Genomic DNA, 41,317 nt, shown 5'->3' on the forward strand with positions numbered 1-41,317 from the left:
TGAGGTCTCCGACGGGAAATCCAGGGCGCTCAAGGCATGGCAATCGATGTGCATCCGCGATGCATCGGTGGCCGCGGATGGGTTCTCCCCTACATCTCTGCCGGAGACCGGGCATGCGAGACGGGTGCGGAAAATAGGTCGCCGCGTGCTGCGAGGCGCCGGGCATGCGAGGCGCCGGGCATGCGAGGCGCCGGGCATGCGAGACCCGTGGGCGCAAAGGCGACCTCGTTTGCGAGGGCTCGGCCATGCGAGGCGACCGGCGTACTCGAGGTGAGTGCTCAGATGGAAGCGGACAGCCGGGTCATGCCGCTCCTGCTCGTGCCCTTCTTGTAAGGCGATCCACGCTCGGCCGTCGCTTACGCCGGACGCTCACATCAGCACGCGACTCAGCGAGAGCCGTACGTGAGGCGGAAGCCGTACGTGAAGCGGGGGTTGTACGTGAAGCGGAAGCCGTAGGTGAAGCGGTCAGGGCCTTGTACGGCGCAGCCACGTGTAGGCGGTCAAGCCCAGAATCGGCCACATCAGGGATTGCACGCTGAGCAGAGGCAGATGGTCGAGCAGGACACCGTCATGGCCGTCTTTCATCCAGCTCATGACGGGAACCGTGATCCAGCGGACCGTGGACAGGCTGAGCAGGAGAATCGCCAGATAGCCGATGATCAGGGCCAGACTGGAAATGGCGGGGGAGGGGAGGATCGCGCGACTGGTCAGCGCTCCGATCGCCACGCCGGTCAGTACGGCGAACAGGTGCAGAGCCACCCCGGCCATCGACACGCCCAGGCTCGGCTGGCCGGACAGACGCGAGAACAGGGCGATCTCGCCGATCGCCGCGAGGCCGAGGCCGAAGATGCACGCGGCCAGCAGGCCGCTCAGCAGTTCTCTCCGCCCGATGGCGGTAATCGCGATCATGCGTTGCTCGTCCGGTTCGGTGTCGAGCAGTCCGCGCGCCGCCCAGGCGAAGACGGGGATGAGGATGGCGGCCGAATCGGCCATCGCGCCCAGCTCCTCACCGGCGGGCACGGGCGTCGCGTAGAGGATCGCCAGGAGCGGAAGCAGGGCGATGAGCGGCTGGAGAGCTCGGTGAGATCGTGCGTATCCCGCGAGCCTGAAGCGGGCCAGAGCGATCATTTGGCGGGCTCCTGGGCTATCCGTACGGCATGCCCCTCCGCTCGCAGGCGACCGGCGAGGTCTTCCACCTTGGAGACCGGCACGGCGACCTCCAGCACAACGACCCCCTCCGGGCTGCCGGCCGTAACCGGGCTGGCCGTTGTATCCGAGCTGGCGGCCCCAACCGGGCCGGCAGCCGTAACCGGGTCTGTGGCCGTGTGCGGCGAATGCGCTTCGCCGGTACTCAACTCTGAAATCGCCCGGTTTCTTACTTCGTGGCGTCGGAGTCCGGGGAAGGAGCGCAGGTCACCCTGATGGTCGCTGACGACGACGATTCCGCCTCGTGTGGAGATCTCGCCGATGATGCGGGGCAGTTCGGCACGGGTGGCGGCATCGAGGCCGGCGAACGGCTCGTCGAGGATGAGAAGGCCCGGTTCGCGCATCAACGCCTGGACGAGGCCCACCTTGTGGGCGCTTCCCTTGGACAGGTCGGGCAGCGGATGCCTGAGCAGGTGGGCCATGCCGAGCCGTTCGCACCACTCGCCGATCCGCCGCGGGTCGGTTCCCTGCACCGCGGCCATGTGGCGCAGGTATGCGGTGACGGTGAACGGCTGGGCGGCGGGAAAACGTTCGGGAGCGTATCCGATGACGTCCGGGCGCTCGGCGATCATGCCCGTGGACGGCCTGAGCAGGCCTGCCAGCAGGCGGAGCAGGGTGGATTTGCCGGTCCCGTTGGGGCCGACGATTTCTGTCACGTCCCCTGGGGAGAGCGTCAGCCCCGCCTCGGTGAGGATCCACGGCTCGCGGCGCCCATATCGGAAGGACAGGTTGGTTACCCGCATAGGATTCGCACCCTATACGGACTGATCGCCGAACGGCGCTGCCCCAAGATGCCCCAAGATGCCCCAAGATGCCAGAGGAGGCCCCCATGGTCACCGTGGACGTACGGTCATGACCCGTGTCGCGGTCGCCCAGCTCGGCCTGCACGTCGGGCGGCCCGACGACAACCGCGCGGCGGCGCGGGCCGCCGTGGCCGAGGCGGTGGCGGCCGGGGCCCGGCTCGTCGTGCTGCCCGAGCTGGTCAACAGCGGTTATGTCTTCGCCGGCGCGGCCGAGGCCCGCACGCTCGCCGAGCCCGCCGACGGCCCGACCGTCTCGGAGTGGGTACGGCTGGCACGGGCCCACGACCTGATCATTGTCGGCGGATTCTGCGAACTGCTGGACGGGCGGCTTCACAACAGCCAGGCCATGGTCGACGCAGGCGGCCTGCGTGCCGTGTACCGCAAAGCACACCTGTGGGACGCCGAGCAGGATGTGTTCGTCCCCGGCGACGGCCCGGCCCCGGTCGTCGACACGGACTTCGGCCGGATAGCGATGATGGTCTGTTACGACCTGGAGTTTCCTGAATGGGTGCGCTCGGTCGGCCTGGCGGGGGCGGATCTGCTCGCGGTCTCCACAAACTGGCCCGCTTCCCCCGTGCCCGCGGGTGAACGCCCGGTCCTCCTCGCGCATGCGCAGGTCGCCGCCGCCTCCAACCGCATGTACGTCGCCGTGGCAGATCGGTGTTCGGCGGAGCGCGGCGTCGGCTGGGTCTGCGGATCGTCGATCATGGGGCCGCGGGGATACCCGCTGGCGGGGCCCGTGCTCGAGGACCGCCCGGCCGTCCTGGTCGCCGACTGCGACACGGGCGCGGCGCGCGACAAGGCCGTGGGACCGAGGAATCACGTGCACCGGGACCGGCGGCCCGACCTCTACCCGGACGCCGGGGCGCGCATCCCGGCGACATAAGGAGCAACCGTGATCGTGGACCTGTCGGTGCCCATCGTGAGCGGGATGCCGGTCTATCCCGGCGACCCCGAAGTCGAGATCCGCCCCGCGCTCACCGTCGCGGCGGAAGGGGTCAACGTGCTCGGGCTGCATCTCGGGTCGCAGACGGGCACGCATGTGGACGCGCCGTACCACATCGACGACTCCCTTCCCCGGCTCGGCGACCTGCCGCTGGAGCTATTCATCGGTCCGGCCGAGGTCGTGGACGCGCGGGGCCTGCCGCCTCGCGCGCCCATCGGCCCGGAGATCGTCGAGCCGCGGCTCAGGAGCGGAGCGATTCTGCTGATCGCGACGGGATGGGCGTCGGCGTGGGGGAGCGAGGCATATCTGGAGCACCCGTGGCTCACGGAGGAGGCCGCGGAGCTGATCGTCGCGGCGGGGGTGCGGACGGTCGGGATCGACGCGCTCAGCGTGGATCCGACCCCGGCGCACGAGCTGCCCGCCCATCGGGTGTTGTGCGGCGCGCACGCCGTCATCGCGGAGAACCTGCGCGGTCTCGACCGGCTGGCCGAAGCCCGGTCGGCGGGGCTGGCGATCGAGGTGTCCCTGCTGCCGCTGCGCCTGGACGGGGCCGACGGGTCTCCGGTCCGTGCGATCGCCAGGATCGCGACCCCGGACTCGCCGTCCGCCTAAGCTCGCGGCACCTGTGATCACGTACGCGAGATCAGCGGGTGCCCCACGAATAGGTCTGCTTGTGGAGCTTGAGGTAGACGAAGGTCTCCGTCGCCCGCACGCTCGGGATCGCCCGGATCTTGCCGAGGATCTCCAGCAGGTGGCTGTCCCCTTCGCACACGACCTCGACCATGATGTCGACCGAGCCCGCGGTCAGCACGACGTAGTCGATCTCGCCGATCGAGGACAGCTCGTCGGCGACGCTCTCCAGGTCGCCCTCGCATTTGATGCCGATCATCGCCTGCCTCGGGAAGCCGAGGGTGAGGGGGTCGGTCACCGCGACGATCTGCATGACGCCGAGGTCCAGGAGACGCTGCACGCGCTGGCGCACGGCCGCCTCCGACAACCCCACGGCCTTACCGATCGCGGCGTACGGCTTTCGCCCGTCCGTCTGGAGTTGCTCGATGATCTGTTTGGAGATTTCGTCGAGGACCACGGGCCCACCCGGGGCCGTCGCGCGTGCCTTCGGCGGAGTCGTCATCCTCGGGGGGTGTCCTCTCTCGGCGTCGTGGTAGCGCTCGTATGTTACGGACTGATTTTTAACATGTTGCTGGCGGGGTCTGACATGTTGTCAGCACACTCGCCTTGATCAAGCGATTCCGTAGCGATTTGGTATCTTAACCACGAAATCACTTGTAGTTGGTTTTTTTGTCTGCCAGAGTCGCGACATTCAGCTACCTCGACAGGAGGGCAACGGTGACCACCCGTCTGCAGAACTTCGTGAACGGGAAGTTCGTCGACGCCGTCAGTGGCCGGTTCTCTGATGTGGTCGATCCGACCACCGGGGAGGTATACGCCCAGGCGCCGATCTCCGGTCAGGAGGACGTCGACGCCGCTTACGCCGCCGCGGCGCTCGCCTTCGAAACGTGGGGGCAGACGACCCCCGCCGAGCGTGCCGGGTTCCTGCTCAAGATCGCTGACGCCATCGAGGCCCGCGCCGATGAGATCAACGAGGCGGAGTGCCGTAACACAGGCAAGCCTCGGGCCCGCATGGCGGAGGACGAGACGCCGATCGCCGCCGACCATTTCCGCTTCTTCGCGGGGGCGGCGCGCACGCTGGAGGGCCCGACCGCCGGGGAGTTCCTCGCCGACCACACCTCGATGATCCGGCATGAGCCGATCGGTGTCATCGGCCAGGTCACCCCGTGGAACTACCCGATGATGATGGCCGTGTGGAAGATCGCCCCGGCCCTGGCCGCGGGCAACACGATCGTCCTCAAGCCATCGGACACCACCCCGGTCTCCACGATCAAGCTCGCTGAGATCATCGGCGACGTCCTGCCCGCGGGCGTCTTCAACGTCGTCACCGGTGACCGGGAGACCGGCGCCCTCGTCGTGGGCCACCCCACCGCCGACATGGTGGCCATCACCGGATCGGTCGGCGCCGGAATGGCAGTGGCGAAGACCGCCGCCGACGACCTCAAGCGCGTGCACCTGGAGCTGGGCGGCAAGGCCCCCGTCGTCGTCTTCGACGACGTCAAGGACATCGCCGCGGTCGCCGAGGCGATCGCCGGCGCGGGCCTCTACAACGCCGGGCAGGACTGCACCGCCGCCTGTCGCGTCCTGGTCCACGAGAGCATCCACGACGAGTTCGCCGCGGCGCTGGCCCGGGCCGCGGAGAACACCAAGCTGGGCGGCCTGGACGACGAGGACGCCTACTTCGGCCCTCTCAACAACGCCAACCAGCTCGCCCGCGTGCAGGGCTTCCTCGAGCGCGTGCCCGCCCATGCGACCGTGCTCACCGGCGGCCGGCAGGTCGGCGACAAGGGCTTCTTCTTCGCGCCCACCGTCGTCGACGGCCTCCGCCAGGACGACGAGATGGTCCAGGACGAGGTCTTCGGCCCCGTCATGACGATCCAGACCTTCACCGACGAGGCCGACGCCCTGGCCAAGGCCAACGGCGTCCGGTACGGCCTGTCGGGCTCGGTGTGGACCTCCGACCACGGCAGGGCGATGCGCGTGTCCAAGCGCCTCGACTTCGGCGTGGTGTGGGTCAACACCCACATTCCCTTCGTGTCCGAGATGCCGCACGGCGGCTTCAAGCATTCCGGCTACGGAAAGGATCTGTCGGTCTTCGGCCTGCACGACTACACCCGCGTCAAGCACGTCATGCACTACATCGGTGAATAGAGTCGGCGGCGAAAGCCGTACGAGCTATTGATAAGAGGGATAAGCCTGGAATGACAGAAATCCAGGCGGGCACGGGGGTAGCCGAAACGGCTGCCCCCGGTTCACAACAAGTGCCCGCCATCGAGCTCGACAATGTCGTCAAGGAATACACCTCGCACGGCGAGGTCGTACGAGCCGTCAAAGGCGTGAGCCTGAGCATCGCGGAGGGCGAGTTCTTCTCCCTCCTCGGCCCCTCCGGTTGTGGCAAGACCACCAGCATGCGGATGATCGCCGGATTCGAGGACCCGACACAGGGCGTGGTCCGGCTGCACGGGCAGGACGTCACGAGCGTCCCCCCGAACAAGCGCGACGTGAACATGGTGTTCCAGTCCTACGCCCTCTTCCCGCACATGAGCGTCTGGGAGAACGTGGCCTTCGGACTCAAGCGCAAGAACGTCGACGCCGCCGAGATCAAGCGCCGGGTGGGGGAGATCCTCGAGGTCGTCGACCTCACCGGCAGGGAGAAGCGCCGCCCCCGGGAGATGTCCGGCGGCCAGCAGCAGCGCGTCGCGCTCGCCCGCGCCCTGGTCAACCGGCCGCGCGCCCTGCTCCTCGACGAGCCCCTCGGCGCGCTCGACCTGAAGCTCCGCCAGGCCATGCAGATAGAGCTGAAGCGCATCCAGCGCGACGTCGGCATCACCTTCGTGTACGTCACCCACGACCAGGGTGAGGCGCTGACGATGAGCGACCGCATCGCTGTCATGAACGACGGGCTCGTGGACCAGCTCGCCGACCCCCGCGAGATCTACGAGCGTCCGGCGACCAAGTTCGTGGCCGGGTTCATCGGCACGTCCAACCTGCTGAGCGGCGTCGTCCAGGAGGTCACCGGTTCGACGGCGGTGCTTGCGCTCGGGCCGAGCGACCGCGTCGTCATCTCCACGGAGACTCCCGTCGCCGTCGGGGACTCCGTGGAGCTCACGGTGCGCCCCGAGAAGATCACGATTGCGACCGAGCAGCCCGCGGGCGACCGCAGCGTCGTGCGCGGCACGGTCTCCGAAGTCGTCTATCTGGGCACCTCGAACAACTACGCGGTGGTTCTCGCCGATGGCGCCGAGATCACCGTCTTCCAGCAGAACGCGCACGACAGCACCATCACGGCCGAGCGAGGCGACACGGTCTGGCTGTCCTGGCAGCCTCAGCACTCCTACGTGCTGCGGTAACTCCCTCGATATACCAGGAGCACGAACCATATGAACGACCCCCGCAATCAGGACCCCGCGTTCCTCCGTGGCATGACCCAGCGCCGTCTCGGACGTCGTGATGCGTTCCGTCTCGCCGGCCTCTCCGCCGCCGGTCTCGCCCTCGCCGCCTGCGGCGTGCAGGGCAAGCGGGTGACCAAGCCGACCTCGTCCGCCCAGGCACAGTCGGCCGTCCAGCAGTACTGGTCCGGCAAGGCCAAGAACGGCCACGTCGACTTCGCCAACTGGCCGTACTACATGGATCCCAAGCACCCGCAGCTGAAGCAGTTCACCCAGCAGACCGGGATCACGGTCACCTACGACGAGGCCATCCAGGAGAACGCCTCCTGGTTCGCCAAGATCCAGCCGCTGCTCGCCGCCGGTCAGTCGATCAACTACGACCTGATGGTCGTCACCAACGGCATCCAGTTCACCGAGTTGGTCGAGCTCGGCTACCTGGCGCCGCTCGACCACAGCAAGCTGCCGAACTTCGCCGCCAACGCCGGCCCGCGCTACAAGAACGAGGCCTACGACCCGGGCAACGTCTACAGCATCCCGTGGACGTCGGGCATGACCGGCATCGCCTACAACCCGAAGTACATCGACACGCCGCCCACCAGCTACGCCGCTCTGTGGGACCCCAAGTACAAGGGCAAGGTCGGCATGATGGCCGACTCCCAGGAGATCGGCAACTTCGGGATGTTCCTGCTCGGCGTCGATCCGGAGAAGTCGACGCCGGCCGACTGGGAGAAGGCGGCGGCCAAGCTCAAGGAGCAGCGCGACGCCGGGATCGTGCGGAAGTACTACGACCAGGGGTACGTCGATCCCCTGGGCAAGGGCGACATCTGGCTCTGCCAGGCCTGGTCCGGCGACATCTTCCAGAAGAACATCTCCGAAGGCACCGACCTGAAGTTCGTGATCCCGGAGGAGGGGGCCACGATCTGGACCGACAACATGATGATCCCGAAGACCGCGGCCAACCCCGTCGACGCGATCATGCTGATGGACTTCTTCTACGACCCGCAGATCGCCGCAGGTCTCGCCGAGTACATCAACTACGTCACGCCGGTGCCGGCGGCGCAGGCCATCATCAAGGCGGACGCGGCGAAGGCGAAGGGCGACGAGCAGAAGACGCTGGAAGAGGTGGCCGACAGCCCGCTGGTGTTCCCCTCCGAGGCCGACTACGCGAAGCTGCGGACCTACCGCACCTTCAAGAACACCGACGAGCAGAAGCAGTACGAGAACATCTTCCAAGCGATCACCACCTCATGAGCGCGTACGACATGCCATCGGCCGAGGAGGAGGCATGAGGACGCTCAGGGCGCGGCTGACGCCGTACGCGCTGGTGCTCCCAGGCGGGCTCTGGCTGGCGATCTTCTTCGTGATCCCGACCCTGGTGATGCTGTCCCTGTCGTTGCAGTCGGGCAACGTGGTGGACGGCTTCGCCTTCACGTGGAACTGGCACAGCTACGTCGACGGGATCACCACCTACCACAACCAGATCGTCCGGTCCCTGCTGTACGGCCTGTCGGCGACGATCATCCAGATCGTCATCGGCTTCCCGGTGGCGTACTGGATCGCCTTCAAGGGCGGCAGCCGCAAGTCGGTCTACCTCTTCCTGGTCCTGCTGCCGTTCCTCGTGTCGTTCGTGCTGCGGACGATCTCGTGGCAGTTCCTGCTGTCGGACAACGGCATCCTGCTCGGCCCCCTGAAGAGCCTCGGCGTGCTGCCGCAGGACTTCCACATCCTGGCCACGCCGTACGCCGTGATCGGCGGCCTGTCGTACAACTTCCTGCCGTTCATGATCCTGCCGATGTACGTGGCGCTTGAGCGGATCGATCCCCGGCTGCTCGAGGCGGCGCAGGACCTCTACGCCAGCAAGGTGCAGACCTTCCTTCGCGTGGTGCTGCCCCTGTCGTTGCCCGGGGTGTTCGCCGGAGTGCTGATGACGTTCGTGCCGGCGAGTTCCGACTACGTGAACTCCTCCGTGCTGGGCGGCACCAACACGACGATGATCGGCAACGTCATCCAGAACCAGTTCCTGGTCAACCAGGACTATCCCGTCGCGTCGGCCCTGTCGTTCACCCTGATGGCGTTGCTGCTCGTCGGCATCTTCGTCTACGCGAGGGCGCTCGGCACCGAGGACGTGCTGGAGGTGGCCGCGCGATGAACCGTGGGCTGTTCAGGGGGCGCGGCCTCCAGATCTACACCTGGCTGGTGATCGCCTGGCTGGTGGTCCCGATCGCCGTCATGATCCTCTTCGGGTTCAACGACACCAAGGGCCGGTTCAACACCGTCTGGCAGGGCTTCACCTTCAAGTGGTACGGCAGGCTCTTCGAGATCGACGCCCTCACCCAGGCTCTGATCAACTCCCTTGTCATCGCGGTGTTGACGATGGTGATCGCCGGCGCGCTCGGCTCGCTCATCGGGCTGGCGCTCGGCCGCTACCGTTTCCGCGGGTCGGGCTCGTTGAACCTCGTGATGTTCGCCGCCATCTCGTGCGCCGAGATCGTGATGGGCGCGTCCCTGCTGTCGTTCTTCGTCACGCTGGCGGTTCCGCTCGGATTCTGGACGATCGTCATCTCGCACGTCATGTTCTCGATCTCGTTCGTGGCCGTCACGGTGCGGGCCCGGGTGATGACGCTCGACTCCTCGCTTGAGGAGGCGGCGCGCGACCTGGGAGCGGGGCCGTGGGCGACGTTCCGGCTGGTGACGCTGCCCATGATCTTCCCGGGCGTGCTGGCGGGCTCGATGCTGGCGTTCGCATTGTCGATCGACGACTTCGTCATCACGAACTTCAACGCGGGCGGCACCGTGACGTTCCCGCTGTGGATCTGGGGCGTCACCCGCGTCGGCATCCCGCCGCAGGTCAACGTCATGGGCACGATCATCTTCGTGGTCGGCCTGCTCATCGCCGTCAGCAACATCGTCGTTTCACGCCGCCGCCGCAACGCCTAGCAATACCGGGGAAGTGGGATGTGTGGATCCGCTGAAGGCTCTCGCTGACGCGGAGCGCAAGCCGTACTGGCTGGATCGGGCGATCGCGCCCGAACCGCTTCCCCGGCTGGTCGGCCAGGTCACCGCGGACCTGGCCGTCGTCGGGGGCGGGTTCTCGGGATTGTGGACCGCGCTCATGGCCAAGGAGCGCGACCCGTCGCTCGACGTCGTCCTGCTGGAGGCCCGCGAGATCGGGTGGGCCGCCTCGGGTCGCAACGGCGGATTCTGCGCGGCCAGCATCACCCACGGCCTGGGCAACGGGCTGGAGCGCTGGCCCGGGGAGATCGCCGCCCTGGAGCGCATGGGCAGGGAGAACCTCGACGGGATCGAGGCGTCGCTCGCCCGCCACGGGATCGACTGCTCCTTCGAGCGGACCGGCGAGATGCGCGTCGCCACTCGCGAGTGGCAGCTCGCCGGGCTCGACGAGGAGGCCGAGGCGGCCGCGTCGCTCGGCCGGAGCCTGGAGCGGCTCGACCGCGAGCAGGTGCGGGCCGAGGTCGACTCCCCGACCTACCTGGGCGGCCTGTGGGACCGCGACGGCGTGGCCATGGTCGATCCCGCCCGGCTGGCCTGGGGGCTCCGGGACGCCTGCGAACGGCTCGGCGTGCGGATCTTCGAGCGCACCCCGGTCAGGTCGCTCGGGGACGGCGGCGCCTTCCTCCACCTGGACACGCCGCTCGGCAAAGTGCGGGCGTCCCAGGTCGCGCTGGGCACGGGCGCGTTCCCCCCGCTGCTCGGCCGCCTGCGGCACTTCCTGGTGCCGGTCTACGACTACGCGCTCATGACCGAGCCGGTGCCGAAGGACCTGCTGGCCGAGGTCGGCTGGCGCAACCGGCAGGGCTTCGGCGACTCGGCCAACCAGTTCCACTACTACCGGCTGACCGACGACGACCGCATCCTGTGGGGCGGCTACGACGCCGTCTACCACAACGGCGGCAGGGTAAGGCCTGAATACGAGCAGCGCGACGCGACGTTCGAGATGCTCGCCGCGCACTTCTACGAGACGTTCCCGCAGCTCGACAAGGTCGCCTTCACCCATCGCTGGGGCGGCGTCATCGACACCTGCAGCAGGTTCAGCGTGTTCTTCGGCACGGCGTACGGCTCCCGCCTCGCCTACGCGGCCGGATACACGGGGCTGGGGGTAGGGGCCACCCGTTTCGGCGCCAACGTGATGCTCGACCTGCTCGCGGGGGAGCAGACCGAGCGGACCGAGCTGAGCATGGTGCGTCGCAAGCCGCTGCCGTTCCCGCCGGAGCCGCTCAGGTCGGGCGTCGTGCAGCTCACCCGCTGGTCGCTCGCGCGCGCCGACGCCGACGACGGCCGCCGCAACGCCTGGTTGCGCCTGCTCGACGCGATGGGTCTCGGCTTCGACTCCTAAGTCCGGCGCAGCCGCGCGGCCAGAGTCGTGACGCCCAGCGCGGCGGCGAGGCAGGCCACAGGGATCGCGGGCAGCATGTAGCGGTGGTCGAAGTCCAGTGCGGCGACGGGCGCGACGAGCAGGAACACGGCCGTCATCCACGGCAGCGGCACCGCCCGTCGCCGGCCGATCGAGCCGAGGCCGCCCAGCAGCAGGATGATCCCGAACAGCGGGCCGTGCAGCACGGCGGGATATTCATAGGTGGAAAGCACGCTTCCGTAAGGCTCGACGGAGGACATCCCGCGGATGTCGCCGTCATACTCCCCGCGTACCTTGTCGATCAGCGGAAAGGCCGGCAGCGGCCACGAACCGTGGGGGAACGTCAGCGCGGGCGAGACACGCAGCGGGTGGCGTACCGGGGTCCACGCGAAGGCGAGCGAGGTGTCGTGGACGACCGCGCCGAGGTAGTCCAGCGGTTGCGCGGCGATGGCGCGCAGGGCGAAGGAGCGGGCCAGGTCGTTGTGGGAGAAGCGGTCGCCCGGCAACCGATTCAGTGAGGCGCCCGCGGCCCACACGTACTCCGAGGCGGCGTCGACCACGGTTCCGTTAGGGCAGAGCTTCGACTCCTCGGCGGGCGGCTTGATCACCGAGCAGTCGGCGAACGTCATCGTGCGAGCCCACAGCGCCACACCGTCAGAACCACTGAGCGCGAACCTCCCGTGATACGCCTGATACCAGCTCGCGTAGCCGACGAGAGGCAGCAGGCCCGCTACGGCCAGCGCGATCACCTGCCGACGGCCGGCCCGCCGGACGATCAGGTGGATCAGGACGAGGCCCAGCAACGGCACCGCGACCGTCCGGGTGAGCCCGGCCAGCGCCAGCAGCAGGCCGACTACGGCACAGGCGCGCACCGACGGCCTGGTCCGCCACAACAGGACGGTCAGCGCGGCCACGACGAGGAAGATGACCTGGGTGTCGGACAGCACGGAGTGTTCCAGCCGGAGGAACGCCGGGTCGAACAGTACGGGCAGGGTGGCAAGCGTCGCCCCCCACCCGGGAAGCGACCTGCGGCGCAGCACCAGATAGATCATCGAGGCCATGCCGAGCCCGATGACGTGCTGCACCCCCGCCACCAGTTCGACACTGTGGAACGGCAGGAGCAGTCGCAGGAAGAAGGAGTACCCGGCAGGGTGGAACGCCCCGGAGGGCTGGAGGTGGACGGCGGTGTCCAGGTAGGTGAAGGAGTCGTACCAGTAGAGCTGCGCGGTGTCGTAGCCCAGCATGACGAGACCGCGGAGCGCCGCCCCGAGGACGATCACGAGGGCGAAGACCCCGTGGCCGGTGGCGAAGAACCGGCGGAAGAAGGACGGCCTGCCCTGGTTCACGGTGTGGGCGGCCGGGGCGCCGGCAGTGGAGACGAGCATGGTCGAGCCCCCGATCGGGTTGCCGGGTGGTTCCCGGCGCGGTGAGGGCAGTCCAGCGAGTGTTCGATAACTTCGGTGTGGCCAAATCTGGTTATGGCGGCGTTACGCCGCTTTCTGGCACGCTGGCGGGATCCGAAGATCAAGGAGCTGCCGTGCGGGTACTGGTCGCCGAGGACGAGCGCATGCTCGCCGACTCGATCGGCGAGGGGTTGCGTGGCGAGGCCCTCGCGGTCGACATCGCCTACGACGGCGAGTCGGCACTGGAACGGCTTCACGTCCACGACTACGACGTGCTCATCCTGGACAGGGATCTGCCGGGTGTGCACGGTGACGACGTGTGCAGGGCCCTGGTCGCCGGCGGTGCGCTGGTACGCGTCATCATGCTCACCGCGTCCGGCGACGTACGCTCCCGGGTGGAGGGCCTGTCCCTCGGCGCCGACGACTACCTCCCCAAACCGTTCGCGTTCGAGGAACTCCTCGCCCGCGTCCACGCGCTGGGCCGCCGGGCACGGCCCGCCGACCCGCCGATGCTGGAACGGGCAGGCATCCGCCTGGATTGGGCGCACCGCCAGGTGTTCCGGGACGGCCGCTACGTCCCGCTCGCCCGCAAGGAGTTCGGCGTGCTGGCCGAGTTGCTGCGCGCCGGCGGGGCGGTGGTCTCCGCCGAGACGCTGCTGGAAAAGGTGTGGGACGAGCACACCGACCCGTTCACCAACACCGTGAGGACGACGATGGTGAAACTACGGCGCAAGATCGGCGAGCCGGCGGTCATCGAGACCGTCACCGGGGCGGGGTACCGCATCCCATGAAGACGAGCGTGCGGTTACGCTTCGCCCTCGCCTGCGGCGCGGTGTTCGTCCTCGGCGGCGCCGTGCTGCTGGTCGCGGTCTCCTTCGTCGTACGGCAGAGCCTGGAACCCCGTGACGGGCTGCGCCAGCCCGAGTACATCGTCGTCGCGAGCACGAGGTTCTATGCCACGGGCGACACGGTGGCGAACGATCCGTACTACGTGGCCCAGCAGCGGGTCGCGCAGGTCAGGCGGATCTACCAGCGCGACACCATCAAGAACGTGCTCACCGTGGGTGGCATCGGACTCCTGGCGGCCGGCGGGCTCGTCACCGCGGTCGGCTGGCGGGCCGCCGGGTGGGTGATCCGCCCGGTCAGATCGGTGACCGAACGTGCGCGTAGCATCGCGCATAGCCATGACCTCGCCGAGCGTATCGCCCACAATGGACCGCAGGACGAGATCAAGGAGCTCGCCGACATCGTCGACGGCATCCTCGGCCGTCTGGCCCGCTCGTACGACGGTCAGCGGCGCTTCGTCGCCAACGCCTCCCACGAGTTGCGCACGCCGCTCACCATCAACCGCACCCTCGTGGACGTGGCGGTCCGGCGGCCCGACGCGACCGAGGACGTCAAGCGCCTCGGCGAGTCGCTTCTCGTGGTCAACACCAGGCACGAGCGGCTGATCGACGCGCTGCTCGCCCTGTCGGAAGGGCAGCGAACGGTCCTCGACCGACGCCCCTTCGACCTCTCCGACGTGGTCGAGCATGTGCTGGACCTGGCGGCCAAGGAAGCCGCGGATCGCGAGGTCACCATTCACCGACTGCTGGACCCCGCACCGACCGCCGGTGAGGCGGTGCTGGTCGAACGGCTCGCGCAGAATCTCGTGGAGAACGCCATACGGCACAACCACCCCGGCGGCGAGATGTGGGTGTCCACGCGGCAGCGGGCCGACCGGGTGGAACTGGTGGTGGCCAACACCGGGCTCCCCGTTCCTCCCTATGAGATCGAGACGATCTTCGAGCCGTTCCGGCGGCTGCACGGCGACCGGCTGCGCTCTGACCGCGGCAGCGGCCTCGGGCTGTCGATCGTCAGGGTCGTGACGGAGGCCCACGACGGCACCGTGACCGCCAGTCCTCGTGAGGAGGGCGGCCTCACCATCGCCGTCGAGTTGCCGCGCGAGCAAACGTGAGGCGGTTTGCTGTCGGGCTTACTATCCCGCCAGCCAGCGCAGCGGGTTGTCGTGCGTGATGAGCCGCAGGGTGTCCTCGTCCACCTTTGCCTCGCGGAGCGCGGGCAGCAGCACCCCGAACAGCCTGCCGTACCCCTGCCCGCCGTATCCGGCGAGGTGGTCCCTGCGGGAGACGCCGCTGCTGAGCAGCACGCGCTCGGCGTGGCCGGCGTCGAGGAGGGCGAGCACGTGCTCGGGGTCGTCGGCGTCCACGTAGGCGCCCGTCTCCGCGATCTTGCGCTGGGCAGGGGCGTCGCCCGCGCGCACGGCCAGCCGCCGGGGCGGCACGCCGTGCGACAGGAGCGTCTCCAGCGCCGCGAGGCCCTCCGTCGCGACCGGCAGGTCGGTGCGCACGCAGGCGCGGGCGCACGCGGTCAGCGCGCGCTCCTCGGCGGGCGTGGGCGTCTCGCCCCAGGCGGCGGCCACGATGAGGCCGGGCCGTGATCCCGTGCCGTCGAGCCCGGTGCCGATCTCGTGGAGGAGGTCGGCGGTCAGGTCGTCCACCCCGTGCTCTCGGATCGCGGCCCCGGAGAAGGGCTCGGGGGCGAAGCCCGTCGAGGCCACCACGGCGAGCCTGCCGCCCGTCGCCATGCGGGCGAGGGCGGCGGGGTCGCGGGCCATGCCGGCGCAGGTGTGCTCGACGACCAGGCTCAGGGCGTGATCGGACGCGAGCCGCCTGAGCTCGTCGACGACGTATCGCTCCTCATCGAGCCAGCGGTGCGGGTCGGAGTCGACGCCGACGCCCCATCGGGTGTCGGTACGCAGATGCTCGTGGGGAAGCACCGGCCCCTCGATCTCAGAGACGGGTATCGCGCCCGAGACGGTCTGGATACGAGGGAAATATGCGCCGGACATGAACGGACATTAACTTATTTTTTGCAACAACAGGGCCTATTCACGCGAGGAGCTCCGTGTATATCTCCTCGAAGCGGGCCAGAGAGCGCTCGTGGTCGTGAGCGGCGGCCAGGGCGAGGCTCGCCCGCGACATCGAGGCGTGCAGCTCCGCGGACGTCAGGATCCGGGTGAGGTGGGCGGCCATCTCCTTCGCGTCACCGGGCCGGAAGAGGAAGCCGTTGCCGTCCACCAGATGGGGCAGGGCCATCGCGTCCGCGGCGACGACCGGCAGGCCCGCGGCCATGGCCTCGAGCGTCGCGATGCTCTGCAGCTCGGCGGTGCCCGGCATGGCGAACACGTCGGCCGCCGAGTAGACCTGCGGCAGGTCGGCGTCGGGCACGAAGCCGAGGAAGCGCACGCGCTCGCCGACTCCGATCCGGGCCGCGAGCCGGGCCAGGGCCTCCCGCCTGGCTCCCTTGCCCGCCAGCACGACCTGGGCGTCGACGTTGTTCAGCACGTACGGCAGGGCCCTGATCAGATCCTCGATGCGCTTCTCCTCGTCGAGCCGGCCCACGAACAAAATCGTCGGCAGGTCGGCCAGGCCGAACCTCCTGCGTGCCCACTCCTGCGGCTGGCGCTGGAAGCGCTGCAAGTCGATGCCGCACGACACCGCCTCCACCTGACCGGGGCACCCCTTGCCGCTCAGCAGTTCGGCCGCGATCCGGGTCGGCGTGGTGACCCGGTGGACCTGCGCGAAGACCCGGGCGAGGTCACGCCAGGCGAGCTCACCCGCACGCTCCCTCAACTGCTTCGGCACACGCGCGAACTGGAAGAGGTTGTCCGGCATGAAGTGGTTGGTGGCCACCACGGGCAGCCCGGCGAGGCGGGCCGCCGTCACCGTCGAGCGTCCCACCACGAAGTGCCCCTGAACGTGCACCACCTGCGGGCCGATTCGCCTGATGAGTTCCGTGACCGTACGGCTCAGCCCCGCGGGCAGGCTGACCCGCATCGTCGGGTGCAGCAGCAGACGGGCCGACCTGAGCCGGTGGACCACCACGCCGCCTGCGGTCTCCGTGCGGGGGCGGCCGTCGTCGGAGGCGCACAACACGTGCACCTGTGCGCCGCGGGCGGCCAGCCCGCAGGCCAGGCGGTGGGTGAAGTAGGACGCGCCGTTCACGTCGGGCGGGTAGGTGTCGGTGGCGATCAGGATCCGCCGGCGCGGCTCCGGAACAGGCGCGACCGACAGGGCCGGGGAGGCGGCCACGGTCTCGTCGGAGGGGAGGGGGGCGGCGTTCATCGGGCTCCTCTGACTTTGTGGGGTCCGGTGAGGGGGCTCATCCGGTGAGGGGGGTGGTCCGGGCGAGTGCGACGGTGCCGGCTCCGGCCAGCAGCGCGGCCGCGACGGCGGCCGCCACGTTGGTGGGCAGGGGCTCTCCGAGGAGCAGCGCGCCGCAGGCGACGGCGGTCAGCGGATCGGTGAGCTGCAAGGTGGCGTAGGCCACGGGGAAGTGGCCGGCGGCGTATGCCCGCTGGAGCAGGGACAACGCCGCCAGCACGGGGACGGGCAGGATGGCCAGCAGCCAGAGGTGGCCGTCGCCGTCGACGACCACCCGGGTGATGGTGGCGCACGCGCCGTACATCACCCCAGCGGCCACGGCGAGCAGTGCCGTACGGCCGGGCCCGCTCACGCGGCGGGCCACCGTGAAGCAGAGGAACGCCGTGAGGGCGGCGGCGGCCAGCAGGCACAGGGCGCTCGGGTCGTCCAGGCTGGGTGGGGGCGCGTCGGACGGGATGAGCACGACGAGGCCGGCCAGGCCTGCGCCGACGACGGCGGCGGCGGCGAGTTCGCCGCCGGAGGGCCTGCGGCCGTGCAAGGCGGCGGCGATCGGCAGCGCGAACAGGAGGCTGGCCACGCCCATGGGCTGCACCACGATCAGGGGGCCGGCGCTCAGCGCGAAGACGTGCAGCCCGCCGCCGAAGGCGACCGCTGCCGTGCCGATCAACCAGCGGGGCCGCCGGGCCAGCGTCAACATGCTGGGACCCGCGGCGCCGGAGGCCTCGTGTTGCTGGAGGGCCGCCCCCAGAGCGAAGAAAAGCGAGCCCAGCAAGGCCACGACGGCCGCGAGCACAACCATGCGCCCTCCTTTCAGCTGAATGAAGACATGGCGTTATGGCCTGAATGCCTCATGTCAGCGTCTGGAGGTGGAACGCGGGACGAATGCCCGCAACACGGGTCAGCTCATGGTCTTGCCGCCGTTGACGGCCAGGCGCTGACCGGTGACGAACCGGGAGCCGGGGGAGGCGAGGAAGGCGACGGCCTCGGCCACGTCGAGCGGCATCCCCATGTAACCGAGGGGCACGCCGCGCAGGTAGTCGTCGTACTCCTCCTGGGGGGTGCCCTCGTGCCGCTCGACCGGGATCCAGCCGGGCTCGACGGTGTTGACGGTGATCCCGTACGTGCCGAGCTCACGCGCCCACGAGCGGGTCAGTCCGTGCATGGCCGCCTTGGCCGACACGTAGTGCCCGTAGTCGGGGTTGCCGAGGTCGGTGACTTCGCTGCCGACGTTGACGATGCGGCCCGACCCCGCCTTCCGCATCCCCGGCAGGACGGCCTGCAGGATCAGCAGCGGGGCCTTGACGAAGAAGTGCAGCTGGTCGAGGTGGTCCTGCCAGGTCTGCTCCTCCACCGGCATCAGCGGCTGCGGGCCCGTGGCGTTGTTCACCACCACGTCGACGGGGCCGATGCCGGCGAGGCCCTGCCGTACGGACTGCTCGTCGGTGACGTCGAACCTGGCCAGGCGGGCGGAGCCGCCCGCGGCCTCGATGCGCTCGGCGACGGCCGACGCGCCCGCCGTGTCGTGGGCGTAGTTGAGCGCGACATGCCAGCCGTCGGCCGCGAGCCGTTCGGAGATGACGGCGCCCAGACCGCGTGAGGCGCCGGTGACCATTGCTGTTCCCATGGTTTTTCGTCCTATCACGGGGGTTTCGCCGCTTGTGCCGGAGTCTCAGGGCTCGTCGAAGCGGATGGAGTCCAGCAGGTCGGCGCCGCGCCGGTCGAGCACGGTGACGCCGTCGGCGGGAGGGAGGGCTCCGGCGCGGGCCCGCCGCACCAGCACGCGCCAGCGCCGGCGGTGCCAGGCGAAGGAGGCCGCGCTGACGGAGCGGCCCCGGGCGCGCTGCCCGGCCAGGGCGACATGCGGCTCGACGTCGAGCAGGATCACGTGCATCTGCCCGCCGCCCCTGCGGGCCAGCCACGCGAAGCCGTGAAGCAGATGCGGCCAGGTGCCGCGCGTGTGCGCGACGACGGCCTGCCCCCGCGCCACCGCCCGCGCGACGCGCCACACGTGGGTGGCGTGCACCACCGGGGTGCGCAGGCGTGGAGGGACCGCGGCGAGGCGGGGCGCCCACAGGTTGCGGGACTGCTGTGAGTCGATCACCCATGCCCCCCGGCCGTCGGGCACCGGTTGGGTCTCGTCGCCGCGCAGGCCGTACAGCCGGCGCAGCAGCGTGCTCTTGCCCGCTCCCGGCATCCCCGCGAGGAGCACCAGTGAACGGGAGGGGTATCGCAGGTCGTCGATGGACGTCGGGGTGACGGAGTCGGCGGCCACAGTGTGTGTGCACCTCTCTGGATCGAGTGGTCCGGGGTGGTGCTCTGATCCCCATCATGCGTTGGCGGGCGCCGACGTGCGGCGCCCGTGGGGCATAGTGATCTCCATGGATGAGATTGCCGCTCTGGTCGACCGGGCCGAGATCGCTGACGTGGTCACCGCGGTCTTCGACACGGCCGACGCCAAAAACTGGCCCGTCTGCCAGGAACTTTTCGCCGACGAGGTCGCCGTCGACTTCACCAGCCTCAATGGTGGCGAGCCCGCCACCGTGACCTCCGCCCAGCTCGTGGCCGGGTGGGACACGGGGCTGCACGCCAAGAAGCAGAGCTTCCACACCGTCTCCAACCTCGCCGTCACCGTGGACGGCGCGGAGGCCGGGGTGACCACGAAGGGATATGCCTACAACCTGCTCGACGCCGACCTCGGCGGAGGGATCTGGGAGGTGTGGGGCGTCTACCACCTCAGGCTCGTACGGCAGGCCGAGGGCTGGAAGGTGACCGCGCTGACGTTCGAGGCCTGGCACACCCGGGGTGACGAGGCCGTGCGCACGCACAGGCTGCCGGCCTGAGCCGCGGCCGCGCCCGGGTGGCCGGCGGTCACACGGGCGCGGAAGCAGGCGTGTCGGCGTGCAGGCGCTGGAGCAACCGGCGGAACGCCCAGGCTGAGCCGACGAAGGCGAGGCCGCTGATGGCGGCGACGGCGGCGGTGCGGACGAGCAGGTAGGTCCCGATCGACTGGTGGAGAAGCAGCCAGATGCTGACCGTCGAGTTCATGAGCAGCACGAACGCCCACAACAAGGTGATGCGCGCGAAGAACCTGCGGACCCGCTCGTGCCGCAACACGACCGACGGCAGGTGGATGTAGTCGAGCGTGAGCTTCTGCACCAGTGGACGGCGCAGCCGCACCGATGCGAGGAAGGCCATGCTGATGCAGATCGTGCCGAGTTCTGGCTGGATGAAGTAGACGACCGCGCTTCCGGTCCACAGGCCCACCGCGGCCCTGACGGTGATGGCGATCGCGGCGAGGATCATCGTCCCGGGCACGGGCCGGCGACGCACGAGACGCCACAGCACCCCGAGATACACCCACGAGACCGCCGCCGTGAGTGCGCCGGTCAGGCCGAGCAGCGCGAGCGCCGCGTAGAACACGGCCAGCGGAGCGACCACGCCTTCGAGGAGCCGGGGCACCGCCTGTCTGAGCAGCGCGGTGAGCCGGGGCGGGACGAAAGGCGTGTGGTTCATGACACTCCAACGGGCCGGCGCGCGGGACCGACGACAGAGCCTGCACCTACCCGTGGCCGTTGCCGGAAACACACGGGCGGGCCTTTACCGGTGGCCTACCGTACCCGACCCCCTCATGATCCTGTGCCCTTCCGGAGGGGCCCGCCACCCCTCTCCCATGCCCGTACGGCATGGCGTTCTGGAGCCGGTGACGGGTGATGGAAAGGGCTTTGCGTTCCGTCACAGAGCGCCTCCGGGCCAGGCGGAAAGACGCTGTTAATTTGACCGGGTGGAATCAGGATTCGGCTACTTCGCGACCCACTACGCCGTCGGCCCCGCCGCGCTCGCCCGCATGGTCGAAGAACGGGGGCACGTGGCGCTCCTCTTCCCCGAGCACACGCACATCCCGGTGCCCGAGCCGGGCACCCGGGTGAAGTCCGAGGGGGGCGGCGACCTGCCGTACAAGTACTGGCACACCTACGACCCCTTCGCGTCGGCGATGGCGGCGGGACTGGCCACCACGAAACTGCGTGTCGGGACGGGCATCTGCCTGGTGGCCCAGCATGAGCCGATCGGCCTGGCCAAGACGGTGGCGAGCGTCGACCACCTGACGGGCGGGCGTTTCGAGTTCGGCGTGGGTGCGGGGTGGAACGAGCCGGAGATGCGCGACCACGGCGTCGACCCCCGGCGCCGTTTCGCCATGATGAAAGAGCACATCCAGGCGATGCGGGAGATCTGGACACACGACGAGGCCGAGTACCACGGCGAGTTCGTGTCGTTCCCGCCGTTGTGGTCGTGGCCCAAGCCCGCGCAGCGCCCGCTGCCCGTGCTCGTCGGCGGCGGCGGCCCGAAGGTGCTCGACCGCGTGCTCTCCTACGGTGACGTGTGGATGCCCAACTACGGGCCGGGCGTCCTTGAGCGGGTGCCGGAGCTCTTCCGCAGGGCGGAGGACGGGGGCAGGCAGGTCCAGGTCATGATGAATTCGATGCCCGCCGACCCGCGCGTCATCGAGGCATGCGAGAAGGCCGGGGTCAGCCGGGTGATGACGTACCTGCCCACCTCGGGCCTCGACCGGGTCCAGCGGGCGATGGACGCCTTCGAGACGGCGCTGGCCGAGGCGCGCGGGGAGTGAGTCAGTTCAGGGTGGCGGTCGCGAGCTTGGCCCCGAAGCCGAGGAAGAGGGCGCCCACCCCTGATGTCAGTGTGGCCGAGAGCCTGCGGCGACGGCGGAACTGGCCGGCCAGATAGGTGCCGCCGAAGATCAGCGTGCTGAGGTAGCAGAAGCTGAACGCCTGCGCGATCAGCGCGAGGATCACGAACGACAACGCGGGCGCGCCGTACGACGGGTCGACGAACTGCACGAAGAACGCCACGAAGAACAAGATCGCCTTCGGGTTCAGCAGGCTGATGCTGAGCGCCTTGCGGAACGGGTTCGCCTGCCGGGGCGGCGGGGCCGGGGTCCCGGGCTCGGCGGCCGCCGTCGCCGGCGTGCGCCACGACTTCCAGGCCGAGCGCAGCATGCCGAAGCCGATCCACGCGAGGTAGGCCGCCCCGGAGTACTTGACCACGGAGAACAGGATCGGGGTCGACTTGAGCAGTGAGGCGACCCCGGCGGCCGACAGGAACATCAGCACCGAGTCGCCGAGGAAGACGCCGCAGGCGGCCTGGTAGCCGCGCCGCACACCCCGCTGGGCGGCGGTGGACAGCACGAACAGGGAGTTGGGGCCCGGCAGGAGGATGATCAGGAACGTGCCGACGACGTAGGCCCAGAGGTTGGTGATCCCGAAGAACACTTTTCTGCTCCTCAAAATTGGTACATGGGACGATATAGCGCTCTTCTGGGATCGGTCTCGACGGGTGAGGCAATGGAAATGCCTATTGACCCGGTGGGAAATTAGGAAAGATTCTGAGCGCATGACGCTCTGGAAGCCGGATCCCACGTTCTATCCGTCTCCGCGCGACGCCGCCGCGGCCCCCGCGGAGAAGCTGGCCTACGTCGCCGCCTTCGACCGCTCCGCCCAGAAACCCGACGCGCTCGCCGTGCTGGACACCGATCCCGCGTCCGGCTCCTACGGCGAGGTGGTGGGCTGGACCGACCTTCCGTACACCGGGGACGAGCTCCATCACTTCGGGTGGAACGCGTGCAGCAGCGCGCTGTGCCCCTACGCGCCGCATCCCCACGTCGAACGGCGCTACCTGATCGTCCCGGGGCTGCGCTCGTCCCGGATCTACGTCTACGACACCAAGGACCGGATCAGTCCCGAGCTCGTGAAGGTGATCGAGGCCGAGGAGCTGGGCAAGCGCGCGGGCTACTCCCGGCCGCACACCGTGCACTGCGGCCCCGAGGGCCTGTACGTGTCGGCGCTCGGCGGCTACGGCGAGGAGGGCCCCGGCGGCATCGCCGTCCTCGACCACACGTCGTTCGAGGTGCTCGGCCGGTGGGAGGTCGATCGCGGGCCGCAATATCTCGCCTACGACTTCTGGTGGCACATCAACCACGACGTCATGGTCACCTCGGAGTGGGGTACCCCCTCCATGATCGAGGACGGCGTGGTGGGCGAACTGCTGCTCGGCCGCAAGTACGGCCACCGGCTGCACTTCTGGGACCTGCGCAGGCGCAGGCACGTGCAGGAACTCGACCTCGGCGACCAGTACCAGATGGTCCTGGAGTTGCGACCGGCGCACGACCCCACGAAGAAGTACGGCTTCGCCGGAGTGGTCACCAGCGTCGAGGACCTGTCCGCCTCGATCTGGGTGTGGTACCAGGAGGGCTCTCGCTGGGCCGTGCGCAAGGTCGTCGACATCCCGGCCGAGCCCGCCGCGGCCGATGACCTGCCCGACGTGCTCAAGCCCTTCGGCGCCGTGCCGCCGCTGGTCACCGACATCGACCTGTCCGTGGACGACAAGCACCTCTACGTCTCGTGCTGGGGCACGGGCGAGCTGAAGCAGTTCGACGTGTCCGACCCGTTCACGCCCGTCGAGACCGGCTCCGTCCGGCTCGGCGGCGTCGTGCGGCGCTCGGCCCACCCCGCCGCGCCGTCCGAGCGGCTGGCCGGCGGACCGCAGATGGTGGAGGTCAGCAGGGATGGGAATCGTGTGTACGTGACGAATTCCTTGTACGGCTCCTGGGACGACCAGTTCTATCCCGACGGCGTGGGCGCGTGGATGGCGAAGGTGGACACCGCCTCGTTCACCCTCGACGAGCGGTTCTTCCCGCACGGCGACGCCTTCCGGGGGCTCCGCCCGCACCAGACCCGGCTGCAGGGCGGCGACGCCTCCTCCGACTCCTACTGCTATCCGTGACGCTCACCGCGGTGATCCTGCTCGGGGCCTTCCATGGGATCAATCCGTCCATGGGGTGGCTCTTCGCGGTCGCCAGGGGACTGCAGGAGCGCAGCCGCGACCTGCTGCTGCAGTCCCTGCCGGTGATCGCGTTCGGGCATCTCGCGTCGGTGGCCATGGTGGTGGTCGTCGTCAGCATCACCGGTTCGCTGGTCACCAGCACGGTGCTCAGCATCGCCTCCGGCGTGCTGCTCGTCGGCTTCGGGCTCTACCACCTGCTCGCCAAGCGGCATTTCCGCTGGGTGGGGATGCGGGTGTCGCTCCCGCAACTGGCCGCCTGGTCGTTCCTCATGTCGTCGGTGCACGGCGCCGGCCTCATGCTGCTGCCGGTCCTCACGCATCTCCCCGCCGCTACGGAGGCGGCCGGGGCGCATCACCACGGCGGGGGCGCCCTGACCGGCGGCATGGTCGTCGCGGGTGTGCACACCCTGGCCATGTTCGTCACGGCCACGGTGGTCGCGCTCGTCGTCTACGAGTTCGCGGGGCTCACGATCCTGCGCCGGGCGTGGTTCAACCTCGACCGGATGTGGGCGTTCGCGCTCGTGGCAGCAGGGGCGATCACCCTCGCCACCGCCTGGTGAACGTCCTCCTCCGGAAGGATGCGACATGCGATATATCTCGTTAGGCTCACGGCCATGGCCACCGCCCGAGCGCTGCGCTCCCTTCTCTTCCTCACGGGCGTCGTCGAAGACGTCCAGCAGCTGACGCCCCGGATGCGCCGCGTCCAGATCGCGGGACCCGCACTGAAAGGCATCGCCCATACGCCGGGCCAGCAGGTGAGGGTGCACGTCAACGACCTGTTCGCCGTCGGCACATGGCTGAAGGGCGCGGTGGGCGACGTGCTGCGCACCTATTCGATCTGGGCGGCCGACCCCGACGCCGGCACCCTCGACCTGGTCGTCTTCGACCACGGCGGAGACTCTCCCGGCTCCGTGTGGGCCCGCTCAGCCGCCGCCGGGCAGGAGGTCACCTTCTCCAAGCCCCAGGGCGACTTCGTCGTACGGCACGGCGCGCCCTACCACCTGTTCGCCGGCGAGGAGACCGCCTCGGTCGCCTTCGGCGCGATGCTCGGGACGATCCCGGAGGGCACCCCCGTCCACGGCGTCGTCGAGGCCGGCGACGCGCGCGACCATCTGCCGCTGCCACGCGCACTGACCCGCGTGGAGCGTACGGGGTCCGCCGAGCGGTCGCAGACTCTCCTGGAGGCGGTCGGCAAGCTCGACCTGCCGCCGGTGCCCGGAGTCGCCTATCTGGCGGGTGAGGCGCGGACCATCCAGATCGTGCGGCGTCACCTGGTGGCCGAACGCGGCTGGCCGCGCAGAAGTGTGCTCACCAAGCCGTTCTGGACCCCGGGCAAGCGGGGCCTGGACTGACCGGGGCGCAGGTCCTCACGACGGCGATCCACCGCTGGCCGCCATGGTGGCGGCCGAGCGAGAGTTCTTGCGGACCCCATCGCCGGACGCCCTCGCAAGAGGGCAAGGGCTCTCGCCGCGATGATGGTCGGCACTGGCGCCTGCTGATCGACGTCAGACCATACCGGCGCAACCAGGAGAAACGTCCTCATGACCAACGTCGTGTTCGCGGAGCGCTTCGCCGAGAGCCCACTCCGGATCGGTGTCCGGACCTCCGTCATGGCCACGATCCTCGCCGAACGCGTAGCAACGCTCCTCGGCAAGGCCGCGCCGGGCATCCGGATCGAGCTGGTGAAGATCCAGGTCACCAGCGACCACTGGGGAGGCGATCTGTCGGTCATCGGTGGGAAGGCCGCCTTCTCCAAGCAGATCGACGAGGCGCTCGTCGGCGGCCAAATCGACGTGGCCGTGCACTGCATGAAGGACGTACCCGGCGACGTGCCCCTCCCAGAAGGCACGGCGTTCGGGGCCTACCTCGAGCGCGAGGACGTTCATGACGTCTTGGTGACTCGCGACGGGACACCGCTGGCCGACCTGCCGCCAGGGTCCGTCATCGGGACGAGCGCTGTGCGGCGTGCCGCGCAGATCACCGCCTACCGGCCTGATCTGCGGACGAAGCGGATCAGGGGCAACGTCGACGCGCGCCTGGACAAGCTGCACGCCAAAGACAGTCCGTACGCGGGCCTGGTCCTGGCGCGTGTCGGCCTGCAGCGCATCGGGGCCGTCGACGAGCACCAGGAGGTCCTGCCGGTGGAGTTCCAAGGCGACAAAAGCACTCTCAGCATGGTGCCTCCGGTCGGGGCCGGCGTCGTCGGCGTCCATGCCCGCGTCGCGGACGCCCCGGTGATGCAGCTCGTCAACCAGCTCAACCATCCTTCGACGGCCGCGCACATCCTCGCGGAGCGGACCATGCTTCACATGCTGCGCGGCCACTGCAACAGCCCGATCGCGGGCTACGCCACCACCACCCCGGACGGGCAGATGGCCATGTTCGGGATGGTGTTCAACCAGGACGGCAGCGCGTTCGTCCGCTCTCATGCCTGGGGCGACCTGGGCGACCCCGCCATCCTCGGCGCTCGCGTGGCCGCCGACCTGCTGCACCAGGGTGCGATGAAACTCATCGACGCCACCGGCAGGTCATGACGACGGCGATCTACCGGGCGCCGATATCGGGCAATATGTCGGATATGCGGGTCAGCCTTCTGGGGGCTTTGGAGGTCACGGGTGACGACGGCGAGGAGATAGCCGTCGCCGGCCCACGAGTGCGGGCGCTGCTCGCGGTGCTCGCCCTGCAGGCCGGCCGGCCGGTCACGGCCGACCGTCTCGTGGACGTCTTGTGGGGCGAAGAGCCGCCCGCGACGGCGGCCAACGCGTTGCAGACGCTGGTCAAACGGTTACGTGCCGCCCTCGGACCTGCGGCCTCGGTCACCTGGCGGTCGGGCGGCTACGTGCTCGACCTCGACCCCATGCACGTCGACGCCCATCGGTTCACCCGCGGGTGCGAGGCCGCCACCGGGCTCTCCGGGGATGCGGCCGCCGGCATGCTCGGCGAAGCCCTGGCCCTGTGGCGCGGGCCCGCGCTCGCCGACCTGACCGGCGTGGACTACCTGGCGAACGTCGCCGCCGCCCTCGAAGTGCAGCGCCTGGCCGCGGTCGAGGACAGGGCCGAGGCGTGTCTCGCCCTCGGGCGCGCGATCGACCTGTCCGCCGAGGCAGCGGCCCACCCGCTGCGCGAAAGGCTCTGCGCCCTCGCGATCCGCGCCCTGGCACGCGGCGGCAGGCAGGCCGAGGCGCTCGCCCTGTTCGAGAAGTCCCGGCAGGCCCTCGCCGACGAACTCGGCGTCGACCCGGGCCCCGAGCTTCGCGAGGCCCATCTCGCGGTGCTGCGGGGAGAGATCTCCGCACCGCCCGCTGCACCGCCTGCGTCCGCTCGCGTTCCGGGCCGGGCCTCGACGCCCCGGGCGCCGCTCACCTCCTTCGTGGGCAGGGAGGAGGAGGTCGCGCACGTCGGAGCCCTCCTGGAGCGTTCGCGTCTGGTGACGATCGTCGGACCCGGAGGAGCGGGCAAGACAAGACTCGCCGTCGAAACCGCCCTGCGCGTCGCGGTCGCGACCCGTGACGGGTCCGAAGGCGCCCGGCTGGTCGAGCTCGCCCCGGTCGCCGGCGCCGCCGACGTGCCCCACGCCGTGCTCGGCGCGCTCGGCATCGCCGACGTGGCGGGCCCCCTTCCCGGTCAGGCGGCTCCCGCGGCGCGGGACCCGATGGAGCATCTCGTCGGCTCGCTCGCGGGCCGTGCCCTCCTGCTCGTGCTCGACAACTGCGAGCACGTGATCGAGGCGGCCGCCGCCCTCGCCGACCGGCTGGTGCGCGACTGCCCCGGCGTCACCGTGCTCGCGACCAGCCGGGAGCCGCTCGGCGTCCCAGGGGAGACGCTGGCCCCGATCCCTCCCCTCGGACTGCCGCCCGAAGGGGCCGCGGCCGCCGACGCGCTGAACCATCCGGCCGTCCGGCTGCTCGCCGACCGCGCCGCCGCAGCACGCCCCGGCTTCGTGCTCGACGACGGCAACGTGCACGCCGCCGTCACGATCTGCCGCCGCCTGGACGGCATGCCGCTGGCGATCGAGCTGGCCGCCGCGCGGCTGCGCGCGCTCAGTCCCGACCAGCTCGCGGCCCGGCTCGGCGACCGGTTCCGGCTGCTCACGGGCGGCAGCCGTACGGCGCTGCCGCGGCACCGCACGCTGCGCGCGGTGGTCGAGTGGAGCTGGGACCTGCTCACATCCAGCGAGGCGGCCCTGGCCAGACGCCTCGCCGTCTTCGCCGGCGGCGCGACGCTGGACGACGCGGAAGCCGTCTGCAGTGGCGACGTGCTTGAGGTGCTGCCGTCCCTCGTCGACAAGTCGCTGGTCGAGATGACCGACGACGGGCGTTATCGCATGCTGGAGACCATCCGGGCCTACGCGGCGGAACGGCTGGCCGAAGCGGGGGAGTCCGCGGAGCTCCACCGGCGGCACGCCCGGCGCTTCCTCGCCCTCGCTGAGGAGGCGGAACCGCACCTGCGCACGGCCGAGCAGCTCGAGTGGATCGCCCGGCTCGGCGCCGAGCAGGACAACCTGCACGCGGCGCTCCGCTGGGCGATCGACTCGGGTGAGGTGGAGATCGCCCTGCGGATGTGCGGCGAGCTGAGCTGGTTCTGGTGGATGCGCGGCTACCGGAGCGAGGCGGCCGTCTGGGCCGGCCGAGTCGTGGAACTCGTCGGCGCCCATCCGCCGGCGGGTCTGCTGCGCCACTACGCGGCCTGCCGCTTCGGCCTGGGCGCCACTCAGCTGGGTCACGCGATGGCCGACCGTGAGCACATCGAGACGATGTTCCGCGAGATGAACGACCTGATCGAGGCGGCCCTCCGGGAGGGGCCGATCCACCCGATGCTGCTGATCGTGCGGGTGGTCATGGCGGCCGTCTCCGGACAGACCGAGCGCGCCACCGACCTTCTCAGCGACTACACCGCGTCGGACGATCCGTGGCTGGCCGCCTCGGCCCTGATGATCCGCGGCAGCTCGCTCGGCCTGGCCGACGACGCCTGGCGCGACATCGAGGGCGCCGTGGCGGGGTTTCGGGCCCTGGGAGACCGCCGCGGCCTGAGCGAGGCGCTGCTCGCGCTCGCCACCCTCCGCGCCACACGCGGCGACCTGCCGTCCGAACTGGTGGAAGAGATCATCGCGCTCACCGGGGAGTGGATGAGCCCGGAGGACACGGCCTCGGCGCTGACCCGGCTGGCGCTGCTGCGCACGCAGGCCGGCGACTTCGACGGCGCGTTGGCCGACCTGGCCCTGGCCAGGGCCAGACTGTCCGGTGACATGCCGGCGTACACGCTGATCCAGCTCAGGACGGCAGAGGCCGAGGTCGCTCGCCGCGGCGGGAGGCTCGACGCGGCCCTGGCAGCCTACGAGGACGTCATGGCCAGGCTGGACGGCCTGACGATTCCGCAACAGATCGCGATGGCGCGAGGCGGGTACGGCAGGGCCCTGCTGGAGAAGGGCGACCTCGACGGCTCCCGTCTCCAGTTCCGGGCCGCGATCCGGGCGCTCGGCACCCATCCGGACGTGCCGATCCTCGCCCTGCTCATCGCGGCCACCGCCATGGTCGCACTGGCGGCGGACGAGGCCGAGCGGTCGGCCGTCCTGTTCGGAGCGGCCGACGCCGTCAACGACGGCTGGCACGCCGACGCCGACGCCGTCGCCGCGATGGAGTCGGCCCGGGCGGAGCTGGGCTCCGCCTTCGCCGAGGCGTACGCGCGGGGCCGGGCCCTGTCGCGCGAGGAGATCGGCGAGCTCGCGTCGGCGTGAGCCGTCCGGCTTCACCGGATGCGCTTCGAATAAGCGCGTACGGCGAGCGGCACGAAGCACGCGGTGATCGCGGCGGCCCAGCCCAGCGTGATCCAGATGTGCGCCCCCGCAGGCCCACCGGTGAACAACGCGCGCATGGAATCGGCCAGGTGCGACACCGGGTTGAGCGTCGACCACCACCGCAGCACGCCCGGCAGGTTCGCGGCGGGGATGAGCGCGGTGCTCCCGAACGTGAGTGGAAGCAGCACGGCGGTGGCCAGCCCCTGCATCGAGGCCGCCGACTTGGCCCGCAGGCCGAGCCACGCCGACACCCAGCCGAGGGCCAGCGTGAAGGTCAGCAGCAGCGCCACTCCCGCCAGGGCCTCCAGGGGGGACGTGCGGATCCGGAAGCCGACCACGGCGCCTACGGCGAGTGCGACCGCGACCGTCAGGGTCATGGTGCACGTGTCGGCGAGGATGCGGCCGATGAGAGGAGCGGATCGGGCGATCGGCATGCTCTTGAACCGGTCGAACACGCCGTTGCCGATGTCTTCGGCGAGCTTCAGACCGGTACTGATCGTCTGCGTGAGCGCCACCTGCGTGAGCACCCCGGGCAGCAGGTGCTGGACGGCGCCGCCCTGGTCGCCCGTCATCGCCCCGAAGACGACGACGAAGATCACGATCATGAAGATGGGCTGGAGGAGCAGCTGGACCAGTTCCCCAGGCTGATTCCTGAGCGGCACGAGGCTTCGCCAGGTCAGCGTCATGCCCTGGGTGAGGGCGTTGTTCCGCGCGGTCACGACGACGTCCTTCCTGCTTGGGGAGCCGACACGAGCGCGAGGAACGCCTCGTCGAGCGTGGGCCGCCGCAGCGCGTGCTCGGTGAGGACGACGCCCGCCTCGTCGAGCCGGCGGAAGACGGCGGACGGCACGGCCGGGTCGAGGACCGGCACGCTGATCAGCCCGTTTCCGGCGTGATGCGGGGCGAGACCGGTGACCTCGGCGAGGATGCGTTCGGCCTTGTCCGCGTCGTGCTCGGGCCGGATCTCCAGGCGCCTGTCCCCGGCGCGGGCCTTCAACTGGTCGGGCGTGCCCCTCGCGCCCACGTGGCCGTGGTCGATGAGCACGATCTCGTCGGCGAGCTGATCGGCCTCTTCCAGATATTGCGTGGTCAGGAGCACGGTCGCGCCGCGGGCGATGTGCTCGCGGACGATGGTCCACAACTCGGCGCGCACCTGCGGATCCAGGCCCGTGGTCGGTTCGTCCATGAAGATGATCGACGGCTCGGCGACCAGGCTCACTGCGAGGTCGAGCCGGCGGCGCATGCCACCCGAGTAGGCGCCCGCCGGGCGTCCCGCGGCCTCCCGCAGGCCGAACCTGTCAAGGAGGTCGTCCGCCTTCGCGCGGGCGGCGGCCCGGTTCATGCCGAGCAGACGGCCCATCATCACGAGGTTCTGCCTGCCGGTCAGCTTCTCGTCGACCGACGCGTACTGGCCGGTCAGGCCGATCAGCTCGCGCACCTTGGCCGGTTCCCGCACGACGTCGTGACCGCCGACTCTGGCGTGCCCGCCGTCCGGGGCGACGAGCGTGGCCAGGACGCGCACCGCCGTCGTCTTGCCCGCGCCGTTGGGCCCGAGCACGGCCAGGACCGAGCCGGCCCGAGCCGCCAGGTCCACCCCGTCCAGAGCGGTCTTGCCGCCGTACCTCTTGACGAGGCCATCGGCTTCGATCGAGTGGTTCATGCCGGGAAGCGTCGCCGTACGGGCTGGCACGGGGCTGGCACGGGGCTGGCACCGGGCTGGCACGCATGACCGGGGTGGAGCCGATTGAGCTGGAGATAAGGCTTGTTTAAGGTGATGCCCCTTGTTCGCGGGGCTCGGGCGGCGGCACCATCCCGTGAGCGCGGCCGATTCTGACTGCGCCGTCAACTTCGTGTGGAATCCGTGCGGATTGGGCCTTGCCGGGGGCCTGCCGCCGGACTACTATCCGATCAACTCTTAGGAAACTTTCCTAAAAGAAACTGTCAATCGCGTCTGTCACGCCCCCAGAGCGCCGTACGGCCGGCGCCGTCAACATCGGCCGCCTCCGTGAGGCGCCGGCCGTACGGATCCCATGACCTCCCACCCCCCACCCCCCAGAGGTTGTGACATGCACATCAAGATCGTCTGGCGCGTGCTCGCCGCGGTGGCCGCGGTGACGCTGGCCCTCATCGCGCTCCCCGCCCAGGCCGCCACCGCCACGGCCGTCTTCTCCAAGGACTCCGACTGGGGCTCCGCCTACCAGGCCAGATACACGGTCACGAACACCGGGACGTCCACCCTCTCCGGCTGGACCGTCGAGTTCGACCTCCCGGCGGGGTCGTCGGTCGGGTCCTACTGGGACGCGCTCCTGACGAAGTCGGGCGACCACTACACGTTCAGGAACCGCGACTACAACGGCACGCTGGCACCCGGCGCCTCCGCGGTATTCGGCTGGGTGAGCACCGGCAACGGAGTGCCCGCCAACTGCAAGCTGAACGGCGCGTCATGCGGCGGCGGATCGAATCCGACCCCCACGCCGACGCCCACACCGACCCCGACGCCGACCGTGACGCCCACGACGCCGCCGTCCCCGGGCAACCTCAGGACCGCGCCGTACGTCGACATGGGGTCGTGGCCGACTCCCAGCCTGACCGCGATGGCCTCGGCCTCCGGGCTGAAGAACTTCACCCTCGCCTTCATCACCGCGTCGAATTGCAAGGCCATGTGGTTCAACGCGTACGACCCGAGACAGCAGTGGGGCAAGGACCAGATCGACGCGATCAGGGCCGGCGGGGGAGACGTGAAGGTCTCCTTCGGCGGCGCGACCGGCATCGAGCTCGCCCAGGCCTGCACGGACGTCACCGCGCTGTTCAACGAGTACAACGCCGTGGTCAACGCGTACGGCCTGAACTACATCGACCTCGACATCGAGGGCTCCGCCACGGCCGAGCCGGCGTCGGTCGCCCGCAGGTCGCAGGCGCTCGCCCGGCTCCAGCAGGCGCACCCCAACCTCAAGATCTCCCTCACCCTGCCGGTGCTGCCGAACGGCCTCACCGCCGACGGGCTGAACGTCGTCAGGTCGGCCCGCGACGCGGGGGTCAAGCTCGACGCCGTCAACGTCATGGCGATGGACTACTACCAGTCCGTCGACTACGGCGACGCGGCGATCCAGGCGGCCAACAACACCTTCTCCCAGCTCAAGACCCTCTACCCCAGCCTGACCGACGCCCAGGTGTGGCGCATGGTCGGCGTCACCCCGATGCTCGGCCAAAACGACGACGGGCGCATCTACAACCAGGACGACGCCCGCCAGCTCGTCACCTTCGCCAAGGGCAAGCACCTCGGCCTGCTCGCCTTCTGGGAGGCCACCCGGGACCGCAACGCCTGCAACGGCGCCCTCTACATGTGTACGAACATCGCCCAGTCGCCCTACGAGTTCTCCAAGATCTTCGCTTCGTACACGGGATGACGCCATGAAGAAACTGATCACCCTGGGCGCCGTGGCGTCCGTCGCACTCGTGGGCCTCCTCACCGCCCCGGCCTACGCCGCCAACATCGCGGCCAACCCGGGATTCGAGTCGGGCCTGTCCGGCTGGTCGTGTTCGCCGTCGTCCGGAGCGCAGGCCGTCTCGAGTCCCGTGCACGGCGGCACGAAGGCCCTGGCGGCCACCCCTGCCGGCAGCGACTACGCCCGCTGCCAGCAGACGATCACCGTGCAGCCGTCGACGAAATACACCTTGTCGTCCTGGGTGCGTGGCAACTACGTCTTCCTCGGGGCGACCGGCAACGGCGTGAGCTCCGAGACGTGGGCGGCGCCGGGCGCGAACTGGGCTCAGCTGTCCACCTCGTTCACCACCGGGGCGTCCACCACCAGCGTGACGGTCTACGTCAACGGCTGGTACGGCCAGGGCACCTACTACGCCGACGACGTCGTCTTCGACGGCCCGGGTACCGTGCCGCCGACGCCCACACCCACTCCCACGCCGACCCCCACGCCGACGCCCACACCGACCGGGCCGCCGCCGAACCCGGGCTCCATCACCTTCGCGCCGTACGTCGACATCACGATGACGACTCCCTCGCTGGTCAGCGCGTACAACGCGACGGGCGTGAAGAACTACACGCTGGCGTTCGCGCTCGGCGACAGCACCGGCTGCAACCCCGCCTGGGGCGGCACCATCCCGATCAACGACGCCCGCATCGTCAACGACGTCAAGGGCTTGCAGGCCAAGGGCGGCCAGGTGATCGTCGCCACCGGTGGAGCCGTGGGGCCCTACCTCGAGCACACCTGTAGCAGTTCGGCCGCCCTGCTGGCGGCGTACAAGAAGGTCCTCGACACCGTCGGCACCAACTACCTGGACGTCGACGTCGAGGCCTCCATCGACGTCAACAAGGTCAACACCGCGCTCAAGCAGCTCCAGACCGAGCGCGGCACCACGATCAGCTACACGCTGCGGGTGCAGGGCCAGGACTACGGGGTCGACCCGTTCTCGGTGCAGATCCTCCAGGACGCCGCGGCCAAGGGCCTCAACGTCATGGTCAACCCGATGCTGATGGACTTCGGGTTCTCGGGGAACTGGGGCGACGCGATGGTCTCCGCGGCCGCCGCGACCGTGACGCAGATGAAGCAGATCTGGCCGTCGAAGACCGACGCGCAGATCAAGCGGCTGCTGGGGCTCACCCCGATGATCGGCAAGAACGACACGGGCCAGACCACCTTCCAGGCCGACGCCCGCAAGGTGCTCTCGTACGCGCAGACCAACCATGTGGGCCGGATCGGGTTCTGGTCGGTCGGCCGTGACAACGGCGGCTGCCCGAACGGCACCCTCTCGCCCACCTGCAGCGGCGTGGCCCAGTCCGCCTACGAGTTCACCAACATTTTCAAGTCCTTCACCGGCTGACCCCGCCCCCTTGCGCGTGATCATGCAGAAGTTCGGCGAAAGCCGTCCCGACCTGCGAAAACGCAAACCGTGATCATGCAGAAGTTCGACGGCAGGCCGTACGACCTGCGGAGACGTCGTTCGTGATCATGCACAACCGGCACGAGTGCATGATCACGAATGGCGAGTGCCCAGGTCGGCGGGGTCGGTGCCGAATTTCTGCATGATCACGAGTCGCGAACTTCCAGCTCGGCAGCATGATCACCGAACTTCTGCATGATCACGGCAAGGGGGTTGGGGGCCGGGCCGTCGACCGGAAAGTGAGTCACATTGCTCGTTCGTAAATGGGCAGCCGCGGCCGCGCTCGTCCTGGGCGCCACAGCCCTCTGGGGCGGCACCGCCTCCGCGGCCAACATCCTCACCAACGCCGGGTTCGAGTCCGGCCTGTCCGGATGGACCTGCGCCTCGACCGCGGCGGCGGTCTCCACTCCCGTCCACGGCGGCACGAGGGCCCTGTCCGCCACCCCGGCCGGCAGCGACTACGCCCGCTGCCAGCAGACGATCACCGTGCAGCCGTCGACCAAATACACCCTGTCGTCCTGGGTCCAGGGCAACTACGTGTTCCTCGGCGCGACCGGCACCGGAGGGACCGACCCGCAGACCTGGGGCACGCCGGGCGCAACGTGGAAGCAGCTGACCACGTCGTTCACCACCGGCCCGTCGACCACCAGCGTGACGGTCTACGTCAACGGCTGGTACGGCCAGGGCACCTACTACGCCGACGACATCGTGCTCGACGGCCCCGGCGGCACGACGCCGTCGCCGAGTCCCACGCCGACTCCGACGCCGACCGCGACCCCCACGCCCACCCCGACTCCGACGCCGTCTCCGTCGAACGGCAAGCGCCTGCTGGTGGGCTACCTGCACGCATCATTCGCCAACGGATCCGGATATATCCGGATGGCGGATGTGCCAAACGACTGGGACATCATCGACCTCGCCTTCGGTGAGCCGACCTCCGTCACCTCCGGCGACATCAGGTTCAATCGGTGCCCGGCCACCGAATGCCCCAACGTCGAAAGCGACGCCGAATTCATCGCGGGGATCCGGGCCAAGCAGGCGGCGGGCAAGAAGGTCCTCATCTCCATCGGCGGCCAGAACGGCCAGGTGCAGCTGACCACCACCGCCGCGCGGGACAAGTTCGTCCAGTCGGTCGGCGCGATCATCGACAAGTACGGCCTGGACGGTCTCGACATCGACTTCGAGGGCCACTCCTTGTCCCTCAACCAGGGCGACACCGACTTCCGCAACCCCACCACGCCCGTGATCGTCAACCTGATCTCGGCGATCCGGTCGCTCAAGGCCAAGTACGGCTCGGCGTTCGTCCTCACCATGGCGCCGGAGACGTTCTTCGTCCAACTCGGCTACCAGTTCTACGGCCCCGGCCCGAACGGCTCGGCCGACCCCCGTTCGGGCGCCTACCTGCCGGTCATCCACGCCCTGCGAAACGACCTCACCCTGCTCCACGTGCAGGACTACAACTCCGGGCCGATCATGGGCCTGGACAACCAGTACCACACGATGGGCGTGGCCGACTTCCACGTCGCGATGACCGACATGCTGCTCACCGGCTTCCCCGTGGCCGGCGGAGCGACCTTCCCCGCACTGCGCCCCGACCAGGTGGCCATAGGGCTGCCCGCCGCGCCGTACGCCGGAAACGGCTTCACCACGGTCTCCGCCGTCCAGAGCGCCTTCGGCTGCCTGGCCAAGGGCACCGGCTGCGGCGGTTACCGCCCGCACGGGGTCTTCTCCGGCCTGCGCGGCCTGATGACCTGGTCGATCAACTGGGACAAGTACAACGGCTTCGAGTTCTCCCGCAACCACCGGGCGTACCTGAACACGCTCGGCTGACACCCCCCACCTTGCGAGGAACCATGAAACTCCCCTGGAGCGCGCGCCTGAGGACGGTCGCGGCCGCCGTGGCGCTCGCCGTCACCGGCGGCGTCATCACCGTCACCCCCGCGTACGGAGCCTCCGCCACGGCGGTGTTCACCAAGACCCAGGACTGGGGCACCGGGTTCGAAGGCAAGTACGTGATCACCAACGGGACATCGTCGGCGATCAACAGTTGGCGGGTGGAGTTCGACCTGCCCGCGGGCGCCGCGGTCGGCTCCGTCTGGGACGCCTCCCTGACCAGGAACGGCCAGCACTTCACCTTCACCAACCTCGGCTGGAACGGCACCATCCCGGCGGGCGGTACCGCGAGCTTCGGGTTCAACGGCAGCCCGGGCGGGGCGAGCGCCACACCGCTGAACTGCACGTTCAACGGCGCCTCGTGCGGCGGCGGGTCGACGCCGCCGCCGTCGGGTGCGCCCGGCACACCGGGCAACCCGACGGTCAGCGGCACCGCCGGCACGTCGATATCGCTCTCCTGGGGGTCGTCGAGCGGCACGGTCACCGGCTACCGCGTCTATGAGGGCACTGCCGTCCGGGCGACCGTCACCGGAACGAGCGCCACGATCTCCGGCCTCGGTGCCTGCACCACCCACACCTACACGGTCAAGGCGTACAACGGGCAGGGCGAGTCGGCCGCGAGCGGCCCGGTGACCGCGACCACGACGGGCTGCCCGACCGGCGGCACGAAGATGCCCGGCGCGCCCTACCTCTATGAGGGCTGGGGCAACCCGCCGAACCCGGCCACGGTCATGAACGCCACCGGCGTCAAGGCCTTCACCATGGCGTTCATGCTCTCCGGCGGCGGGTGCACACCCGCGTGGGACAGCTCACGCCCCCTGATCGGCGGCGCCGACGCAGCGGCGATCTCGCAGATCAAGGCCGCCGGCGGCAACGTGCAGATCTCCTTCGGCGGTTACTCGGGCAACAAGCTCGGGCCCAACTGCTCGTCGTCGTCCGCGTTCGCGGCGGCGGTCCAGCAGGTCATCAACGCCTACAACCCGGCCGCGGTCGACTTCGACATCGAGAACAGCGACGAGTTCGAGAACGAGGCCGTCCAGGACCGCATCCTCGGCGGCCTGAAGATCATCAAGCAGAACAACCCGAACACCAAGGTCGTCATCACGTTCGGTACGAGCACCACGGGCCCGACCTACTACGGCACGCGGCTGATCAACCAGTCGAAGGCGCTCGGCGTCAACGTGGACAACTACACGATCATGCCGTTCGACTTCGGCGGCGGCGCGAACATGTACCAGAACACCGTGAACGCGGCCGAGGGTCTGAAGAACGCCCTGAAGTCCGCCTGGGGCTGGACCGACGCCCAGGCGTACGCGCACATGGGCATCTCCGGCATGAACGGCCTGTCCGACCAGCAGGAGTTGACGTCGCTCGCGACCTGGACGCAGATCCGCGACTACGCCAAGTCGAAGGGACTCGGCAGGCTCGCCTTCTGGTCGGTCAACCGCGACCGGGGCTGCCCGGGCGGCGGCGTCGTGTCGAACTGCAGTGGCATCGCTCAGAACGACTGGGACTTCACCCGCGTCACCGCCGGCTTCTGACCTGCGGCCCGCCTATGACCCGGCGGCCGGCGCGACGGAATCCCCCCTACCCGTCGCGCCGGCCGCCGCTTCTCGTCGGGGCCAGCAGGCCGATCAACATGCCCACGAACGTCGCGATGCCAAGCGTGATCCACAGTCGAATCTTCATCGAAGTCTCCCATTTGTTACGTTGGGTAACAATACAATAGCGATTGGTCACCGTCGGTGACGCTCGGGTAAGAATTCCGCTGGCGGGTCGCCTCTTTGCCTGTTTGTCGGGCAGGCTTGGCAGCGTCATGGACTACGCAATCCCGACGGGCATCGTTCTCATCATCGGTGTCGCGCTCGCCATCGTCGCGCAATGGAAGGGCTGGAAGCCCTCACTCGGCGTCACTCTCGCCATCGGCGTGGGTTTCCGCGTGCTGATCCTTGTGCTGTCGGCCAAGGACTCCTGGCAGCCGGTCGACTTCGTCAACAGTTTCAAGCCCGCGGGCGAAGCCATCCTCCACCATCACGACCCCGTGCTGGGCAGCAACGGCGGATGGCACTTCCTCCCCACCATCCCCTACGTGTACGGCCTGCTCCTCGGCCTCGGCATCCCCTGGGAGGTCGGCGGCAGGCTCGTCACCGTCGTCTCCGACATCGTGCTGATCCCGCTGGTCGGCAAGCTGGCCGGCGGCTCCGCCCAGAAGCTCCGCGCCTTCCAGTACGCGTGCAACCCGCTCGCGATCCTCGTGGCGTCAGTGCACGGCCAGGTCGAGCCAGTCTCCCTGGTGTTCGGCGTCGCGGCCTTCGTCGTGGCCCGCGGCCCGGACGGCTGGCGGCCGTCGGCTCCGCTGCCGTGGCGGCGCCCCGGTGATCTGCTCCGCCGGTTCACGCACCCGCTCGACGACGACAGGACGGCTACGGCCAGAGCCGTCTGGGCCGGCCTGCTGATGGGCATGGCCCTGTGCGCGAAGAGCTGGCCCGTCATCCTCATCCCCGGCATGCTCCTGCTGCTTCCCGGGCCGCGCTCCCGGCTGATCTCTCTGATCGCCGCCGGCATCCCGCCGATCGCGTTCCTGCTCAGCCTGCCCATCGCCGGCTTCACGCCGTGGGGCAAGTTGCCCGAGATCCTCAACACGATCGGTCTGCGGCCCGGCGACGTGCGCCCCATCACCGGAGACTGGGGATGGACGGCCCTGCTCAACGGCGGCGACTGGGTGCTCAACCCCGTCGCGCTGAAGATCGGCCAGTACATGATCTACCTCGCGATCGCCGCGTGTCTGATCTGGTGGCGCAAGGCCGATCCCATCGATGTGACGACCGCGATCGTTCTGGCCTTCATGATCTTCACGCCTCGTCTGGGCGCGCAGTACCTGATGTGGTTCATGCCGTTCCTCGTCGCCCGGCCGACGCGGTGGGCCTGGCCCACGATCATCGGCTGCTCGGCGTGGGCGGCGACGGGCTATCTCGTGCTCACGCAGTTCTCCGGACAGGAGTGGGGAGAGCTGCACTCACCCTGGGCGATGAGCTCGATCATCGTCTTCCCGCTGATCATCGCGGCCATGCCGTGGGCGAGGCGGAAGGGCACAGGCATCGAGGGCGTGCCGGTCACCGCGCCTCCGGCGCGTGTGGGCGCTTCCTGACCGAGACCTATCTGACGATCAGCCTCACCAGGTGGCCGTGGCTCTTGAAGCCGGGAGGGTCGCCGTCCAGCACACCGGTTACACAGTCGAACACGCCGGGCTCGCTCTGCCGTACGAAGAAGGCGGGCTCGGCGATCGCCGACAGGAGCCGGATCGCGTCGCGGTGGATGTGCACGCCCTCCTGGTCGCCCGCCAGCGAGATCGTCACCTCGTAGACGCCGTCGTCGAGGAGCCGCTCGCCGAGCAGGAGCCACTCGGAGCCGCAGGCGCGCCGTAGATGCGGAAGCAGGTGCGCCTCAGGTTCCTCGGTGACCCAGCCGTCGCGCTTCATCGCGTCGAGCAGTCGCTGGACCTGCGGATCCATCGCCGACCCGTCGGCGATGCCGGTCTGGCGCTCGTCGATGTCCCATCGCCGCATGTTCCCGACATTACGCGTGGTACGGCTGGCGCACATCCATTGGATGTCCCGCTATGCGCCTGGTTTCGGCGATGGCGATGGGGGAGCCGTGACGACGCTTTCGGCGGGTTCCGGGGCCGGATCCCGGGCGGGTTTCGGGGCGGACTTCTTGGTAGAGGAGCCCGGGAGCTCTCCGGAGATGAGAGCTGCGATCCACTTGCTGTCCGGATTGCTGTCGACGAGCAGCGCGCGAACGAGAAGGCTGAGCGGAATCGCGAGCAGAGCGCCCACCGGGCCGAGCACCCAGGCCCAGACGATCAGCGAGAGGAACGTCGCCGTGGTCGACAACCCCACCGCGTCGCCCAGGAACTTCGGCTGCACGAACGACTGGATCACCACGTTGATCGCGATGTAGGCGACGATCACCAGGATCATCGTCCTGGGGCCGCCTTCGAGCAGTCCGAGAAGCGCGGGCGGAACGAGCCCGAGAATGAACCCGATGTTCGGGATGTAGTTGGTGATCAGCGCCAGCACCCCCCACAAAAGGGGGAGGGGCACGGCCAGAATGGCCAGCACCATGACGTCGAGCGCGGAGCAGATCAATCCGAAGATCGTTGAGACGATCAGGTAGCGGCGGGTACGGAACGCGAACGAGCTCAGTGCTCTGGCAAGCTCCGGCCGCTCGGCGGCGGCCGCGTCGACGATCCGGGAGAACACGGGAGCGTCGAGGCTCATCGCGAGCAGCAGCACCACGATCAGGAACAGGCTCGACAGTACTCCGAGCAGCCCGCTGAGCACACCCTGTGCGACCTCGATCATCTTGCCTGGGTCGAACGAGGACAACGCCTTGTTGAGCTGTTCGCTGCCGTAGCCCAGCCCGGCAGCCCAATGCTGCAGGTCGGAGACCATCGAGGAGAACTGCGTCGAGTACGTGGGCGCAAGGATCGCCAGCTGGGCCGCCGCGAGAGAAAGGATCGCGACCATGCTGGCCAGGACGAGCAAGACGACGGCGAGGGGCACGGCGACCTGCACCCACACGGGAGCCCGATGACGCGAAAGCCAGCCGCGCAACGGGGACACGGCGACGACGAGGGTGAGCGCGAGGACCACAGGCCCGACGATGGATCCGACGGCCTGGATGCCGGCCAACGTGACCACAGCGGCGGCCGTGCCGAGCAATGCGACAAGCGCGCGAGGGATGCGCTGTGAGGTCACGATCTCGTTTCTACCCCTTCTCAAAGGAAAGATCCGACAAACAGATCAAGCATGGGACGGTCGACTGCACGTCCTAGTCTGCCCACCCCGTACGGCAGACCTGCCACGGGCCGCTCGTCGAGGTGATGGTCGGGCCGGACGGATCGGTCGGCTGACGGCATGGATGGTGTACGCGTCCCAAGCCCGGCGTGACTTCGTGAA

37 protein-coding genes are annotated in these 41,317 nt (G+C 69.4%); 22 read left to right on the plus strand and 15 right to left on the minus strand.

Going from position 1 to position 41,317, the window contains the following annotated elements; genetic code table 11:
• Positions 1–465 precede the first annotated feature (465 nt).
• Both Pth03_RS38355 and Pth03_RS38360 read right to left on the minus strand, forming a co-directional pair.
• Positions 466–1,128: a hypothetical protein gene (locus tag Pth03_RS38355; RefSeq protein WP_203949422.1), complete on the minus strand. Its 663-nt coding sequence runs from the start codon at positions 1,126–1,128 to the stop codon at positions 466–468.
• Positions 1,125–1,949, minus strand: a complete 825-nt coding sequence (locus Pth03_RS38360) for an ATP-binding cassette domain-containing protein (protein WP_203949423.1) — start codon at positions 1,947–1,949, stop codon at positions 1,125–1,127. The genes Pth03_RS38355 and Pth03_RS38360 overlap by 4 nt, the downstream gene beginning before the upstream one ends.
• Before the next feature lie 109 nt (positions 1,950–2,058).
• Here Pth03_RS38360 and Pth03_RS38365 point away from each other — a divergent pair, with 109 nt between their 5' ends.
• Positions 2,059–2,895 carry a nitrilase-related carbon-nitrogen hydrolase gene (locus Pth03_RS38365; RefSeq protein WP_203949424.1) on the plus strand — a complete coding sequence of 279 codons (837 nt, stop codon included), beginning with the start codon at positions 2,059–2,061 and terminating at the stop codon, positions 2,893–2,895.
• 9 nt (positions 2,896–2,904) lie between these two features.
• Positions 2,905–3,567 (plus strand): cyclase family protein, encoded by a 663-nt coding sequence (locus Pth03_RS38370; protein ID WP_239119699.1) that lies wholly within the window; start codon positions 2,905–2,907, stop codon positions 3,565–3,567.
• A gap of 31 nt (positions 3,568–3,598) precedes the next feature.
• On the opposite strand, the gene Pth03_RS38375 is transcribed toward Pth03_RS38370, so the two are convergent.
• On the minus strand, positions 3,599–4,087 hold the full coding sequence (locus tag Pth03_RS38375; RefSeq protein WP_203949425.1) for an Lrp/AsnC family transcriptional regulator: 489 nt from the start codon (positions 4,085–4,087) through the stop codon (positions 3,599–3,601).
• A 215-nt stretch (positions 4,088–4,302) separates the two neighbouring features.
• On the opposite strand from Pth03_RS38375, the gene Pth03_RS38380 reads away from it, so the two are divergent.
• The 6 genes from Pth03_RS38380 to Pth03_RS38405 are packed head-to-tail and all read left to right on the plus strand — an operon-like array spanning position 4,303 to position 11,328.
• A complete protein-coding gene (locus Pth03_RS38380) occupies positions 4,303–5,736 on the plus strand; it encodes a gamma-aminobutyraldehyde dehydrogenase (RefSeq protein WP_203949426.1) in 1,434 nt (477 codons plus the stop codon).
• 50 nt (positions 5,737–5,786) lie between these two features.
• A complete protein-coding gene (locus tag Pth03_RS38385) occupies positions 5,787–6,935 on the plus strand; it encodes an ABC transporter ATP-binding protein (RefSeq protein ID WP_203949427.1) in 1,149 nt (382 codons plus the stop codon).
• Between the two features lie 30 nt (positions 6,936–6,965).
• Positions 6,966–8,225, plus strand: a complete 1,260-nt coding sequence (locus Pth03_RS38390) for a polyamine ABC transporter substrate-binding protein (RefSeq protein WP_203949428.1) — start codon at positions 6,966–6,968, stop codon at positions 8,223–8,225.
• 34 nt (positions 8,226–8,259) lie between these two features.
• A complete protein-coding gene (locus Pth03_RS38395) occupies positions 8,260–9,123 on the plus strand; it encodes an ABC transporter permease (RefSeq protein WP_203949429.1) in 864 nt (287 codons plus the stop codon).
• Positions 9,120–9,911 carry an ABC transporter permease gene (locus tag Pth03_RS38400; protein WP_203949430.1) on the plus strand — a complete coding sequence of 264 codons (792 nt, stop codon included), beginning with the start codon at positions 9,120–9,122 and terminating at the stop codon, positions 9,909–9,911. The genes Pth03_RS38395 and Pth03_RS38400 overlap by 4 nt, the downstream gene beginning before the upstream one ends.
• A 22-nt stretch (positions 9,912–9,933) precedes the next feature.
• Entirely contained in the window at positions 9,934–11,328 is a 1,395-nt protein-coding gene (locus Pth03_RS38405; RefSeq protein ID WP_203949431.1) for an NAD(P)/FAD-dependent oxidoreductase, read from the plus strand.
• On the opposite strand, the gene Pth03_RS38410 is transcribed toward Pth03_RS38405, so the two are convergent.
• Positions 11,325–12,731 (minus strand): hypothetical protein, encoded by a 1,407-nt coding sequence (locus Pth03_RS38410; protein ID WP_239119700.1) that lies wholly within the window; start codon positions 12,729–12,731, stop codon positions 11,325–11,327. The genes Pth03_RS38405 and Pth03_RS38410 overlap by 4 nt on opposite strands.
• A 152-nt stretch (positions 12,732–12,883) precedes the next feature.
• Between Pth03_RS38410 and Pth03_RS38415 the strand changes: the two genes are divergently transcribed.
• Together Pth03_RS38415 and Pth03_RS38420 are read left to right on the plus strand one after the other, a co-directional pair.
• Complete coding sequence (locus Pth03_RS38415) at positions 12,884–13,540, plus strand: response regulator transcription factor (protein WP_203949432.1); 657 nt, start codon at positions 12,884–12,886, stop codon at positions 13,538–13,540.
• Positions 13,537–14,706 (plus strand): sensor histidine kinase, encoded by a 1,170-nt coding sequence (locus Pth03_RS38420; protein ID WP_203949433.1) that lies wholly within the window; start codon positions 13,537–13,539, stop codon positions 14,704–14,706. Before Pth03_RS38415 ends, Pth03_RS38420 begins: the two co-directional genes overlap by 4 nt.
• A gap of 21 nt (positions 14,707–14,727) precedes the next feature.
• On the opposite strand, the gene Pth03_RS38425 is transcribed toward Pth03_RS38420, so the two are convergent.
• From Pth03_RS38425 to Pth03_RS38445, 5 genes are all read right to left on the minus strand, one after another.
• Positions 14,728–15,600, minus strand: coding sequence for a phosphotriesterase family protein (locus Pth03_RS38425; protein WP_203949434.1), 873 nt, complete (start codon positions 15,598–15,600; stop codon positions 14,728–14,730).
• 40 nt (positions 15,601–15,640) lie between these two features.
• Positions 15,641–16,876, minus strand: coding sequence for a glycosyltransferase (locus tag Pth03_RS38430; protein ID WP_203949435.1), 1,236 nt, complete (start codon positions 16,874–16,876; stop codon positions 15,641–15,643).
• A 37-nt stretch (positions 16,877–16,913) separates the two neighbouring features.
• Positions 16,914–17,714: a DMT family transporter gene (locus Pth03_RS38435; protein WP_203949436.1), complete on the minus strand. Its 801-nt coding sequence runs from the start codon at positions 17,712–17,714 to the stop codon at positions 16,914–16,916.
• A 99-nt stretch (positions 17,715–17,813) separates the two neighbouring features.
• A complete protein-coding gene (locus Pth03_RS38440) occupies positions 17,814–18,539 on the minus strand; it encodes an SDR family oxidoreductase (protein WP_203949437.1) in 726 nt (241 codons plus the stop codon).
• Between the two features lie 45 nt (positions 18,540–18,584).
• A complete protein-coding gene (locus Pth03_RS38445; RefSeq protein ID WP_203949438.1) occupies positions 18,585–19,187 on the minus strand; it encodes an AAA family ATPase in 603 nt (200 codons plus the stop codon).
• A gap of 106 nt (positions 19,188–19,293) precedes the next feature.
• Between Pth03_RS38445 and Pth03_RS38450 the strand changes: the two genes are divergently transcribed.
• Positions 19,294–19,755, plus strand: a complete 462-nt coding sequence (locus Pth03_RS38450; RefSeq protein ID WP_203949439.1) for a nuclear transport factor 2 family protein — start codon at positions 19,294–19,296, stop codon at positions 19,753–19,755.
• A gap of 28 nt (positions 19,756–19,783) precedes the next feature.
• On the opposite strand, the gene Pth03_RS38455 is transcribed toward Pth03_RS38450, so the two are convergent.
• The gene (locus Pth03_RS38455; protein ID WP_203949440.1) at positions 19,784–20,428 is read right to left on the minus strand and encodes a VC0807 family protein; all 645 of its coding nucleotides are present in this window, start codon (positions 20,426–20,428) and stop codon (positions 19,784–19,786) included.
• A gap of 268 nt (positions 20,429–20,696) precedes the next feature.
• On the opposite strand from Pth03_RS38455, the gene Pth03_RS38460 reads away from it, so the two are divergent.
• Positions 20,697–21,539, plus strand: coding sequence for an LLM class F420-dependent oxidoreductase (locus Pth03_RS38460; RefSeq protein ID WP_239119701.1), 843 nt, complete (start codon positions 20,697–20,699; stop codon positions 21,537–21,539).
• A gap of 1 nt (position 21,540) precedes the next feature.
• Here Pth03_RS38460 and leuE read toward each other — a convergent pair whose 3' ends face one another.
• Positions 21,541–22,200: a leucine efflux protein LeuE gene (gene leuE, locus Pth03_RS38465; RefSeq protein ID WP_239119702.1), complete on the minus strand. Its 660-nt coding sequence runs from the start codon at positions 22,198–22,200 to the stop codon at positions 21,541–21,543.
• Positions 22,201–22,321: 121 nt separating this feature from the next.
• On the opposite strand from leuE, the gene Pth03_RS38470 reads away from it, so the two are divergent.
• The 5 genes from Pth03_RS38470 to Pth03_RS38490 all read left to right on the plus strand — a co-directional run bounded on the left by Pth03_RS38470 (position 22,322) and on the right by Pth03_RS38490 (position 29,504).
• A complete protein-coding gene (locus Pth03_RS38470; protein WP_203949442.1) occupies positions 22,322–23,710 on the plus strand; it encodes a selenium-binding protein SBP56-related protein in 1,389 nt (462 codons plus the stop codon).
• On the plus strand, positions 23,698–24,330 hold the full coding sequence (locus tag Pth03_RS38475; protein ID WP_203949456.1) for a hypothetical protein: 633 nt from the start codon (positions 23,698–23,700) through the stop codon (positions 24,328–24,330). The genes Pth03_RS38470 and Pth03_RS38475 overlap by 13 nt, the downstream gene beginning before the upstream one ends.
• 54 nt (positions 24,331–24,384) lie before the next feature.
• Entirely contained in the window at positions 24,385–25,122 is a 738-nt protein-coding gene (locus Pth03_RS38480; protein ID WP_203949443.1) for a siderophore-interacting protein, read from the plus strand.
• Positions 25,123–25,311: 189 nt separating this feature from the next.
• Positions 25,312–26,304: a hydroxymethylbilane synthase gene (gene hemC, locus Pth03_RS38485; RefSeq protein ID WP_203949444.1), complete on the plus strand. Its 993-nt coding sequence runs from the start codon at positions 25,312–25,314 to the stop codon at positions 26,302–26,304.
• Between the two features lie 44 nt (positions 26,305–26,348).
• Positions 26,349–29,504 carry an AfsR/SARP family transcriptional regulator gene (locus Pth03_RS38490; protein WP_203949445.1) on the plus strand — a complete coding sequence of 1,052 codons (3,156 nt, stop codon included), beginning with the start codon at positions 26,349–26,351 and terminating at the stop codon, positions 29,502–29,504.
• 11 nt (positions 29,505–29,515) lie between these two features.
• Here Pth03_RS38490 and Pth03_RS38495 read toward each other — a convergent pair whose 3' ends face one another.
• Together Pth03_RS38495 and Pth03_RS38500 are read right to left on the minus strand one after the other, a co-directional pair.
• Positions 29,516–30,283 (minus strand): ABC transporter permease, encoded by a 768-nt coding sequence (locus tag Pth03_RS38495; RefSeq protein WP_203949446.1) that lies wholly within the window; start codon positions 30,281–30,283, stop codon positions 29,516–29,518.
• Positions 30,280–31,224, minus strand: coding sequence for an ATP-binding cassette domain-containing protein (locus tag Pth03_RS38500; RefSeq protein WP_203949447.1), 945 nt, complete (start codon positions 31,222–31,224; stop codon positions 30,280–30,282). The genes Pth03_RS38495 and Pth03_RS38500 overlap by 4 nt, the downstream gene beginning before the upstream one ends.
• Positions 31,225–31,630: 406 nt before the next feature.
• On the opposite strand from Pth03_RS38500, the gene Pth03_RS38505 reads away from it, so the two are divergent.
• The 5 genes from Pth03_RS38505 to Pth03_RS38525 all read left to right on the plus strand — a co-directional run bounded on the left by Pth03_RS38505 (position 31,631) and on the right by Pth03_RS38525 (position 39,504).
• Positions 31,631–32,971, plus strand: a complete 1,341-nt coding sequence (locus Pth03_RS38505) for a cellulose binding domain-containing protein (protein WP_203949448.1) — start codon at positions 31,631–31,633, stop codon at positions 32,969–32,971.
• 4 nt (positions 32,972–32,975) lie between these two features.
• Positions 32,976–34,403: a carbohydrate binding domain-containing protein gene (locus tag Pth03_RS38510; protein WP_203949449.1), complete on the plus strand. Its 1,428-nt coding sequence runs from the start codon at positions 32,976–32,978 to the stop codon at positions 34,401–34,403.
• A gap of 309 nt (positions 34,404–34,712) precedes the next feature.
• A complete protein-coding gene (locus Pth03_RS38515; protein ID WP_239119703.1) occupies positions 34,713–36,293 on the plus strand; it encodes a chitinase in 1,581 nt (526 codons plus the stop codon).
• A gap of 23 nt (positions 36,294–36,316) precedes the next feature.
• Positions 36,317–37,897 (plus strand): cellulose binding domain-containing protein, encoded by a 1,581-nt coding sequence (locus tag Pth03_RS38520; RefSeq protein ID WP_239119704.1) that lies wholly within the window; start codon positions 36,317–36,319, stop codon positions 37,895–37,897.
• A 275-nt stretch (positions 37,898–38,172) separates the two neighbouring features.
• Positions 38,173–39,504 carry a hypothetical protein gene (locus tag Pth03_RS38525; RefSeq protein ID WP_203949450.1) on the plus strand — a complete coding sequence of 444 codons (1,332 nt, stop codon included), beginning with the start codon at positions 38,173–38,175 and terminating at the stop codon, positions 39,502–39,504.
• A 7-nt stretch (positions 39,505–39,511) separates the two neighbouring features.
• On the opposite strand, the gene Pth03_RS38530 is transcribed toward Pth03_RS38525, so the two are convergent.
• Positions 39,512–39,922 carry a hypothetical protein gene (locus tag Pth03_RS38530; RefSeq protein ID WP_203949451.1) on the minus strand — a complete coding sequence of 137 codons (411 nt, stop codon included), beginning with the start codon at positions 39,920–39,922 and terminating at the stop codon, positions 39,512–39,514.
• A 51-nt stretch (positions 39,923–39,973) separates the two neighbouring features.
• The gene (locus Pth03_RS38535; protein WP_203949452.1) at positions 39,974–41,116 is read right to left on the minus strand and encodes an AI-2E family transporter; all 1,143 of its coding nucleotides are present in this window, start codon (positions 41,114–41,116) and stop codon (positions 39,974–39,976) included.
• Positions 41,117–41,317 lie beyond the last annotated feature (201 nt).

Source organism: Planotetraspora thailandica (genome assembly GCF_016863335.1).
In the GTDB taxonomy this organism is placed as follows: domain Bacteria; phylum Actinomycetota; class Actinomycetes; order Streptosporangiales; family Streptosporangiaceae; genus Planotetraspora; species Planotetraspora thailandica.

Bases quoted from the DNA above. Each gene is read 5' to 3' on its own strand.
- Pth03_RS38355 (WP_203949422.1), bottom strand. From the start codon at position 1,128: ATGATCGCTCTGGCCCGCTTCAGGCTCGCGGGATACGCACGATCTCAC.
- Pth03_RS38360 (WP_203949423.1), bottom strand. From the start codon at position 1,949: ATGCGGGTAACCAACCTGTCCTTCCGATATGGGCGCCGCGAGCCGTGG.
- Pth03_RS38365 (WP_203949424.1), top strand. From the start codon at position 2,059: ATGACCCGTGTCGCGGTCGCCCAGCTCGGCCTGCACGTCGGGCGGCCC.
- Pth03_RS38375 (WP_203949425.1), bottom strand. From the start codon at position 4,087: ATGACGACTCCGCCGAAGGCACGCGCGACGGCCCCGGGTGGGCCCGTG.
- Pth03_RS38385 (WP_203949427.1), top strand. From the start codon at position 5,787: ATGACAGAAATCCAGGCGGGCACGGGGGTAGCCGAAACGGCTGCCCCC.
- Pth03_RS38390 (WP_203949428.1), top strand. From the start codon at position 6,966: ATGAACGACCCCCGCAATCAGGACCCCGCGTTCCTCCGTGGCATGACC.
- Pth03_RS38395 (WP_203949429.1), top strand. From the start codon at position 8,260: ATGAGGACGCTCAGGGCGCGGCTGACGCCGTACGCGCTGGTGCTCCCA.
- Pth03_RS38400 (WP_203949430.1), top strand. From the start codon at position 9,120: ATGAACCGTGGGCTGTTCAGGGGGCGCGGCCTCCAGATCTACACCTGG.
- Pth03_RS38410 (WP_239119700.1), bottom strand. From the start codon at position 12,731: ATGCTCGTCTCCACTGCCGGCGCCCCGGCCGCCCACACCGTGAACCAG.
- Pth03_RS38420 (WP_203949433.1), top strand. From the start codon at position 13,537: ATGAAGACGAGCGTGCGGTTACGCTTCGCCCTCGCCTGCGGCGCGGTG.
- Pth03_RS38425 (WP_203949434.1), bottom strand. From the start codon at position 15,600: ATGTCCGGCGCATATTTCCCTCGTATCCAGACCGTCTCGGGCGCGATA.
- Pth03_RS38430 (WP_203949435.1), bottom strand. From the start codon at position 16,876: ATGAACGCCGCCCCCCTCCCCTCCGACGAGACCGTGGCCGCCTCCCCG.
- Pth03_RS38435 (WP_203949436.1), bottom strand. From the start codon at position 17,714: ATGGTTGTGCTCGCGGCCGTCGTGGCCTTGCTGGGCTCGCTTTTCTTC.
- Pth03_RS38440 (WP_203949437.1), bottom strand. From the start codon at position 18,539: ATGGGAACAGCAATGGTCACCGGCGCCTCACGCGGTCTGGGCGCCGTC.
- Pth03_RS38450 (WP_203949439.1), top strand. From the start codon at position 19,294: ATGGATGAGATTGCCGCTCTGGTCGACCGGGCCGAGATCGCTGACGTG.
- Pth03_RS38455 (WP_203949440.1), bottom strand. From the start codon at position 20,428: ATGAACCACACGCCTTTCGTCCCGCCCCGGCTCACCGCGCTGCTCAGA.
- Pth03_RS38470 (WP_203949442.1), top strand. From the start codon at position 22,322: ATGACGCTCTGGAAGCCGGATCCCACGTTCTATCCGTCTCCGCGCGAC.
- Pth03_RS38480 (WP_203949443.1), top strand. From the start codon at position 24,385: ATGGCCACCGCCCGAGCGCTGCGCTCCCTTCTCTTCCTCACGGGCGTC.
- hemC (WP_203949444.1), top strand. From the start codon at position 25,312: ATGACCAACGTCGTGTTCGCGGAGCGCTTCGCCGAGAGCCCACTCCGG.
- Pth03_RS38490 (WP_203949445.1), top strand. From the start codon at position 26,349: ATGCGGGTCAGCCTTCTGGGGGCTTTGGAGGTCACGGGTGACGACGGC.
- Pth03_RS38500 (WP_203949447.1), bottom strand. From the start codon at position 31,224: ATGAACCACTCGATCGAAGCCGATGGCCTCGTCAAGAGGTACGGCGGC.
- Pth03_RS38505 (WP_203949448.1), top strand. From the start codon at position 31,631: ATGCACATCAAGATCGTCTGGCGCGTGCTCGCCGCGGTGGCCGCGGTG.
- Pth03_RS38510 (WP_203949449.1), top strand. From the start codon at position 32,976: ATGAAGAAACTGATCACCCTGGGCGCCGTGGCGTCCGTCGCACTCGTG.
- Pth03_RS38520 (WP_239119704.1), top strand. From the start codon at position 36,317: ATGAAACTCCCCTGGAGCGCGCGCCTGAGGACGGTCGCGGCCGCCGTG.
- Pth03_RS38525 (WP_203949450.1), top strand. From the start codon at position 38,173: ATGGACTACGCAATCCCGACGGGCATCGTTCTCATCATCGGTGTCGCG.
- Pth03_RS38530 (WP_203949451.1), bottom strand. From the start codon at position 39,922: ATGCGGCGATGGGACATCGACGAGCGCCAGACCGGCATCGCCGACGGG.